The organism is Streptomyces sp. NPDC028331 (assembly GCF_055565775.1).
In genome coordinates, this window is the sequence record NZ_JBVHTR010000015.1 from 109,636 (window position 1) to 167,306 (window position 57,671).

Genomic DNA, 57,671 nt, shown 5'->3' on the forward strand with positions numbered 1-57,671 from the left:
GAACAGAAAAAACAAAAACAAACCCCCACCCCCCCCCCCCCCCCCCCCCCCCCCCCCCCCCCCCCCCCCCCCCCCCCCCCCCCCCCCCCCCCCCCCCGCCCGTGCGACGTCAGCGTGTGGCGGGGAGGGGGTCGCGGGTCGGTGCGGGCGTCCCCTTCGGGCCGGGCTCGGCCGGCACCGCAGAAGGAGCGGAGGCACGGGCGTAGGGAATCTCGCCGCGCAGGACGGCCTTGGCCCGGTCCTCGTCGAGCTCGCCCTCCCAACGGGCGACGGCCAGGGTGGCGACGCCGTTGCCGACCAGGCTGGTCAGGGCGCGGGCTTCGGACATGAACCGGTCGATGCCGAAGATCAGGGCGAGGGCGGCGACGGGGACGTGCGGAACGGCGCTGAGGGTGGCGGCCAGGGCGATGAAGCCGGAGCCGGTGACGCCTGCGGCGCCCTTGGAGGTGAGCAGCATGACGGCGAGCATGGTCAGCTGCTGGGTGAGGCTGAGGTCGATGCCGAGGGCCTGGGCGAGGAAGACCGAGCCCATGGTCAGGTAGATGGCGGTGCCGTCGAGGTTGAAGGAGTACCCCGCGGGCAGCGTGATGCCGACGACCGGTTTCGAGGCGCCCGCGTGCTGAAGCTTGGCCATCATGCGCGGCAGGACGGGCTCGGTGGAGGAGGTGCCCAGGACGATCAGCAGTTCTTCTTTGATATAGCGCAGGAAGGGCAGCAGCCGCAGTCCGTTCAGGCGCATCACGGTCCCGAGGACGACCAGGACGAAGAAGAGGGCGGTCAGCCAGAACGAGCCGACCAGCAGGGCCAGGTGGCGCAGGGTGCCCAGACCGTAGTTTCCGATGGTGAAGGCCATCGAGCCGAACGCGCCGATCGGAGCCAGCCGCATGATCCAGCGGATGAGCGTGAACAGGACCGTGGAGAACTTCTCGATGCCCCGGGCGATGCCCAGGCCGGCCTCCCCGCCGGCGTGCAGGCCGAAGCCGAACAGCACCGACACCAGCAGCACCGGCAGGATCTCGTTGCCGCTCAGGGCGCTGACCAGGGTCGCCGGGATGATGGCGAGGAGGAACTCGGCGAAGCCCTCGTGGGCCGTGGTCGCCTCCGGCGGCAGGCCCTTGGTGGACAGGGTCGAGAGGTCGACGTGCAGACCGCTGCCCGGCTTGACGACGTTGACGACGACCAGGCCGATCACCATCGCCACGGTGGTCAGCACCTCGAAGTAGACCAGAGCCTTCAGACTCACGCGGCCCACCGTGCGGGCGTTGCCCATGGAGGCGATGCCGTGGACGACCGTGCAGAAGATGATCGGCGCGATGAACATCTTCACCAGCGCGATGAAGCCGTCGCCGAGCGGCTTGAGGTCGGCGCCGAAGGACGGCCACAGCCCGCCCACGGCGGCGCCGAGGAGGACGGCGATCAGGCACTGGATGTAGAGGTGGGACAGCATCCGGCGGATGCGGCCCGGTGGTGCGGTGACGGTACCCGGGGCGGCGTCGTTGCGGCTCATGCGGGGCGTCCTTCCAGGACGGGAACGAGGAGTTCGGCTCGGGCGATACGCCGGGCGGCGCGGTGCAGCAGCACCGTGGGGGACGCGCCGCCCGGTGCGGGGACGGCTCGGGTGGTGACCACGCCGGCGGGGGTGCCCAGACGCAGCGTGCCGTCGGCGGTCTGCCGGGCGACGCGGTGGGCGAGGGTGCCGGGGGTGGCGGCGGCCGTGGCCAGGGCCACGGCGGAGGTCAGTCCGATCGCCGGGTGCGGGGCGTGCATGGAGACCATGCGCACGGCCAGGTCGTACTCGTCCTGGTTGACGAGGACGCCCTGTGTGGTGCGATAGGGGGCGGGCCGGGCGACGATGCCCACCTTCGGCACCGCGTGGCTGACCGGATCGCCTTCGCGGGCCAGGCCCATGGCCAGCGCCGCCTGGCGGCGCAGCAGTGTCAGCGCGGGCACCGCGGCGGCGAACGCGGTGAGGGATTCCGTGCCGTCGAGGCCGAACGCCTTGGCCTCGAACAGCGCGGCCGGGGCGCCGGCGTCCACCAGGGATGCCTCGACGGGACCGTCCGGGCCGGTCAGCTCGTCCAGTGCCCGGCCGGTCGGCAGAGCGCGGCCGGTCGTCGAGCCCGCCGGGTCCTGGAACCCGAGCAGGACCGGCACGCCCGGCGCCGAGGTACCCGGCACCACGGCCGTGCCCTCCTCCGGGGCCACGCCGGCGGGGGTGGGGATCGTGCCGGTGAGGCGGGCCCCGGTGTTGACGTTGAGCATGCGGACGGTGGTGGTGTCCGGCGCGATCGGCACGAGATGGTGGTGGACGGCGTACAGGGCCACGGCGGTGGCGCAGTTGCCGCAGTTGCTGGCCCACTCCACACGCTCGTCGCCGATCCCGACCTGTGCGAAGGCGTACTCGACATCCACGCCGGGTTGGGGCGACGCCTGTACGACGGCGGCCTTGGAGGTGGTGGAGGAGGCGCCGCCCACGCCGTCGATCTGGCGGGGGTCGGCGGCGTTGAAGGCGGCGAGCAGGAGGGCATCGACGTCCACGCCCGTGGCGGCCACGTCGCGGTGGTCGAAGATCCAGCACTTGCTGGTTCCTCCGCGGATCATCTCGCCCTGCAGACGCAGCACAACCGACTCCTCACAGACAGGGAAGGGGAAGCCCGCCGACGGTCTCGCCGTGCGTGGTGTCCTCCACGGTGGGTTACGGCAGCGTGAAGTACAATCTCGGAAATCTGCATGGCTATTAAGATGAAGTGAACGCTGGAGGTGGCGGCATTGCTCGACGTCCGGCGCATCCTGCTGTTCACGGAGGTCGCCCGGCGCGGCTCGGTGACCGCGACCGCCCGCGCCCTCAACTACACACCGTCAGCGGTGTCGCAGCAGATCAGCCGCCTGGAAACGGAGGCAGGACAGCCCCTGCTGGAACGCCACGCCCGGGGCGTCACCCTCACCGACGCCGGACGGGCGCTGGCCGAACGAGGACAGCGGATCGAACGCGAACTGCGGGCCGCGGAAAACGAACTCGCCGACTACGCCGGCCTGCGCGCGGGCACACTGCGCATCGGCACCTTCCCCACCGTCGGCGCCTCGCTCCTCCCGCAGGCCGTGATCGCCTTCCGGGACGCCCACCCCGACGTACGGCTGACCGTCCGCAGCGCCCGCATCGCCGGACTCTGGACCATGCTGGAGAACCGGGAGATCGAGATGTCGCTGATGTGGGACTACGACTGGAGCCGCATCGACCGGGAGGACATCGTCGTCACCCCGCTCCTCGACGACCCGCCGGCCCTTCTCGTCAGCGACCGCCATCCACTCGCCGGCCGTGACGCCGCCTCACTCGCCGACTTCGCACAGGACCCCTGGATCACCCGCGCCGACCATCACCCGGTGGCCGAAGCCCTCGTCCGCGGCTGCCGCGCCGTCGGCTTCGAGCCCCACATCGCCTACGAGGCCCACGACTACCAGGAAGCCCAGGCCATGGTCGCCGCCGGCATCGGCGTCGCCCTCGCCCCCACCCTGGCCCTGGAGGGCATCCGACCCGGCGTCGACGTCCTGCCCCTCCAGCCGCCGGCCCCCGTCCGCCGCATCCTGCTGGTCCGCATGGCCGACCACTCGCTCACCCCCGCCGCCCTGACCTTCGCCGGACTCCTCCGCGACACCGCCGCGGCCCGAACAGCCTGACAGTGACACCGAACCGTCCGGGCCGAACGCGCTCACAGGGCAGACCGTGAGCCAGTAGCCGCAGAGCACGGCGGGCGGCATCAAGCAGTCAGGCCTCGGACGGTGCGGCAGCGTTCGAAGGGACGCCCTGGTTGACGCCGACCAGGCCGGTGGCCAGTTGGTCGGCCACGAGGCGCAGCACCGTTTCGTGGACCGTGGTGCCCGTGGCCGTCATAAGTACGCTCAAGTGCCCCGCGGCGACCGTCGGTTCATGTGCCGGAGTCGCGCAGCAGTGCGTACGCGAGCCCAAGGACGACCGGATACCCTGCGCGAGACAGCAGCGTGGTCAGGGAGGGGAAGCGTGACCGACACCAGCAACACCCGACCCGCCGAGAGCGACGCGCAAGCTCCGCGGCAGAGCCGACTGCACCGCCTGATGCGCTACCTCCCGCTGGTCGCCCCCGTCCTGCTGTGGACCGTGCCCTGCTGGGTGCTCCTGTACACCGGCCAGCACTGGCCGCTGCCCGTCACGCTGGTCGGCACCGCGCTGTTCGCCCTCGGACTCGTCGGTATGCCGCTCGCGATGGTGCGCGGCCACGGCCGGCGCCAGCAGGATGCGGCGGCGATCATCGGTGACACCCTGCTGGGCACGAGCTGGGTCCTGTTCACCTGGTCCGTTCTGCTCGGCGTCCTCCTGCGGCTCGCCCTGACCGTGGCCGGAGTCGGCGAGGGCCAGGACCGGGCCCGCACGGTCACGTGGGCCGTCCTCGGCATCACCGCCGTACTGCTCGCCTGGGGGTACACCGAGGCCCGCCGCGTGCCCCGCGTGCGCCACCTCGACGTGCAACTCCCGCGGCTGGGCCCCGGGTTGGACGGCCTCCGCGTCGTCCTCATCACCGACACCCACTACGGCCCGCTCGACCGCGCCCGCTGGTCGGCACGGGTGTGCGAGACGGTGAACACCCTGGAAGCCGACCTGGTCTGCCACACCGGCGACATCGCGGACGGCACGGCGGAACGCCGCCGCGCCCAGGCCACCCCACTCGCAACCGTGCGGGCCACCCATGCCCGCGTATACGTCACCGGCAACCACGAGTACTACAGCCAGGCCCAGGGCTGGGTCGACCTGATGGACGAGCTGGGCTGGGAGCCGCTGCGCAACCGCCATCTGCTGCTCCACCGCGGAGGCGACACCCTCGTGGTCGCCGGCGTGGACGACGTCACCGCCGAGTCCTCCGGCCTGGCCGGCCACCGCGCCCACCTCGCCGGAGCGCTGAACGGCGCCGACCCCGACCTGCCCGTCCTGCTCCTGGCCCACCAGCCCAAGTTCATCGACCGGGCGGCCGCCGCCGGCATCGACCTCCAGCTCTCCGGCCACACCCACGGCGGCCAGATCTGGCCCTTCCACCACCTGGTCCGCCTCGACCAGCCCGCCCTCGCCGGCCTCACCCGCCACGGCACCCGCACCCTCCTCTTCACCAGCCGCGGCACCGGCTTCTGGGGCCCGCCGTTCCGCGTCTTCGCCCCCAGCGAGATCACCCTCCTCGTACTCCGCTCACCGCACCGACCCACTTCGCCGTAGCACTGGGCGGGCCACGCTCACGCGACCCGCCGCCATGACGTCCGAGCATCCCGACCACCCCTCTGAACAGGCGTTTCGCATCGCTCCTTCCGCGAGACGGAAGCCGTGTTGCGCCCCCGCGACGCCCTTCCGGACCATGTCGCCAACGCAGACAGACGGGAGCCGCAACGATGCCCCACATGACCGCCTTCGCCAGGAACCAGTGGTACGTCGCCGCCTACAGCCATGAGGTCGGGCGCGAGTTGCTCGGCCGTACGATCCTCGGTGAGCCGCTCGTGTTCTACCGCACCGAGGACGACGGCACCGCGGTGGCCCTGGCCGACCGCTGTGTCCACCGCCGCTTCCCGCTCTCGGAGAGCCGGCTCGACGGGGACCGCATCGTGTGCGGGTACCACGGGTTCACGTACGACACGACGGGCGCCTGCGTGTACGTGCCGGGGCAGAAGCGCATCCCGCGCACGGCCCGGGTCGCCTCCTACCCGGTCGTCGAGCAGGACTCCCTGGTGTGGGTGTGGATCGGCGACCCCGCGCTCGCCGACGCGGGGACCATTCCGCGGGCCCGGCACCTCGACTCCCCCGAGTGGGTCACGGTGCGCGGCATGGAGCCCATCGACGCCGACTACGGCCTCCTGGTGGACAACCTCCTCGACCTCTCCCACGAGACGTATCTGCACGGCGGCTACATCGGCACCCCGGAGGTCGCCGAGACGCCGATCACCACCGAGGTCGACGAGGGCGCCGGGATCGTACGGGTCAGCCGGCACATGGACGACGCCGAGTGCCCGCCCTTCTACGCCCGTTCCACCGGCATCGAGGGCCGCATCACCCGCTGGCAGGACATCGAATACCACGCCCCCTGCCTCTACCTGCTGCACAGCAGGATCGCCCCGGTCGGCGTGCTGCCCGAGCCCGACGGCAGCGACCCGAACGGCTTCCACACCGAGATCACCTACGCGATCACCCCGTCCACCGACGGCAAGGTGTACGACTTCTGGGCCGTCTCCCGGGACTTCGCGAAGGACGACGAGGACGTCACCACGTTCCTGCGCGACTTCAACCACACGGTCGTCATGCAGGACGTCGACGCGCTCAACCTGCTGCAGAGGACGCTCGGCACCGAACGGGCCGGCTACCAGGAGCTCAGCATCAACATCGACACCGGTGGTCTCGCCGCCCGCCGCATCCTCGCCCGTCTGGTCGAGGAGGGCGACAAGCCGGTGGAGAAGGTCCGGTGAGCACGCCCTCCGCCGCCGTGACCCGCGAGGTCTACCGCATCGACTGGCTCCCGGGCACCGACGTACTGCACGGCACCTGCCACTGCGGCGCCGAGCACACCGCCCAGGACCCGGTGCAGATGTGGGAGTGGATGCTCGCGCACCCCGAAGGACACCGGCCTCAAGGAACCACCTCATGACCGCGTACGAAGCCGAACTCGTCGTCGACCGCCGCGAGCGGGCGGCCGAGGGCGTGCTCGCCCTCACCCTGCGCCACCCGCTGGGCGGGGAGTTGCCGGCCTGGGAGCCGGGCGCCCACGTCGACGTCCTGCTCGGACCGGGTCTGGAGCGGCAGTACTCGCTGTGCGGTGACCCCGCGGACCGGCACGCCTGGCGGATCGCCGTGCTGCGCGAGGCCGACGGGCGGGGCGGGTCGGCGTACGTCCACGAGCAGGTGCGCGAGGGTGACAAGGTGCGGGTGCGCGGACCGCGCAACCACTTCCCCCTGCACCCCTCCCCCCGTTACCGCTTCATCGCGGGCGGCATCGGCATCACGCCCGTCCTGCCGATGCTCGCCGCGGCCGAGGCGGCCGGCGCCGAGTGGACCCTGCTGTACGGCGGCCGCACCCGGGACTCCATGGCCTTCACCGCGGAGTTGGAGCGATACGGGGACCGGGTCACCGTCGCCCCGCAGGACGAGACCGGGCTGCTGGACCTGGCCTCGGTGCTGGACGACGTCTCCGACGGCACGCTCGTCTACTGCTGTGGCCCTGGCCCGCTGCTGGACGCGGTGGAGCAGCGCTGCCCCGCCGGGACACTGCGCACCGAGCGGTTCCAGCCCAAGGAGCAACCGGCCGGGGACGATGGCGAGTTCGAGGTCGTCCTCGCGCAGAGCGGCCGTACGCTCACCGTCCCGCCCGGGGTCTCGATCCTGGACACCGTGCGCGACGCCGGCGTCGAGGTGCTCTACTCCTGCACCGAGGGAACCTGCGGCACCTGCGAGACCGACGTGCTGGAGGGCACCCCGGACCACCGGGACTCGGTGCTGACGCAGGAGGAGCGGGAGTCCGGCGAGACGATGATGATCTGCGTCTCCCGGTGCCGGGGCGGGCGGTTGGTGCTCGATCTGTGACCGCGGGCACGCCGACGAAGGGGGCGTGCCCGGCGGCCTTGGCCGAACTCGTGCGCGTGGTGTGAAGGACCGGCCGTCCGGGCCTGACGTGGCGTCACCGTACTCGGTACCCTGACATCGCATGGCGTGACGGGGGACGTCAACGGGGGTTCGATGGCGCAGGCGGTGAGACCGGAGACCGGTCAGGCGCGTCCCAGGACGCGGATCGGCAGGAGTCCGCAGGCACTGGCCACGCTGTTCTGCCAGACGGCCGCGGCGGCGCTCGCCCTCTGGGCCTGTTCCCGGGGCGCGCACTGGCGGTCGATGCCCCACGGCTTCCAGGTGTCCCGAGTGGCGGGTCTGGCGGTGGTGGTGTGGGCGGTGCTCCTCGTCGTGCTCCTGGTGAGACTCCTCAGGCCGGTCGCCCTCGTACTGGGCGAGGGCGGCCTGGAGCTGCGGGGCGGTGCCCGGCGCACACGGCTGGACTGGGGGGACGTCGCAGGACTGTGCCTGCTGCCGGGGCCGCGGCGGACGTCGATCACCGGGAAGGAGTTCTTCCGGGGGGAGTTGCTGGTCCGGACGCGTCAGGGGCGGCGTCCGCGCGGTCCGGGCACGGTTCTGTCACCGGTGTGGGACGAGGCACGCGGGGGGATCGTTCTCGATCTGCGGTATCTCGCGGTCACCTCGCAGGGCCTCGACGACCTGTGCCGCCGCTACGCGGGAGAACGCTGGCACGGCGCGGCCGCGTTGCCGTACGGACCGGGGGAAACGGTGACCATCCCCGGTCTGCTGGCCTCGCGCCCGGCTGCCGTGCTGCGGCGCGGCCGCATCGCCCTGTCGTCGGCCTGCGCCGTCCTCGCCTGGGTCCTGAACGGCGGCGGTGTCACGGCGGCGGGCGCGGTGACGGCCCTGTCGTGGGGCACCGACGTCTACGCGATCGTCACGTTCGTGATCACCTCCCCTCTGTCCTCGCTGTGCCGGCTGCGGATCGACGCCGAGGCCATCCGGCTGACCCTCGACGCCACCGTGCACGTTCTGCCCCGGGATGCGCTGAGCGGTGTCGAAGTCGGGCCGCCGGTATCACCGCCCGCGAGGTCCCGTGCGGTGCCGACGGCGCTGCTGGCGCGGCTCGCGCCGCACGCGGCTCGGCCGAAGCCCAAGCCGTTGTGGGGATGGCTCGTCGAGCGGGACGGGGTGCTCGCGGTGGCACCGCTGCTCTCCGCGGCCCGTCGGCACCGGCACGGCCTGGAGGTCTTTCCCGAGCAACTGACCGACGTGCTGCGCGGGTTCGGGTACCCGGGGACCGCCGCACGGGAGGAGACCATGGACGGGGGCGGGGACGGGGACGGGGAGCAACTGACGCTGACGGTGTCCCGGGAGGCGCCCGGAGCCCACCGGACGATCGCCTCCGCGCTGCGGTCCGCGGGCGACGGACGGCCGGTTCGGGTGCTGATCGAGCCGGGCCGGTACGACGAGGCCCTGGCCATCGGTGGGGAGGCCGAGCTGTGCGCCGCGCAGGGGGCCGGGACCGTGGTGATCGAGAGTTCCGCCGACATCACCGTCGAGTGCGCGGGCAGCGTCACCCTCGCCGATGTGGAGATCGTGAACCGGAAGACGGCGGCCGTCAGCGGCACCGGCCGGCTCGTGCTGCGCGGCTGCACGGTCAGCGGCCACGGCGAGTTCGGTGTGCGTGCCCTGGCGGGCGGGTCACTCGTCATGAGCGACTGCGAGGTCAGGGTCGGCCGGACGGCGGTGACGGGGGCCGAGGGCACGGTGGAGCGCAGCCGGTTCACGGACGCCAAGGCGGAGGCCGTGGTGGTCTCGGAGGGCGCGCGCGTTTCCGTCGTGGGCTGTGAGGTGAGCAGGAGCCGTTCGTGCGGCATCAGTGTGCGAGGTTCCACGGCCCGGATCGAGGACTGTGAACTGACCGGCACCGGCGACCACGCGGTGTGCGTCGGGGACCATGCCGAGGCCGACGTGGTGCGCTGCCGTGTGCTCGACGTCCATGTCACCGGGATCGCCTACTACGGTCAGGCCCGGGGCACCGTGGAGGGGACCACCGTCTCGGGGGCGAAGAACGGCGTGCAGATCACGCGCGGCGCCGATCCGGTGGTGCGGGGCTGCCGCTTCGAGAACTGCCGGAGCACGGGCGCGACCGTGACCGAGCAGGGGCTCGGGACGTTCGAGGACTGCGACTTCGAGCGCACCGGCGAGAGGGGTGTCAACGTCACCGACGGCGGGGCGCCCGTGGTGCGCGACTGCCGGATCAGGGACGGCAAATGGGGGTTGGTCGTCATGGGCGCCCGCGGCCGTTATGCGGACCTCGACATCCGCGGGCAGACGTCCCCGGCCGTGTGGGTCGGCGAGGGGGCGTCGGCCGCGTTGCACAAGGCGCGTCTGGAGGGCTGCGAGAGCGGGCTGCTGGTGAAGGGCGAGGGCACGACCCTCGCGGTGACCGACGCGGTCATCGCGGACATGACCGTGTCGGGCGTCGCCCTCGAGGGGCAGGCCCGTGTCACCCTCGAGCGGTCGACGGTCGACCGTGCCCAGGTGTTCGCCCTCAACTGCCGCGGTTGGAGCCATCTGACGGTACGGGACGCCCAGGTCTCCGGCCCCGGTGAGGCCGGGCTCCTGGTAGTCGACGACGCCACCGTCGTGGCGGAGCGGCTGACGGTCACCGGCGCCGCCGGCCACGGCGTACTGGCCCGGGACTCCGGCCGTCTGTCGGTGTCGGGCAGCGTTTTCAGGGACTGCGGGAGCGACGGGGTACGCATCGAGGGCACCTGTACCGGCCGTTTCGTGGACTGTGAGATCACCGGGAACAAGGGCGAGGCGATCGTCGGCAACGACCGCGTGCGTTTCGACGACGTACGCACCGGCCCCGCGGCCGACCCGGGGGACGCGGCGCGCACCGAGCCGCCCGAGACGGGGCCGCTCGCCGAATTGAACAGCCTGATCGGGTTGGCGGCGGCCAAGGAGCAGGTCAGGGTCCAGGTCGATCTGCTCAGGCTCGCCCGGTGGCGCCGCGAGGCCGGTCTTCCGAAACCGCCGATGGCCCATCACCTCGTCTTCTCCGGACCGCCCGGCACCGGGAAGACGACCGTCGCGAGGCTGTACGCGAAGATCCTCGCGGCGATGGGGGGCCTGAGCAAGGGGCATCTGGTCGAGGTGGCCAGGGGCGATCTGGTCGGCGAGTACCTCGGCCACACCACGCAGAAGACCCAGCGGGTCTTCAACCGTGCGCGGGGCGGAGTGCTGTTCATCGACGAGGCCTACAGCCTCGCCCGGAAGATCGGCGCCACCTCCGACTTCGGGCAGGAGGCGATCGATGTCCTGACGAAACTGATGGAGGACCACCGCGACGAGGTCGTCGTGATCGCCGCCGGATACACCGAGGAGATGCGCAGCTTCCTCAACGCCAATCCGGGACTGCGCTCCCGTTTCTCCCGCATCCTGGAATTCGCCCCGTACGAGCCGGACGAGCTGGCCCGGATCGTGGAACTCCAGGCCGGCAGGCACGAGTTCAGGCTGGACCCCGGAGCCTGGCACCTGCTCGTGGAGCATTTCGAGCAGCGGGCGAGGCGGGGTGATCCCGCCAACGGCCGGGACGCACGCACCCTCTTGGAGGCGATGGTGGAGCGGCAGGCGGCACGCCTGTCCTCGGCGACCGAGCGGCCCGCCGAAGAGCACCTCGTCCTGCTGCTGGCCGAGGACGTCCCGCCGTTGTGACAGTGCTGCGTCCTGGAGGGATCCGATGAACCCGACACCGGTGGACGACCCGGTGGGCGCGATGCTGGCCCGGGTCTTCCAGGCCGTCCAGTCCGAGGCCCCGGCCGACCTGCGGTGGTTCCTGTCCGCGGAGGCGGCCGGGGCGGCCGAAGAACTGCGGCGTGGCTTCGTCGCGCCGGACGGAAGCGGTCCGCTGGCGGTGCTGTACGCGCTCGGCCTCTTCGACTGGTGCCGGTTCCACGCGGGCGACGAGGCGTCCGGGGACGCCTTCGGCGGCGCCCTGCTGCATCTGGCACCCGTCTACGCACACGACCCGGCGAGCGTGCCCTCCGACCTGACCCCCGTCCTCGCCTTCCTGGCCGGCGAACCGGCCGGGGCCGACGTGGACCCGGGTACGGCCCACGACGTCGCCGACGGCATGGTGAGCGTCTACTACCGGCTGCGCTACCCGGGCGCGCTGCGCCTGGCCGAGCAACTGATGCGCCATGCCGCCCGCGGCTTCCCGGACGCCAGTGCCGAGCAGGGCACATGCCTGTCCACCCTGGGCCTGATCCTGCTGCACCGGTTCGAGGAGAGCGCGGATCCCGGGCACCTGGCGGAGGCCGTCGACCTCAGCCTCGCGGCGGTGGCCGCGGCACCGTGGCACCAGACCGAGCAGGCCCGCCGACAGGGCAATCTGGGCCTGGTCCTCACCCACCGGGCACAGCGCACGGGCGACCCCGCCACGGCCCGGCAGAGCGTGGACGCCCTGCGACGGGCCGTGGAACTGGGCGGACCGGACGATCCGCACCGCTCCCTCCACCTGGCCAATCTCGGAGCGGCGCTCAACCAGGCGGGGCGCCTGTCGGGCGAGACGGGACAACTCGCGGAAGCCGTGCCCCTGCTGCGCCGGGCCGTGGCGGCCGAGGACCCGCGCTCCCCGAGGCACGCCAGGTACCAGTCGGAACTCGGCACCGCGCTGACCCACCTCGCCGTGGAAACCGACCAGCGGGATCTCTTCGACCAGGGCATCGCGGCTTTCCGGGAAGCGGTCCGGACCGCGGTGAACGACCACGACCGCGCGCTGCACCTGGCCAACCTGGCCTACGCCCTCTGTGGCCACGCCCGGCGCACCGGCGACGCGCGGTCCGTCGAAGCGGCGCTCGACGCCGTGCGGCAGGCACTGGACCACGCCCCGCCCGAGCAGTCCCTGCGCGGTCAAGCCCAGTGGGTGCTCGCCGAGGTCCTCGAAGCACGGTTCGCCGCGACGGGCAGCGCTGCCGACCTGGACGGCGCCACCACCGCCGCACGGGAAGCGGTCCGGCTGACCCCGCCCGGCCGGCCGCAACGGGTGATCCGCCTCTGCAGCCTCGCCGACCTGCTCCGGAAAGGGGCCAGAACCACGTCAGCGCCCGAACGGCTCGCCGATGCGGTCCAGATCCTGCGGGAGGCTCTCGGCGAGACCCGGCCGGAGTCCACCGACCGGGCCCGCGTCCTGCTGGAACTGGGCACGGCCCTCGACGGGCCGGGTGACACGGAGCAGTTCTGGTCCGGGGAGGGCGGCAGGGCTGACGGGGACGGGAGCGGCAAGGACGAGCAGGACGACGAGGCGCTGCGGTGCTTCCGCGCGTGCCTGACCCTGCCCGCCCCCTACCACCGCTTCCCGTCCCGGGTGAGGCGCACGCTCGGGACGGCGCTCGCCCGGCGGGGAGCGAGCCGGGGCGACCGCCGGCTCTGGGAGGAAGGGGCGGGGCTCGTTCGTGAGGGCCTGGATCTGCTGGCACCGGACGACCCGTTCCGCACCGAGTATCTGGACGCCCTCGGATGCCTCCACCAATGGGCCGGGCGCACCGGCGATCCGGCCCACTACGCCGAAGCCGTACGGTATTTCCGCGAAGCGGTGGCCGAGGCGCGGCCGGACAGCAGGGACCGGGCACACAGCCTGTCGAACCTCGGAGCGGCCCTGTGCAACCTCGGCCATCTCACCGCGGACCTCGATCTGCTGGCCGAGTCGGTACGCGTCCACCGTCAGGCCGTCGCGGCGAGCGCACCGACGGACATCGATCTTCCGTTCCGGCTGGGGAACCTGGGCGACGCGCTGCAGCAACTCGCCGAGTCCACCTCGGACGTCGGCCTGCTCCGCGAGGGGATCGGCGTGCTGCGCGATTCCGTGGCCGCGGCCCCCGAGCCCCATCCGGGCCGGGCGGACTGCCTGAGCCGGCTGGGCAACGCCCTGCGCGCGCTCGCCCGTTTCACGGGGGAGACCGCCCCCATCGAAGAGGCCGTTCGGTGGCACCGGGAGGCACTGGCCGCCCAGGGCGGGGCCGCGCCGCCGAGACGGCTGACGGGTCTCGCCAATGCGCTGCAGGATCTGTGCAGAAGGACGGGCGACGAGGCGCCCGGGGCCGAAGCCGTCCGGCTGTTCCAGGCCGCGCTGGCCTCGGCGGCGAACGCCGCACCGGACGAGCGCGCCATAGTGCTCCACGACCTCGGACGCAGCCAGTTCGACCACGCCGTGAACACCGGCGACGACGTCCTCATGGAGACGGCGATCGGCATGCTGCGCGATTCCGTGGCCACCATGCCGCCACGGCATGTGAAGCGCGGAAACCTGCTCACCACCCTGGGCGCGGCGCTGATGCGCCGCTCGTCCCTCACCGGTGACACCACCTGGCAGGCAGAGGCGGTGGACGTGCTGCGCACGGCGGTCGCCCAGTGCGCCCCGACGGCCTTCGAACGGGCCGGTCTGCTCTCCAACCTTGCCGAGGCGCTGCGCGGCCGCTACGAGTCCACCGGAGACCGCGCCGCCGCAGACGAGGCGGTCGCGCTGCTGCGCGAGGCCATGTCACTCGGCGACGGCGAGCGCTTCGGCAGACAGGTCGCGCTCGCGAACCTCGGCACGCTGCTGCAGTCCGTCTCCTTCTCCGACCAGGACACCGCATCACAGGCAGAGGCGTGCGAGCTCTTCGAACGGGCCCTGGTGGACTACGGGGAGGACCACGGCTGGCGCGGATTCCTGCTGACGAACCTGGCGGGCGCGTCCTGGCAGCTGACCGAACGCATCCAGGACACTGGCAGTCCGCTGTTCCGTTCGGCGCTGCACCGAGCCGTCACCGCTGCGCGGGAGGCCGTCTCCCGCACCCCGGACGGCCATCCGGACCGGGCCAGGGCGCAGTGGATCCTCGCCGAGGCCCAACTGCGCCGCGCCTCCCTCGGGGAGCGAGTCGACCTGGCCGAGACGGCCCGGCTGGCGCGGCAGGCCGCGGAGAACCCGACGCCCACCGTTCCCCTGCGCGTCCAGGCCGCCCGGACCTGGGGGGACGCCGCGGCGGCGGCCGGGCAGGACGCCGAGGCGCTGGCCGGATACGCCTACGCCGTGGAACTGCTGCCCCGGGTCGCGCCGCGCAGTCTGCGCCGCGCCGACCAGGAGGAGCGGCTCGGCATCGGTCTCGGCCTCGCCTGCGACGCGGCGGCGTTCGCCCTGCGTGCGGGCGATCCGTACCGTGCGTTGACCCTGCTGGAGCAGGGACGCGGGGTTCTGATCAGCCGGGGCCAGGACGACCGGGGCGATCTGTCCAGGCTGCGGGAGAGGGACCCGGCACTGGCCGCCGAGTTCGACAGGCTCCGCGACGAGTTGAGCACCGACCCCGCCCGGCCTCCGGCCGTCCGGACGGACCCGGGGGCCGGGGACCCGGCCGAGGACTGGTACGCGGACGGCAGGCGCGCCGAGGCCCGGCACGCGATGGCCAGGCAGTGGGACCGGCTCGTGGAGCGGATCCGCGCCCTGCCCGGGATGGAGGGGTTCCTCCGCCCGCCACGGACCCGGGACCTCCTCGCGGCGGCGGCGGACGGGCCGGTCGTGGTGGTCAACGTGAGCCGTCACCGGTCCGACGCCATCCTGGTCACCGGCGAGTCGGTCCGGGCCGTACCGCTGCCGGGCCTGTCCTTCGCGGACGCCCTGTCGCAGGCGGCGGCCTTCACCGAAGCCGTCGACGAGGCGTACGGGATGCGGGACCCGGACCGCGCCCTGCGCGCCGTGCGGCGGCTGACCGAGACCCTGGAATGGCTCTGGGACACGGTCGCCGAACCGGTCCTGGACCGTCTCGGACTGCGGTACACGCCCGACGAGGGCGAACCCTGGCCACGGCTGTGGTGGTGTCCCACCGGGTGGCTGTCGTTCCTGCCCCTGCACGCCGCGGGTCGGCACCTCACCGGCACCGGAGCGAGCGTCCTGGACAGGGCCGTCTCGTCCTACACTCCGACGCTGCGCGCCCTGGCCCTGGGCCGCGCCGGGGCCCGCGCGGAGCCGGCCGGACGTCCCGCGCCGCTGGTGGTCGCGCTCCCCGAGACGCCGGGCGCCGGACCGCTGCCCGGTGCCGCCCGGGAAGCGGACCTGATCACCCGTCTCTTCCCGGGTGCCTCCCGGCTCTCGGGCCCGCAGGCCACCGTCGACGCGGTACGGCGGGCCCTGCCCGGGCACTCCTGGGCGCACTTCAGCTGTCACGGCGTCAGTGACCGGGAGCGGCCCTCGCAGAGCGGGCTCCAGTTGTACGACGGCCGGCTCAGGGCCCTGGACGCCGCGGCGGAACATCTGAAGGACCCGGTGCTGGCCGTGCTGTCGGCCTGCTCGACCTCCCAGGGGGGATTCGGTCTGCCCGACGAGGTCATCCACCTGGCCTCCTCGTTCCAGCTCGCCGGATACCGGCATGTGATCGGTACCCTGTGGCCCGTCTCGGACAGGCTGTCGACCTGGCTGACCGAGGACCTGTACACCTCGCTCGCCGCGCAGGGGCACGAGGGCCGCGCCGTGGATCCCGCCGCAGCCCTGCACCGGTCGGTCCGGGCCCTGCGCGACCGGTTCGCCCGCGCCCCGCACCTCTGGGCCGCCCACACCCACCACGGTGCGTGAGCCGCGGGCGGACCGCGCCGCGCCCGCGGTCACGCCTCCGGGTCGGAACCCGACGCGCCCTCGGGCCCGGAGCCGGACCCGGATTCGCTCATCGCGGTACCCGACGGCGCCTGCGGCATCTGCTCCGGCTCGGCAACCCTGTCGGTGGGGCGGTAGGTCCGCGCGTCGGAGAACTCCATCAGCTGGGCCAGGAGTTCCTCGTCCGTGGGCTGCTTCTGCTCATGCGTCACCTGTCTCTCCCTCCGCCGGGTCCGTCGCCTGGTGGGGCGGGGGCATCAGGATCTCCAGCACCTCGATGTCCGCCATCTTGATGTACACCCCGCCGGTGTCCGCCACCCGCTCGACGAACGTCCCGTCGGGGCGCAGCCGGTACTGGGATTCCAGATAGATGTCCGGCTGCTGCGGAAAGGTCGACACCGCCGATCGAGAGCCCATCCAGCCCCCGACCCAGAGCCCGCTCTTCAGCCGAGCCCGGACGAAACACGAGCCGCGGTCGCGGAACAGCGCGTCCCAGGCGGTCGGAGTCGGGTCGTAGCGGGCCCGCAGGCGACGGCCCGTGAACCATGCCTCCACCCATGCGAGCGTGGAGGGGATGAGCACCACGAAGACCAGCCCGGCCAGTCCCGCACGGCGCGGGTGCCGGGCCAGCCCCGCCAGGGGGCCATGGCCTGCGCCCAACACGAGATCAAGCAGCCACGGCCCGGCCGCCACCGCGTAGAGGGCGTCCAGCAACGCGCCCGCCGCGATGGCCCGTACCAACCGGTTCTGCGGCTCCTGTTCGGCAGCGGACGGCCCGCGCAGACGCTCCCTGACGGCCTGGTAGAAGATCCCGGGCACCACCAGGACCACGAGGATCATCAGTTGCTGAGCCGTGCCCGGAACCATCGCCCCTCCCCCCTGGACGGTATCGGATTTCTCTAGATCCGGCTCTCCGTCGCCGTGTCCGCCGACAGTCGCTGGGCGACGTAGATCGGGATCACCGACAGCAGGACCAGGACCGCCGCCACCACGTTGACCACCGGTGCCTGCTGTGGGCGGGTCATGTTGTTGAAGATCCAGATCGGCAGGGTCTCGATGCCGGGGCCCGCGGTGAAGGTCGTCACCACGATCTCGTCGAAGGACAGCGCGAACGCGAGCAGCCCGCCCGCGAACAGCGCCGAGCGCACCAGCGGGAAGGTCACGTCGACGAAGGCGCGGAACGTGTCGGCCCCCAGGTCCATCGCCGCCTCCTCGTAGGAGCCGGAGGTGCGGCGCAGCCGTGCCACCACGTTGTTGAAGACGACGACGATGCAGAAGGTGGCGTGCCCGACGATCACGGTGAACAGGCCGAGACCGACGCCGAGCGGCTGAAGGACCGTGCTGAACGCCGAGTTGAGGGCGATGCCGGTGACGATGCCGGGCAGCGCGATCGGCAGGACGACCACGAACGAGATGGCGCCCCGGCCGAAGAAGCGGTGCCGGGCCACCGCGAAGGCGATCAGTGTGCCCAGCACCAGGGCGACGGCCGTGGCGCCGAGGCCCGCCTTCACCGAGACCCACAGCGCGTTGCGGGCGCCCGCGTTCTCCCAGGCGACCGACCACCAGTGGAACGTCCACCCGGGCGGGGGCCAGCTCGCGCTGCGGTCCGGGTTGAAGGAGTTGACCAGGACGAGCGCGAGCGGGACGTAGACGACCGCGAAGCCGAGCCCGGCGGCGACGCGCAGCGCGATGCGCGCGGAACGGGACAGTTGCATGACAGCGGACCTGTTCTAGAGGCTGCTGAGCGCGCCGGTGCGGCGCATGGCCAGCAGGTACAGCACGATGACCACCACCGGAACCGTGCCCAGCGCGGCGGCCATGGGCAGGTTGAGCTCGATGTTGGAGTAGACGAGGTTGCCGATGAGCTGGGTCTTGCCGCCGACGATCTGCACGGTGATGTAGTCGCCCAGGCTGAGCGAGAAGGTGAAGACCGAGCCGGCGGCGACGGACGGCAGCACCATCGGCAGCACGACCGAGCGGAAGGTGCGGCCGGGTCGCGCCCCGAGGTCGGCGGAGGCGTCCAGCAGGTTGGCGGGCAGGTGCGCCAGTGCCGTGTGGATGGGCAGGATCATGTACGGCAGCCACAGGTACGTGAGGGTGATGATCGCCGCCGGGAGGCCGAACCCGGGTCCGCTCAGCCCGAACGGCTTGAGCATCCAGTCGGCGAGCCCGCCCTCGGACAGGATCAGTCGCCAGGCGTACACCTTGACCAGGTAGCTCGCCCACAGCGGGGTGAGGATGGCGACCACCAGCAGGGGGCGCCACCTGGGCTTGGCGACGCGTGCCGTGTAGAAGGCGAGCGGGAAGGCGATCACCGCGCACAGGAGGGTGACGGCGAGGGCCACGACGATGCTGCGCCAGATGACCTCGCGGAAGACGGGGGTCGTCAGCAGCGCGTGGAAGTTGTCGGTCGACCAGACCTTCACCACCTCGGAGGTGAAGGAGTTCGTGGTCCAGAACGCCGAGACGAACAGCACTGCGAGCGAGCCGAGGTAGAGCACGGCCAGCCACAGCAGGGGGGCGGTGAGCAGCAGGGACAGCCGCAGCCGCGGGCGGCGGTGCAGCATCCCGGCGAGCCGCCGGACGGGGGCCCGTCCGGCGGCCTGCGCGGTGGCGGTCATCGTCGTGCCTCAGCCCTTGATCTCGGTCCAGGCCTGGACCCACTTGGCGTACGGCACGCACTTGACGTCGCTGCGGCCGTCGAGGCACTGCTCGATGGGCGTGTTCCAGAAGGCGATGTTCTTCCAGTAGGCCGTGTCGGCGGCGTGGAAGGTGGTGCAGAAGTTCTTGTCGCTGGTCTGCTCGCAGGCCTTGGCGTTGGCCGGGGCCTCACCGAAGTACTCGGCGACCTGCGCGTTCACCTTCGGGGAGATGATCCAGTTCATCCACTGGTAGGCGCAGTTGGGGTGCTTGGCCTTGGAGTACAGCATCCAGGTGTCGGACCAGCCGGTCGAACCCTCCTTGGGCACGATGGCGTTGACCTTGGCGCCTTCGCTCTTGGCCAGGTTGGCGATGACCTGCCAGGTGGTGCCGACCACGGAGTCGCCGCTCTTGAAGGCCGAGACCTCCTTGAGGTAGTCGCCCCAGTACTCGCCGACGTTCGCGTTCTGCTTCTTCAGCAGGTCGACCGCCGCGTCGAACTGCTTCTGGTCGAGCGCGTACGGGTCCTTGATCTTCAGTTCGGGCTTGGTGGCCTTGAGGTACAGCGCCGCGTCGGCGATGTAGATCGGGGAGTCGTACGCCGTCACGTGCCCCTTGTACTTGGCGGCGTCGTCGAAGACGGCGGACCAGGAGGTCGGCGCGGGCTTGACCTTCTCCGTGTTGTACATGAGCAGGTTGGCGCCGCGGCCGTGCGGGATGCCGTACGCCTTGCCCTTGACGGAGTTCCAGGCCTGCAGCTTCAGGTCGCTGAAGACGTCCTTGTAGTTGGGGACGAGGTCGGTGTTGACCGGGGCCGCGTCTCCGGAGGCGATCAGGCGCAGGGAGGCGTCGCCGGACGCGGACACGGCGTCGTACTCGCCGGTCTTCATCAGCTTGACCATCTCGTCGGAGCTGGCCGCCACCTTGGAGTGCACCTGGCAGCCGGTCTGCTTCTCGAAGTCGCCGACCCAGTTCACCTTGGGGTCGTTGGATCCGTCCTCGACATAGCCGGCCCAGGCGATCAGGTTGACCTGCCCCTCGTTCTTGCCCAGCTTGGACTGCGCCTTCAGATCGGGCGGGTTGAGGCCGGTGGACGCGGAGCCGCCCGAGCCGGAGCCGGACGAGCCGCAGGCGGTGGCCGCGAGCAGCATCGCGGCGGCGACCGCGCTGGCCTTCAGGGTTCGGGTGAGACGCACGACGTTCTCCATACGTGACGATGACCTGGCGTGGGGGGATGGTCAGCGGGCGGCCGGGACCTGGACGGCGTGGCGGCGGTGCCACGTGAGGCGGACCCGGGTGCCGCGGTAGGCGGCGACGTCCTCGGAGGAGGTCTCCAGGTTCTGCTGGAGCGCGGTGAGGCGGCCGCCCGCGTCGAGGTCGACGAGGAAGCGGGTGGCGTCGCCGAGGTAGACCACTTCGGCGACGGTGCCGGTGGCGGTGGAGTGCTCGGGCTCGTCCGCGAGGGAGGACTCCTTCAGCACCCGGATCTTCTCGGGCCGGATGCTGTACGTGCCCGGGGCGCCGGTGACGCGCTCGGCGGCCTCGCCCTGGAGCAGGTTGGAGGTGCCGACGAAGGAGGCGACGAAGGCGGTCGCGGGGCGCTCGTATATCTCGGCGGGGGTGCCGACCTGTTCGATGCGGCCCTGGTTGAAGACGGCGATGCGGTCGCTCATCGTCAGGGCCTCCTCCTGGTCGTGGGTGACGAACACGAAGGTGATCCCGACCTCGCGCTGGAGGGCCTTGAGCTCGACCTGCATCTGCTCGCGCAGCTTGAGGTCGAGGGCGCCGAGCGGTTCGTCGAGCAGCAGGAGGCGGGGGCGGCCGACGAGGGCCCGGGCGAGTGCCACCCGCTGGCGCTGGCCGCCGGAGAGCTGACCCGGCCGCCGTCCGCCGAAGCCTTCCAGGCGCACGTCGGCGAGCGCCTTGCGGGCCCGCTGGAGCCGTTCGGCCTTGGGCACCTTGCGGACCTTGAGGCCGTAGGCGACGTTCTGCTCGACGGTCATGTGCGGGAAGAGCGCGTAGTCCTGGAAGACGGTGTGGACGTCCCGCTCGAAGGGGGCGAGGCCGGTGACGTCCTGGCCGGCCAGCTCCACGGTGCCGGAGGTGGGGCTCTCGAAGCCCGCGATCATGCGCAGGACGGTCGTCTTGCCGGAGCCGGACGGGCCGAGCATCGAGAAGAACTCCCCGTCGGCTATCTCCAGGTCGACCCCGGCCACGGCGGTGGTGCCGCCGAACTCCTTCCGCAGGCCCTGGAGCCGGACCGCGCTGCCCTTCATGGACGGGAACCTTTCTGGAGCAGACTTTCGTTCTTACCCTGGGTCGTAAAGATATGAAGTCATAGTTCAAAGCTCAAGTCCCTCTTAAGGTAAAGGTTGAGTCAACGCACAAGGTGGTGGCCGTGAAGCAGAACAGGGACGGCGCCGCCCGGAGAGCCGTGTTCGCCCCGGTGGACACCCGGGCGCGCGTGGAGACGGTCGTCCGCCGGCTCAGCGACGCCATCGAACTCGGGCTGCTCGCCGACGGGGAGCAGCTTCCCGGGGAGGCCGAGCTGGCGGGGCAGCTCGGCGTGTCCACCGTGACCCTGCGGGAGGCGCTGATGGCGCTGCGGCAGCAGGGGCTGGTCACCACCCGGCGGGGGCGTGGCGGCGGCAGCTTCGTCTCGCTGCCCGCGGACCCGGCCGAGGAGCGGATCAGGCAGCGGCTGGCCGGCTGGAGCACGGAGGGGCTGCGCGACCTCGGCGACCACTGGGCGGCCGTCTCCGGGGCCGCCGCCCGGCTGGCGGCCGAGCGCACCGAACCGGACGATCTCCAGCACCTGCGGCGCACCCTGGAGGAGTTCGCGACGGCCGTGGACGCGGCGGCACGCAGCCGCCTGTACGGCCGGTTCCATGTGGAGCTGGCCGCCGCCGCGCAGTCGGCCCGGCTCACCCGGGAGCAGATCGCGCTCCAGACGGAGGTCGGGGCCCTGCTGTGTCTCGTCCTCGGGGACGACGCCTGTCGCGACGAGGTGGCCGACCGGCACCGCTCGCTCGTCGGCGCGGTGCGGGACGGCGCGCGGGATGCGGCCAGGGAGCTGGCCGAGGGCTGCGTCCAGGAATCGACGGCCCGGCTGATCGCGCTGCGTCTGACCCTGTAGGCGCTGCCGTCCGACGGGCGCCCGCCCCGCAGGGCCCGCCGCCGAGGGGAGGAAGGACGTGCCCCGGCGCCGTCGGCGACCTGAACACCGACGGAGCCGGGGGTTCCGCAGGAGCCTTACGCCGGCGGCTCGGGCACCACGCTGAGGTGGCTCGCCGTGCGCCGGGCGCGGCGCGGGCGGCGGGGGGCGGGCGCCGGACGGCGGGCCTCGCGCAGCACCAGGGTCAGCCGGGAGTACCCCATCTGCTGGAGGGTCTTGGGCGTCTCGCCCACCACCCGGCAGTCGGTGCCCCAGCGCGGGTCGGGGTGCAGCAGCGGCCGTACGGCCCCGTCGTGCTCCACGGCGTGCGGTCCGGCCGCGCGGATCCAGTGCGGCAGGCCGTGCCGGTAGGCGGCCTCCATGATCGGGTCCTGGGCGATGTCCCGGCGGATGGACTGCAGCCCGTGGTCGTGTCCGTGCCGCTCCACGGCCGCGGCGAAGTGGGCGAGCATCGGCAGGCACCAGCTCGACTCGTGCTCGCCGAGGATCGTGCCCGCGTCCGGGTGGAACAGCACGAACCGCAGGAAGTTGTCGCACGGCATGGCCGTCGGATGCGGCGCCACCGAGCTGAACAGCGTCCTGAACGCGCTGTTGGCGAGCACCACGTCCCAGCGGTGGTCGAAGACGACGGACGGGAAGGGGACGGCATCGAGGAGCGTGGCATAGTCCTGCAGATACGCCCGTGCTTCCGGACTCTCGGGGAGGGGCCGCGGCTGCGACCGCTGCCCTCCTGCCTGAAACGCCATCGGGAGGTCACCCCTCTTGCCCTTGCGGCCTTCACGCGGCGCCTTGATCCTGCGGCTCCGCGTCCGGGCGTGTCAACTATCGTGGCATTTGGCGTCTGTTGACGGCTGAATCTCGCCACAGTTGTGGCGAGACCTGGATGTCGGTTCGAGGGAGCGGCTAGTCTCCGGTTGGTTCCGGGCAAGCGAGAACAACGACCTGAGCGAGACGTAGGAGACCTGTCGGTGACGGATGGCTTCGAGGTGCCGGAAGTCGCGGCGCCGGGTCTGCTGCCGGCCGTCGTGGCCCGTGTCGCCGCCCTCGCCGACCGGCTGGGCGTCCCGCACGAGCGGATCTTCGACGTCGCGCGGCTGTCGGTCGAGTCCGGCGTCCCGGAGCCGGTGGTGAAGGCCCTGCTGGGCGGAGAGCCCGCCGGGGAGCCGGATCTGCAGGCGCGTTTCCTGCAACGACTGGACCTGCTGCGCCGCACCCGGCTGAAACCCAACGGGCGCAAGTACACCCAGCAGGAGATCGCCGACGGCGCGGGCATGTCGCGCCAGCAGGCGGGTGCCCTCATCAATGGCGACCGGCGCCCCACCATGGAGCACTGCGACGCCATTCAGCGCTTCTTCGGAGTGCATGCCGGGTTCCTCACGGCCGAGGACCCGGAGGCGCTCGCGCACGCCCTCCAGCGCTCCGAGCAGGAGCTCCTCCAGCAGCTCGCCGACCGCGAGCGCGCGGCGGCCGAGGCAGCCGACGATCCGCTGGAGCGGCTGTTGCAGGACCACGGCGTCCGCGGCATCGCCTGGCGGGCGGCCCAGCTGCCCACCGACCAGCACCGCGACAAGGTCGCCGAGTGGCTGGACATGCTCCTGGAGAGCGTCAAGCGGCCCGAGTCCTGATCCGGGGGAGAACCGTGGGCATCGGAAGGGAAATGCGCCGCCTGTGCGGCGACTTGGTGGCGGAGCTGTCGCTCCCGGCGCCGGCGGAACCCGCCGACCTGTACGCCGCGCTGTGCGACGGCATGAGCAGACGCCGCGGCCGTCCCGTCCGGTTCCGCACGGCCGCGTTCCCGCCCGGTACGGCGAGCGGGCTCTGGCTCGACATGGCCGACCAGGACCTGGTGGTCATCGAGGAACGCACGGCCCCCGACCACCAGTTGGTGATCCTCGGCCACGAGCTGTGGCACATGAACGCCGGGCACCACGGCCACCATGTGGAGGGGGCCGCGGTCGCGGCGCGTCTGCTCAGCGACACCGCGGATCTGCAGGCGACCGTCCACAGAGTCGCCGCCCGTACGCACTTCGACCTCGCCGACGAGAAGGAGGCCGAGAGCTTCGGGCTGCTGCTGGCGAGCAAGTGCCGTACCTGGCTGGTCGGTTCCTCGCTGCGCGGGCCCGTCCAGCGGGACGGCCTGGCGGGGCGGATCGAGGCCTCGCTGGGTTATCGCGGGCCGCGGGGCTGAGGGGCGCGGGCGCCGATTCCATGGACGGTTCGAGCTACTACATACCGGCCGCCGCGATGGGCGTGGCGCTCACCTTCAAGGCGCCCGCCCTGGCCCGTTCATGGCGTGACCCGCTGCTCAGGTCGGTGTGCGCGCTGCTGGCGCTGGCCGGTCTGGTGTTCTTCTTCGCCGCGCCCCCGACCATCGCGAAGGTCAACGACCTCACGGGCATCACCAATGTCTCGGCGCCGCTGGTCTACTGCCTGCTGAGTGCGTTCAGCGCGTCCTGTCTGGTTCTCGTCGTCAACTGGCGCGGCGGCCGCCCCGAGCAGACCCGGCGCACCACCCGGCGGATCATCACCGGGTACGGGGTGGTGATCGTGGCGCTGATGACGCTGTTCGCGCTCGGTGACGCTCCGGTGGAACGGCTGGTCGACTTCGACACGTACTACGCCCGCACCCCGTACACGCGCGAGATGATCGTGCTGTACCTGCTGGCGCTCACCGTGGCGGGCGTCGCGATGAACTTCATGTGCGGGCGCTGGGCCCTGCAGGTGCGCGGCTGGCTGCGCGTCGGCCTGCTCGTCATCGTGACCGGCTACCTGTTCAACCTGGCCTACCTGGCGACCAAGTTCACCGCCGTCGTCGCCCGCTGGTACGGCCACGACCTGGACTACCTCAGCAGCGACGCGGCACCGGTGCTGGCCTCGGCGGGGGCGCAGATCAGCGCGGTCGGCTTCTGTCTCCCGCTGGCCTGCCAGCGCGTCGGGGACAGCTGGAACACCTGGGCGACCTATCGCCGGCTCGGGCCGCTGTGGCGCGAGCTGCGACCGGTGTCCGCGCACGCGGACCGCGCGGTGCGCATCTCCTGGTGGTCGCCGGTCGAACTCCAGGTCACCCAGCGGGAGTCCGACATCCACGACGGCATGCTGGGCCTGTACCCCTACTTCGACTCCGTGGTGCGCTCCCGCGCCTACGACGCCGCCCTGGCGGCGGGCTCCGACCCCGTCCAGGCGCAGGCCGAGGCCGACGCGGCGATGGTGGCGGCGGCCGTGCGGGCCAGGGCCGCCGATCCGGAGGGCAGGGTGATCAGCTCGGTGGGGGCCGGCAGCGCCTCCGCCGCGTCCCCCGAGGTGCCCCGCGACCTCGTGCGGATGTCGACCGCCCTGCGTCAGTCACCCGTCGTCGCGGCCGTCCGGGAACCGGCCGGGACCAGCCCAGGAAGCGACTTCCATGAGCGAACCCGCTAACACCCCCTCGGGCGCGAGACCGCGCCGCGCCGTCGTGATCGGCGGCGGCATGGCCGGCATGCTGGCCGCCGCGGCCCTGCGCGCGTACGCCGACGTCACCGTCGTCGAGCGGGATGTGCTGCCCGAGGGCCCCGAACCGCGCAAGGGGCTCCCGCAGGCCCGGCACGTCCATGTGATCTGGTCCGGGGGCGCCCGTGCCATGGAGAAGCTGCTGCCGGGGGTGACCGAGGCGTGGCTCGCGGCGGGCGCCCGGCGCGTTCCGCTGCCGACGGGGCTGGTGTCGTTGCAGCCGCGGGGCTGGTTCCGGCGCTGGCCGGAGATGCAGTTCATGATCGCGTGCAGCCGTGATCTGCTCGACTGGGTGGTGCGCGAGCGGGTCACCCGAAGCGAGCGGGTGACCGTACTGCAGCGGACCGAACTGCTGTCCCTGGACGGCGACGCGTCCCGCGTGACGGGCGTGCGGGTGCGGACGGCCGACGGCCGGGAGCGGGTGCTGGCGGCCGACCTGGTCGTGGACGCCGCGGGACGCGGCTCGCGGGCGGCGGCCTGGCTGGAGGCGCTGGGCGTGCCCGCGGCGCCGCTGGAGGAGGTGGACTCGGGGCTCGTCTACTCCAGCCGGATCTTCCGGGCGCCCCCGGGCACGGAGGAGTTCCCGCTGGTCAACGTTCAGTCGGACGCCACGGTTCCGGTGCCCGGGCGGACCACGACCATCGAGCCGGTCGAGGGCGGGCGGTGGCTGGTCACGCTGTCGGGCACGCGCGGCGGTGAACCGCCCTCCAGCGCCGACGAGTTCGAGACGTTCGCCCGCGAGAGCGTGCGGCATCCGGTGGTGGGCGAGCTGATCGCGCACGCGGAGCCGCTGACGGACCCGGTCGTCACCCGCAGCACGGTCAACCGCCGGAGGTTCTACGAGAAGGTCGACGGCTGGCCCGAGGGGTTCGTGGTGATCGGCGACTCGGTGGCCACGTACAACCCGGTCTACGGGCACGGGCTCTCGGTCGCCGCGCAGGGTGCCGTGGCGCTGGGCGAGCTGGTGGCACGGCACGGGCCGGCCGCGCCGGGACTCGCCCGGCGGGCGCAGCGGGCGGTGGCCCGTCCGGTGGCGACGGCATGGGAGTTCGCGACCAGCACGGACATCCACTATCCGGGCGCGATCGGCAAGGCACCGAGCCTGGCCAACCGCGTCCTCGGCGCGTACGTCAACCGGCTGATGCTCACCGCGACCGGCCGTCCGCTCGTCGCGAAGGCGTTCTTCGACGTGGTCACCCTCTCCAAGCCCATGAGCGAACTGGTCAGACCGGCGGTGTTGATCGCCGTCCTGCGCGGCCCGCGCCGCCCGCTGCTGACGGCCCCGCCGCTGACTGCGGCCGAGTGGGAGTCGGTCACCGGCTCCGCGCAGGGCCCGCAGGCCCCCGAAGCCCGGGAGAGCGCGGCGTAGCTCTCCGCCAAGCAGGCGAACCCGCTGGAAGGCGAACGGGATTGTCAGTGGCGGGCGGCAAGCTGGGAGGTGCGCCGACCGGTGCGCGCGGCGGCCGTCCGCGCACCGCCGGCGCGTGCCGTGCAGGAACCGCCGTGCGACGCCCCGTCGTACGGCCGAAACCGGGGAGAGCCGACCGATGCCGACCGCCGTCCTGACCGACCGCCAGCGCGCCGCCGTGCAGGCGTATCTGCGCCTTCTGCACACCGTACGAGCCGCCTTCGACGGCCCGCCGGACGCGCACCGACCACCCGTGGTCCCGACCGCCGCGCTGGCCGAGGCGGACCTGGCCCTGGCGGAGGCGGGGCTCTCGGGCACCGAGGAGGAGTTCTTCCGCCTGCTCGGCGACTGGTGCCCTCGTTGACCCGGTGGGCGACCGGGAACTCGACGCCTCGGCGGACGACTCACACGTGGTGCACGACGACGGCCGTCGCGAGCAGGCCCCCGCGCACGGTCCAGCGGCCGTCGAAGGCCTCGAGGCGACGGCCGTCGACCACCGGACCGGGCACCAGGAGCCGGGCCCGGAAGACTCCGGAGGCGTCCGCGGCGGCCGAAGGGCCCGATGAGGCCGACGAGTCGCGGGCCTCGACGGCGACGCCCGGGTCGATCTCCACGTCGGCCTCGAGGAAGTCGAGCCACGTGCCGGTCAGGGGGAACCACGCCTTGTAGACCGACTCCTTGGCGCTGAACAGCAGGCGGTCCCAGTGGACGGAGGGACGGCTGTGGGCCAGGCCCCGCAGCCGGGTCCGCTCGGTGGGCAGGGCCACCGCGTCCAGTACGCCCTCCGGCAGCCGGTCGTGGGGTTCGGCGTCGATGCCGAGCGAGGCGAGTTCGCCGGCGTGGACCAGTGCGGCGGCACAGTAGCCGTCGCAGTGCGTCATGCTGCCGATCAGCCCGTCCGGCCAGCGCGGGGCACCGCGCTCGCCGGGCAGGACCGGCTGCGCCGGCACGCCGAGCTTCTCCATGGCACGCCGTGCGCAGGCCCGTACGGCGGTGAACTCCCGGCGCCGTTTGTCCACCGCCCGCGCTATGACCGCTTCTTCCTCGGGGTAGAGGGCGACGCCGTCGCCGAGTGCGTCACTGCCGTAGGCCTCCACGGCCGCGACCGGCCCCGGAAGCAGCTCCTCGATCACCTGCTCGGTCCTCCATCGGCAGAATGCGGCGCAGCTCCCCGGGCGGCTGCGGGCGCGGACCCCATTCGCGGGGATAGCCCAGGGACACCTCTTCGAAGCGGACGCCCTCGTGGTGGGTGGTCCGCGGGATGTGCAGATGACCGTAGACCATGCACGCCACCGGGAAGCGGCGGTGCCAGTCGGCGGTCAGGCGGGTACCGCACCACATGGCGAACTCGGGGTAGCGCAGGATGTCCGTGGGATGCCGGTCCAGTGGGTAGTGGTTCGCCAGCACCAGGGGGAGGTCGCCGGGGATCTCCGCCAGCCTGCGCTCGGTTTCGGCAACCCGGGCCCGGCACCACGCCTCGCGGCTGGGATAGGGGTCGGGGTGCAGCAGGTACTCGTCCGTGCACACGATCCCGGTGCCGTGCGCGTAGGCGAGCCCCTGCTCCTTGGTGGTGCATCCCTGCGGCAGGAACGAGTAGTCGTAGAGGAGGAACAGCGGGGCGACGACCGCCGGACCGCCCGGCCCCTCCCAGACCGGGTAGGGATCCTCGGGTGTCGTGACGCCCAGCTCCCGGCACACGGCGACCAGGTGTTCGTACCGCTCGACGCCGCGCAGGGTGACCGTGTCCTTCTGATGGGTCCACAGCTCGTGGTTGCCGGGTGTCCAGATCACCCGGCGGAAGCGTCCGGCGAGCAGTCCCAGGGCCCAGCGGATGTCGGCGACGGTCTCGGCCACGTCACCCGCGACCAGCAGCCAGTCCTCGTCCGAGGTGGGCCGCATGCGCTCGACGAGCGCGCGGTTCTCGGCGTACCCGACGTGCAGGTCGCTGATGGCGAGCAGGCGTCCACGGCCGTCCGTCGACTCCACTGACGCCCCTTTCGAGAACCGAACGCGCTCCACGAGACCACATCCGGTCGCGGACGGACAAGAGCGACCCGCGACAGGCGCCCGATCGTGGCCGGAAACAGCCCCGCCGGGGACTCGGCAGCTCCGGAAAACATCCCTTGCCGCCCGAACGGGAACCGGAGGAAATCCGTAACACGCGCGTAGCGGTGGTGGCGCCCGGAAGGGCCTATGATCGCCCCAGCACATCCGTCGCGGACGCCGCAGAAGCGTACGGCGGTTCGGTGCACCTCCCTCTTCCCTGGCCGGGCACGGCCTGCTTCGCCCTGCCCGCACGACCGTGAAAGGCGGCCTGCATGGTCTCTCGCGTACGCGTCTGGCTCAACCGCACGTACGCGGAGAACGTGTTCTTCATGGATCAGCTGCGGAGAAATCCCAGCGACCGGGCCGTGGAGATCCATGCCACGCACGGCGACCCCGACTCCCCCGTCCTGGCCGCCGCGGACACCGCCGAACTGGAGCCGGAGGGCCTGTCCCCGGCCGCGTACGTCGAGTACGCCCTCGACCAGTGCGCACGGCGGGGCATCGATGTCTTCGTGCCCCGTCTGCACCAGGAGGCGATCGTCGCGCACCGCGCCGAGTTCGAAGCGGCCGGTACGGCGCTGCTGGCGCCCTCGGCCGAGGCGGTCGCGGTCTTCCAGGACAAGGCGACGGCGTACCGGGCCGTGGAGTCGATCGGGGTGCCGGTGCCGCCGTGGTGGCGGGTGACCGACGAGCACGAACTCCTCGCAGCCGTGGAGCAGTTGGAGGCCGCCGGGCACAAGCCGTGCTTCAAGCCGGCGGCGGGCGCGGGCGGGGTCGGGTTCCGCGTCATCACGCGCGCCCCCTTCTCGCTCGCCCAGCTCAGCGGCTTCCCGGGCCCGTACGTGCCGCTGGACCTGGTCGTGCGGGCGGTGCGGGAGGCCGAGGAGCCGGTGGACTGGCTGGTGATGCCGCGCCTGGAGGAACCTGAAGTGTCGGTCGACTGCCTGACCGGACGGGACAACCGCGTCCGCATGGCGGTGGGCCGCACGAAGAACGGCCGTCGGCGCGGGTTCACGCTGCACGAGCAGTGGCTGGAGCCGGCGCGGCGCCTCGCGGAGGGGTTCGGGCTGCACTTCCTGTCCAACATCCAGTTCCGCATGTTCGGCGACGGGCCGGTGCTGCTGGACGTCAACACCCGCGCCGCGGGCGGGCTGCACCAGCTCTCGCTGTGCGGGATCAACGCCCCTTGGGCGGCGGTGCAGTTGGCGCTCGGAGAGGACCCCGGGGAGGTCGTTCCGCCGTTTCTGGGCACGGACTACTCCGTGGTGGCCGGACCGCGTCCGCTGCGTGCGGTTCCGCTGCCGCCCCAGCGGACGGAGGAGCGGGCCCCGGTGTTGCCCGCGGTACCGGTCGGCTCCGTCGGCGTCGGGGCGGCGGAGGCCCTGCCCCTGTAGTGCCGCGACCGGCACCGTCCGCACGTCACGGAGGGGCGTCCGACGCGCCCTGCGGAGCGCGGGGCTGACGACACCCCCTCAGGTATGGACCAATCCGCCCTGAACCCTTGACACCAGGATTGGTCCATACCAACTTTGTTGCGCACCCTTCTGCACTCCCCTGTACTCCCCCTGCACTCCAGGACCCCCACTCCTTCAGGGAGATCGCGTGCGCACAGTTCTCAGACGTTCCAGGCGTGCCTTCTTCGCCCTCATAGGCTCCGCCGCCCTCGCCCTGGCCGGGGCGGTCGCCCTGCCCGGAACCGCCCAGGCGGCCAACATCCTGTCCAACCCGGGCTTCGAGTCCGGCTCCCTCTCCCCCTGGACCTGTACCGGCAATCTCGGCTCGGTCGTCTCCAGCCCCGTCCACGGCGGCTCCAAGGCACTTGCGGGCGCGGCGAGTTCGAGTGACGACGCCCAGTGCAGCCAGACGGTCTCGGTGCAGCCGAACACCACATACACCCTGAGCGGCTGGGTCCGCGGCTCCTACGTCTACCTCGGGGTCGACGGCGGCGCCTCGACCTGGACCACGTCTCCGTCGGCGTACAGCCAACTCTCCGTCGGCTTCACCACGGGCGCCGGGCAGACCAGTGCCACCGTCTACGTCCACGGCTGGTACGCGCAGGGCACCTACTACGCCGACGACATCAGCCTGGACGGACCGGGCGGCGGCGGTGGCGGAGGCGACACCCAGGCGCCGAGCGCGCCGACCGGACTGACCTCCACGGGCAAGACGTCCTCGAGCGTGTCGCTGAAGTGGAACGCCGCCGGCGACAACGTGGGCGTGACGGCGTACGACGTCTACAGCGGCTCCAACAAGGTGCTCAGCGTCTCCGGTACGACGGCGACCGTGAGCGGTCTCTCGTCCAGCACGTCGTACACGTTCACCGTCAAGGCACGGGACGCCGCCGGGAACGTCTCCGCAGCCTCCAACGCCGTGACCGTGACGACGGACGCCGGCAGCGGCGGCGGCACCGGCTTCAAGCAGGCCGCGCCGTATCTGTACGAGGGCTGGGGCGACCCGCCGAGCCCGAGCACGGTGATGAGCGCCACCGGGATCAAGTGGTTCACGATGGCGTTCGTGCTGGACTCCGGTGGCTGCACGCCCGCCTGGGACGGCAGCCGGCCGCTGACCGGGGGCGCCGACCAGAGCGCCATCAACGCCATCCGTTCCGCGGGCGGTGACATCGTCCCGTCGTTCGGCGGCTGGCAGGGCAGCAAGCTCGGCGCCAACTGCTCCTCCGCGAGCGCGCTCGCCGGGGCCCTGCAGAAGGTGATCGACGCCTACGGCCTGAAGGCGATCGACATGGACATCGAGAACTCGGACGAGTTCGAGAACGAGGCCGTCCAGGCGAAGATCCTGACCGCGCTGAAGACCGTGAAGGCGAACAACCCCGGTCTGAAGACGATCGTCACCTTCGGTACCTCGACGACCGGCCCCACCTACTACGGCAACCGGCTCATCGAGCAGGCGCAGTCGCTGAACGCCAACATCGACGTCTTCACCATCATGCCGTTCGACTTCGGCGGCGGCTCGGACATGTACGGGAACACCGTGAACGCGGCCGAGGGCCTGAAGGCCAAGCTGAAGTCGACGTTCGGCTGGGACGACGCGACCGCGTACTCCCACATCGGCATCTCCGGCATGAACGGCCTGTCCGACCAGCAGGAGAACACCACCCCGGCGATCTGGACCCAGATCCGCGACTGGGCGAACTCCCACCACATCGCCCGGCTCGCCTTCTGGGCGGTCAACCGTGACCGGCCGTGCGCGGGCGGCGGCGTGGTGAGCAACTGCTCCGGCATCAGCCAGAACAACTGGCAGTTCACGTCCATCACGGCCGGGTTCACCGGCTGAGCCCACCGACCGGCGGCCGGTCCCACGAGGGCCGGCCGCCTCGGCACGTCAGAAGCGGCCCGAGCCCCGGTACAGCTCCAGCTCGCCGTCCAACTCGACCGCGAGGACCGTGGCGTACGGATCCAGGTCGGCCTCGGACAGAGGGTCGATCCACAGCACGCCGACCGCCTCGTGCAGCCCGCCGACGACCCGGTGGCCGAGTTCGGTGCCGGTGCCGAGCACGGTGACCCTGCGGACCGCCGTGGCCAGGCCCCGGACGCCGATCTCGGCGCGCGGGATGTCGAACAGGGTCAGATAGAGGGTGCGGCGGTCGGCGGAGAGGGTGCTGGGGCCGTAGTGGTGCCCGGCCGGAAGGCCGCGCACCGTCCCGTACACCGCCTCCGCATGCCGGCGGATCCACTCCCCCAGGCCTTCCAGACGCTCCACCTGGGGCTGCGGGATGGTGCCGTCCTCCATGGGGCCGACGTCGAGCAGCAGGTTGCCGCCTCCGCCGATGGTCTCCGTGAAGTAGCGGACGAGCTGGGACAGTGACTTGTGGTTGTGGTCGTGGTGCTGGTAACCCCACGAGTCGTTGATGGTCAGGCACAGCTCCCAGGGGCCCTCGGGCGGGACGATGGGGGCGCCCTGTTCCGGGGTCGCGTAGTCGCCCTCGCTGAGCATGCGGGCGTTGAAGACGACGTCGGGCACGTGACTGCGGATGAGCGCGGCGAGTTCGGGGATGCGCCACTGTTCCTCGCTGCGGTCCCACTCGCCGTCGAACCACATCAGGTCGGGACGGTAGCGGGATACCAGCTCCGTGATCTGGCCGTCCCGGTAGGCGATGAACCGCTCCCAGGCCTCAAGGTCCTCGTCCTCGGCCGCCACCTCCGAGTAGCGGTTGTCCTCCAGCTCCGGCGGGCGGCCCGGCTTGCGCGTGGACGCGTAGTCGGGGTGGTTCCAGTCGGAGTGGGAGTAGTAGAGGCCGACCTTGAGGCCCTTCTCGCGCAGGGCCTCGGCGTAGGGGCCGATGTAGTCCTTGCCGAGGTTCAGGTCGCCGTATCGCGTGTCCCACAGGGCCACGCCGTCATGGTGACGGCTCGTCAGGACCGCGTACTTCGCGCCCGCCCGGGCGAACAGGTCCGCCCAGGCCCGGGGGTCGTACTTGGCGCCGGTGAAGCGCTCGAGCTGGGACATGTACTGCTCGTGCGGCACGATGTCGTCGTAGAACGACCAGGACTCCTGGACGCCGTCGACGGCGTAGATGCCCCAGTGGACGAAGATCCCCAACTTGGCGTCGGTGAACCAGGGTTGCATGGCCACGGGTCAGCCCCTCCGCAGGCGGAGCGTCAGGACCTGGAAGGGCCGCAGGGTGACGGGTACCCCGCCGTCGACGACGCCGGCGTCCTCGAGCGGCCGCTCCAGCAGGTCGGTCACCTGGGCGCCGGCGAGCGGGAAGCCCGTGCGCAGCACGCCCTCGGCGCGACCGCCCCGGGACTCGTAGAGCCGTACGACGACGTCACCGGACTCGTCGTCGGCGAGCTTCACCGCCTCCACGGTGACGCCCTCGCCGTCCACGGAGACGACCGGCTCCGGCGCGCCCGCCGCATCGGCCACCCGCAGCGGGAGGTTGAGGGAGTAGCCCTCGGCCACCGCGTCGTCGATCGTGGCGCCCGGGAGGAGGGAGTAGGTGAAGCGGTGGCGGCCCTGGTCGGCGCCCGGGTCCGGGATCCGCGGGGCGCGGACCAGGCTGAGGCGGACCGTGGTCGTCGTACCGCCGTCGTCCCTCACCGTGCGGGAGACGTCGTGGCCGTAGGTCGAGTCGTTGATGACCGCCACGCCGTAGCCGGGCTCGGCGATGTGCACCCAGCGGTGGCCGCAGACCTCGAAACGGGCCGCCTCCCAGCTCGTGTTGGTGTGCGTGGGCCGCTGGATGTGGCCGAACTGGATCTCCGCGGAGGAGTGCGGGGCGCGGATGTCGATCGGGAAGCCGGCCTTGAGGAACTTCTCGGCCTCGTGCCAGTCGATGTCCGTCTCGAAGTCGATCCGGGGGCTGCCCGCGCGGAGCGTGATCGTCTGGGTGATCTTCGAGCCCTTGCCGAAGCCGCGCTCCACACGGATCGAGCCGAGCAGCGGGTCCTGGTCGACGACCGTGACGGAGTCGGCGTCCATCAGGTCCGTGTAGCGGTTCTTGTAGTGCTTGTCGACGTCCCAGGCGTCCCAGTAGTTCGGGAGGTCGGTGTGCAGGCGGAGCAGGTTGCCCTTGTCGGCGAGGACTTCGCGGCCGCCGGCGCGCAGGTCGCGCACGGAGGCGAGCGTGCCGTCCTCGGCCACCTCGACCCGTACCAGGCCGTTGTCGAGCACGCGGCCGCTCACCGTGACGGGCTGCGGGGGTTCGGCGACCGCGACCGGCGCGCTGCCGCCCGCCGGCACCTCCACGTACGCCGGCGCTCCCGTGGCCGTGCGGATGACCTCGGCGCGGTCGAACGGACTGGTGTTGAAGACACGGGTGCCGCCCTCGCCCAGTGCGGCGACCGCCTCGGCCGTCAGCTCCTCCAGCTCCCGGGCGACACGGGCGTACTCGGCCTCGGCCTCCCGGTGCACCCAGGCGATCGAGGAGCCCGGCAGGATGTCGTGGAACTGGTGCAGCAGGACCGTCTTCCACAGCCGGTCGAGCTTCTCGTACGGGTAGGCGTAGCCCGGCGCGTGCAGTGCGGCCGTCGTCGCCCACAGCTCGGCCTCGCGCAGCAGGTGCTCGCTGCGCCGGTTGCCCTGCTTGGTGCGGGCCTGGGAGGTGTAGGTGGCCCGGTGCAGCTCCAGGTACAGCTCGCCGACCCACACCGGGGCGTCGGGGTACTCCGCGAGGGCCTTGGAGAAGAAGGTGTCGGGGTGCTCCACCTGGACCTTCGGGGAGCCCTCCAGGTCCCGCAGCCGCCGCGCCCGCTCCATGATCTCCCGGGTGGGGCCGCCACCGCCGTCGCCCCAGCCGAAGGGGGCCAGCGAACGCGTCGCGCCGCCCTTCTCCTGGTAGTTGCGCACCGCCCGGGCCATCTCCTCGCCGCTGAACCGGGCGTTGTAGGTGTCGACCGGCGGGAAGTGGGTGAAGATGCGGGTGCCGTCGATGCCCTCCCACCAGAAGGTGTGGTGGGGGAACCTGTTGGTCTGGTTCCAGGAGATCTTCTGGGTGAGGAACCACTCGTTGCCGGCCAGCTTGGCGAGCTGCGGGTAGGCCGCGGTGTAGCCGAAGGAGTCCGGCAGCCACACGCCCTTGGTCTCGACGCCGAAGTGCTCGATGAAGAACCGCTTGCCGTGGATGAGCTGGCGGGCCAGCGCCTCGCCGCCGGGCAGGTTGCCGTCGGCCTCGACCCACATGCCGCCGACCGGTGCCCACTGGCCCTTCTTCACCGACTCCTGGATACGGGCCCACACGTGCGGGTAGTTGTCGCGCACCCACTCGTACTGCTGGGCCTGGGAGCAGGCGAAGACGAACTCCTCGTACTCGTCGGCCAGCGAGGTGACGTTGGAGAAGGTGCGGGAGGTCTTGCGCTTGGTCTCGCGGATCGGCCACAGCCAGGCCGAGTCGATGTGCGCGTGGCCGACGCCGGAGATGATGTGCGCGCTGGCGTGCGCGGGCTTGGCGAGCACCGGCTTCAGCGCCTCGCGCACGGAGGCGGCCGAGCCGGAGACGTCGTCCAGATCGAGCAGGTCCATCGCCCGGTCGAGCGCGTGCATGATCTCGTGCCGGCGCGGGTCGTGCTCGCCGAGCTCCAGCATCAGCTCGCGCAGCACCTGGACGTCGAGATCGAGGTGCCAGACGTCCTCGTCGAGGACGGCGATGTCGGCGCGGCGGAAGGTGTAGAGGGGCTTGTCGCCTGCCGTGAGGACGTCACCGAGCGGGGTGGGGGCGGCGAAGTCGTTCGCGAGGATGTCCGGGTTGGAGGCGGCCTCGACGAGGTAGTCGATCTCCTCGCCGCCGACGGCCGGGTGGGCGATGGGGACGTACTGGTTGAGCGGGTTGACGGCCTTCAGGGGCCGCCCGTCGGTCAGGTGCACCAGGGCCTCCGCCTGGTTGCCGGGCCAGTCGCCCACGAAGCCGAGGTCGATGACGGCCTCGACGCGCTTCCCGGCCCACTCGGCGGGCACCCGCCCGCGCATCCGGAACCAGGTGGTGCCCCACGGCGGCCCCCACGGGGTGCCCATCGCGAAGGGCGTGTAGGGCGCGGCGGCGGCCTCGGCGAACGGGACCGGCTCCCCCGGGGCCTGCCAGGCCTCCACCTCGAAGGGAACCGTGGCGGCGTAGATCGCGGTCTTGATGCGCTGGTCGTGGAGGCGCTGGACGCGCTCCTCGATCCGGCGGCGTTCGTCGTGCATGAGGTGTCTCCAGGGTGAGCGGGAGGCGAGAGGGAGAAAGCGCTTACTGGAAGGTGTTCACCTAAGGTACGCCAGCCCAGGGTGGACCGCCGTGTAGCCCTCGACCAGCCTGCGCGCGACGTTCACGGAGTCGACCAGCGGATGCAGGGCGAACGCCTTGACGGCCGTCGCGCGGTCGCCGGTCTCGGCGGCGGCGAGCACCTCGCGCTCGACCGCCTTGACGGCGCAGACCAGGCCGGTGGCGTGGCCGGGCAGCGGGTCGACCGCGACCGGGTGCGCTCCGTTCGCGTCGACCAGGCACGGGACCTCGATCACGGCCTCGGCGTCGAGGACGGACAGGGTGGTGCGGTTGCGGACGTTGAGGATCAGGGTGGTGCGCTCGTCGCGTGCGATGGCCCGCATCAGGGCGAGGGCGACCTTCTCGTAGCCGCCGGACAGGTCGTCGGCCTCGCGCTCTCCGGCGCCCGCGCTCTCGCGGTTCTCGGCCATGTAGGTCGCCTCCCGCTCGGCGCGGGTGCGTTCCCAGACCTGAAGGGCCCCGGCGTCCGACTGCGTGACCTGCTCGTAGAAATGCGCCTGCTGGTCGCGGAGGAACGCGCCCCGGGTCTTCTCGGCGTGCTGGTAGGCGCGCACGGCCTCGCGGTTGAAGTAGTAGTAGTGCAGGTATTCGTTGGGGATCGCGCCGAGCGACTGCAGCCACTCCACCCCGAAGAGCTTGCCCTCCTCGAAGGAGCCGAGCAGGTCGGGGTCGGCGAGCAGACGCGGGAGTTCGTCCCGGCCGGCGACGCGCAGGCCGCGGACCCAGCCGAGGTGGTTCAGGCCGACGTAGTCGATCCATGCCTCCTTCGGGTTCGCGCCGAGCACCCGGGCGATCCGGCGGCCGAGGCCGACCGGCGAGTCGCAGATGCCGATGACGCGGTCGCCGAGATGGCGGGACATGGCCTCGGTGACCAGGCCCGCCGGATTGGTGAAGTTGATGACCCAGGCGTCGGGGGCGAGCCGGGCCACCCGCCGGGCGATGTCGACGGCCACCGGGACCGTGCGCAGACCGTAGGCGATGCCGCCGGCGCCGACCGTCTCCTGGCCGAGGACCCCCTCCGCGAGGGCCACGCGCTCGTCGTTCGCCCTGCCCTCGAGGCCGCCGACGCGGATCGCGGAGAAGACGAAGTCGGCGCCGCGCAGCGCCTCGTCCAGGTCGGTGGTGGCGATCACCTCCGGCGCGTCGGGCACCCCCGCGGCCTGATCGGCCAGGACGCGGGTCACGGCCGAGAGCCGGCCCGCGTCCAGGTCGTGCAGCACGACCCGGGTGACGCGGCCCTCGGCGCGGTCCGTCAGGAGCGCCCCGTACACGAGCGGCACACGGAACCCGCCGCCGCCCAGAATCGTCAGCTTCACGCTTGCACCTTTCCTGCCACGATCACCTCGACGCCCGCCTCGTCCAGCGAGGAGCGGGTCGCCGCGTTCACCGCCGCGTCCGTCACCACCACGTCCAGGTCCTCGGGACCGCAGACCTTCGCCATGCCCGTGCCCGGGAACTTCGCCGAGTCGGCGAGCAGCACGACCTTGTCGCTCGCCCTGATCATGGCTCGCTTGACCGGGACCTCGACGACCGTCGTGTCCATCACCTGACCGCCGGGCCGGACGCCGCTGGTGCCGAGGAAGAGCCAGTCCGCGTGGAGCTGGCGCAGGTTGTCCTCGGTGAGGAAGCCGACCAGCGAGCGGTACTCGCGGCGGACCATGCCGCCGAGCAGCACCAGCTCGATGCCCTCGTCGTCGGCGAGTTCCTCGTAGACGACGAGGTTGCTGGTGATCACGGTGAGCCGGCGGCCGTGGAGCCGGCGGGCCAGGCGGTAGGCGGTGGTGCCGATGTCGAGGAGCACCGACTGTCCGTCCGTGATCATCTCGGCGGCGTGCGCGGCTATCGCGTCCTTCTCGGCCACGCGCACCTCGGCCACCTCGGCGAAGGGCTGGTCGCCCTCCTCGACGACCGCGCCGCCGTGCACCCGCGTGAGCAGACCGTCCTCCTCCAGCTTGACGAGGTCGCGCCGGACGGTGGCCGGGCTCACACCGAGCTGCTCGGAGAGATCGGTCACTGACGCGGGCCCGCCGGAGCGCAGGACCCGCAGGATGAGTTGGTGTCGTCGTTCTGCCAGCACGCGGTGAACACTACTCGTCATCTTCAATCATTTCTATGCTCACTTCTGCTTGAGTATTGACCAATCTCGTCGGGGAGCGCACGATTCCGTGCACCGAGTTTGAGCAGTTCTGACGAGAGGACCCACGCGTGGACGCCGACCGGCCCGAGGTGCTGTTGACCGGGCTGCTCTTCTACGACCTCGTCCTCACAGGCCTGGGCAAAGCACCGACACCGGGCGAGGAGATCTGGACGGCGGGCATGGGCTGCGGCCCGGGCGGCATCGCGAACCTCGCGGTGGCCGCCGCCCGCTTCGGCCTGAGGACCTCCCTGGCCACGGTCTTCGGCGACGACTTCTACGGCGCGTACTGCCGGGACGTCATCGGTCACCGGGAACACATCGACCTCTCGCTCTCCCGCACCGCCAACGGCTGGCCCACCCCCGTCACCGTCTCGCTCGCGCACGGGAACGACCGGGCCCTGGTCACGCACGGCCAGGAGCCCCCGTACTCGCAGGACGAGCTGATGGGCGAGGTGCCCGAGGCACGCACCGCCCTCGTGCACCTCGAGGCCGAGCCCCGCGCCTGGCTCGGCAAGGCCGCCGCGAACGGCACCCAGATCTACGCCGACGTGGGCTGGGACCCCACCCAGCGGTGGTCCCGGGACCTCCTCGACCAGCTCTCCCTGTGCCACGCCTTCCTCCCCAACGAGACCGAGGCGATGGCGTACACCCGCACCGACAGCGCCGTCGCCGCGCTCGGCACGCTCTCCGAGCTCGTGCCGGTCGCCGTGGTCACCCGCGGCGGCGACGGCGCGGTGGCCGTCGACCAGACGACCGGCGAGTACGCGGAGGCCCCGGCGCTCGACGTCGACGTGCTGGACGCGACGGGCGCCGGCGACGTGTTCGGCGCGAGCTTCGTCGCGGCCTCGCTCGGAGGCTGGCCGCTTCAGGAACGGCTGCGGTTCGCGGTGCTCTGCGCGGGACTGTCCGTCCGGCACCACGGCGGGGCCCTCGCCGCGCCGGGCTGGTACGGCGTCGACCGCTGGTGGCGCTCCCTGACCGACCCCGACCTCAGGCGCGCGTACGGCTTCCTGGCCGACCGCATCCCCGCGAACGTGGGCCCACCCGTGACCTACGCCCCCGTCACCCCGCCCGCATGGCGGAACTGACTCCCGAACGCCCCTCACCACGTCGAACAGGAACAACAGGAGTGACCCGTGGACCTTTCTCGTAGAGGCTTCCTCCAGGCCGCCGCGCTCACCGCGGCCGCGTCCGGCCTGACCGCCGCATGCGGCAGCGGCTCAGGATCGAGCAGCACCAAGAACGGCAAGGACCTCACCTTGTGGTACTGGGGCGGCGCACTCAGCGACAAGGTGGTCGCGGAGGCCAAGACGCACTTCAGCAGCCAGGTCAAGCTGACCGTCTCGTCCATCGGCGGCGACTTCAAGCAGAAGCTCACCACCACCCTCGCCGCGGGCACCTCCGTGCCCGACATCACCGGCATCAAGGGCGAGGACATGGCGTCCTTCCTGCCCAACGCCGGCCGCTTCCTCGACCTCAACGACCTGGGCTTCAAGAAGATCTCGTCCCAGTACCTGGACTGGAAGACCAAGCTCGCCCAGACCACCGACGGCAAGCAGATCGGCTTCCCGATCGACATCGGTCCCACCGCGCTCTTCTACCGCGCGGACCTGTTCGCCAAGGCCGGGCTGCCCACCGACCCCGACAAGGTCGCCGCCCAGGCCAAGACGTGGGAGGACTACTTCGCGCTCGGCACCGAGCTGAAGAAGAAGGTCCCCGGCACCTACCTGGTCAACAACATCAGCTCGGTGTTCACCATGGCGGTCGGCCAGGGCACCCAGCGGTTCATCGACAAGAACAACCACTTCATCGGCGACCAGGACCACATCCGCACCGCGTGGACCACGGCGGTGCGCCCCTACACCCTCGGCCTCGACGCCAAGATCAACGACAACACCTGGAACGCCGCCATTGGCAAGAGCCTGACCACCGAACTCGGTGCGGCCTGGCACGCGCTGGACATCGAGCAGGCCGCCCCGGGCACCAAGGGCAAGTGGCGGGTGTGCGCCATGCCCGGCGGGCCGGCCAACCAGGGCGGCTCCTACCTGGCCCTGCCCAAGCAGTGCCGCAACCCCGAAGAAGCGTTCAAGATCATCAGCTGGATCCTCAGCCCGGCCAACGACGCCCGCGGCTTCACCGACGCCGCCATCTTCCCCGCCGCCCCGGCCGCGTACGCCATGCCGGCCATGACGGGCCCCGACGCCTTCTTCGGCGGGCAGAAGATCATCGAGGTGTTCGGCCCGGCCGCCAAGGCCATCCCGGACAGCTACGAGGCGCCCGCCGACGCCGCCGTCATGGCCCCGTACATGACGGAACTGACCAACATCGAGGCCAAGGGCAAGAAGCCCGACGACGCCTGGAAGGACGCCGTCAGCCAGGCCAAGCAGATCGCCCGGCGACAGGGGGTGAACTGAGGTGTCGTCACCTCCGGTCACCGGCCCCGCCACGGTGCCCGGGCACCGTGGCGGGCCGAGCCCGGCCCGGTTCCGCCCCCGGCGCGCCACGCTCGCGGGCACCGCTCGGCCCAGGCGGCGCGGGCTGCTGTCGTACTGGCGGCAGTACCTGGCGATCTCGCCCTTCTACCTGATCTTCATCGCCTTCTCCTTCTTCCCCGTCTTCTACTCGCTGTACCTGGCCTTCCAGCGCTGGGACGGCATGGGCACCATGCAGTTCGTGGGCCTGCAGCAGTTCCGGTTCCTCTGGTCGGACCCGGTCTTCTGGCTGTCGATCCGCAACACCCTGGTGATCTGGGTCCTGTCCACCGTTCCCACGCTCTTCGGCGCCCTGGTGCTGGCGACGCTGCTGCACTCGGTGCGCCGCTTCAAGGGCTTCTACCGCATCGCCCTCTACGTACCGAACGTCACCTCGATCGTCGCGGTGGCGATCTTCTTCGGCGCGGTGTTCAGCAACAACTTCGGTCTGGTCAACGCGATCCTGGGCATGGTGGGCGTCTCGCCCGTCCCGTGGCTGAGCAACCCGTGGCTGATCAAACTGGTCATCGCGCTGCTGATGACCTGGATGTGGACCGGCTACAACATGATCATCTATCTGGCCGGTCTCCAGGCGATCCCGACGTCGATCTACGAGGCCGCGAAGATGGACGGTGCCGGGCCCGTCCGCACCTTCTTCCAGATCACCATCCCGATCATGCGGCCCATCATCCTGTTCACCGTCATCATCTCCACCATCAACGGCCTGCAGAGCTTCAGCGAACCCCAGGTGCTGTTCGCCAGCAACGCCGCCAACGCGAACCTCGGCGGCCCGGGCCAGGCCGGTCTGACCACGTTGCTGTACTTCTACCAGTCGGCCTTCCTCAACAACGACTACGGCTACGGAGCGGCCATCGTGTGGGCGTTCTTCGTGCTGATCCTCGTGCTGGTCGCCGTCAACTGGCGCATCACGCGAGGAGGGAGGAAGTCATGACGACGGCGGACACGACTCGGCCGGCCACGCGCGCGCGGCGGCTGCGCCGCCCCAAGGGCCTGACCGCGCACATCATCCTCATGCTGGCCGTCCTGATCTCGGTCTTCCCCTTCGCGTGGACGATCGTCATGGCGACCAACACCACCCAGGAGATCTACAAGAGCCCGCCGAAGCTGACGTTCGGCTCCCACCTGCTGGAGAACATCCGGCATGTGCTGCACACCATCGACTTCTTCGGGTCGATGCTCAACACGGTGATGGTCGCGTGCGTCACCACCGCCCTGGTGCTGTTCATCGACTCCCTGGCGGCCTTCACCTTCGCCAAGTTCGACTTCCCCGGACGCAAGGTCCTCTTCGGCACGCTGCTGTTGTTCATGATGCTGCCGCTCCAACTGGCGATCCTGCCGCAGTTCATCCTCATGTCCAAGATCGGCTGGGTCGGCATGCTCAAGGCGCTGGCCCTGCCCTCCCTCGCCAACGCCTTCGGCATCTTCTGGCTTCACCAGTACATCCAGAACGGCGTGCCCGACGAACTGCTCGACGCCGCGCGCATCGACGGCGCCGGGTTCTTCCGCCAGTACTGGAACATAGCGCTGCCGATGATCAGGCCGGCACTGTCCTTCCTCGCCATCTACGCCTTCGTCAACTGCTGGAACGACTACATCTGGCCGCTCGTCGTGCTCACCAACCCCGACCACGTGACCCTCCAGGTCGAGCTCGCCCAGCTCAACGTCGGCCACACCACCGACTACAGCATGGTCATGGCCGGTGTGCTCATGGCGGCCCTCCCGCTGGTCGTGGTCTTCAGCATCTTCGCCCGCGGGTTCATAGCGGGCGCCACCGAGGGAGCGGTGCAGGGCAGCTGAACCGGTGCCGCGAGAGAGAGGTGAGCAGTGACGAATGACGCCCGCGGCGGGCGGCGAGAGCGCGGCAAGGTGCTGGTGGTGGGCATGGACGGGCTGCGCTTCGACCGGCTGCCCCGCCCCCCGTCTCCGGACGGAGGCTCCCCCGTCTCGCTTCGCTCGCCGTCCATGGCACCCGTGCTGCACGGCCTGATGGCCGCGGGCGCCCACGGCACCAGCCTGCTGCCCTACGGCGAGGCGGACGGTCAGGCCGACGACGGGCCGTCGACCGGCATGGCCTACACCGACTCCGGACCCGGCTGGTCGAGCGTGCTCACCGGGGTGTGGCCCGACCGCCACGGGGTGAGGGGCAACGACTTCACCGGTGCCGACTACGCCCGCTACCCCGACTTCCTGAGCCGCGCCGTCACCGCCCGGCCCGGTCTGCGCACCGCGGCCGCGGTGTCCTGGCCGGAACTGGTGCACCGCGGCACCCTCGGCCCCGCCGTCGGCCGGCGTGCGTACTTCGACGGCGAGTCCCACGGCTACGAGACCGCGGACGACCTCGTCGCCCGCACCGCCGCACGCTGGCTCACCGAGGACGACCCGGACGTCGTGTTCGTGTACTTCGGCGCCACCGACGAGGCCGGCCACGCCACGGGCCCCCTCTCCCCCGCCTACGACCACGCCCTCCTGACCCAGGACACCCACCTCGGGCGGCTGCTGGAGGCCATCGACGCCCGGCGCTCCGACCCCGCCCGTGCGGACGAGCGCTGGACCGTGCTGGTCACCACGGACCACGGCCACCTCGACACCGGTGGCCACGGCGGCGACACGCGTGCCGAGCGGGAGGTCTTCGTCGTCCTCGCCGAACCCGGCCTGCCCGGCGGCACCCGGCTGCCCACGCCCCGCCTCGTCGACATCGCCCCCACCGTCCTGGACCGGCTCGGCGTCCCCCTCGACCCCGCCTGGGGACTGCAGGGCCGCGTCCTGACCGGCTCCCCGCCACTCACGCCACCACCGACTTCGGAATAGGTCATGACCGACCCCCTTATCGCCCTGCGCCCCTGGCAGGCCCCCGAACTGACCTCCTGGGAACGCCTGCCCATGAACGCCGTCGACCGGCGCTCCGGAGCACTCCCCCTGGACGGCGACTGGCGCTTCCAGTTGCTGCCCACTCCGGACGCGCCGGTCGGCGGTGCCTGGTCCTCGGCGCGCGTTCCCGGCGCCTGGACCCTGCAGGGCACCGACGACCTGCCGCAGTACACCAACGTCCGCATGCCGTTCCCCGACTTCCCGCCCGGCTCGCCCGACGCCAACCCGACGGGCGTGTACGAGCGCGAGGTCGTGGTGCCCGGCGAGTGGGCCGGGCAGCGGATCGTGCTCCAGGTCGGCGCCGCCGAGAGCGTGCTGCTGGTGCACGTGGACGGAAGGCCCGTCGGCATCTCCAAGGACTCCCATCTGGCCGCCGAGTTCGACCTGAGCGGGGTCCTGCGGCCGGGGGCGCGCGCCACCGTGCGCCTGACCGTCGTCAAGTGGTCCGACGCCTCGCACATCGAGGACCAGGACCAGTGGTGGCACGGCGGCATCACCCGGTCCGTGCTGCTGTACGCGACGGATCCGCTGCACCTGGCGGACGTGACCGTGCGGGCGCGGCGGGACGGCGAGCTGCGCGTCGACTGCCGGGTGCGCGACGTGCGCGGGGCACTGCCCGAGGGGTGGTACGTCAGCGGCGAGCTGGAGGGCCACCTTCTCGCGCAGGACACGGAGTTCGACCGCGTCAACGCCGAGGACGACCGCGTCTCCGACTTCCTCGGCGAGGCCCGCATCCGCACCACCGTTCCCGACGTGCGCACCTGGAACGCCGAGACGCCGGAGCTGTACGACCTCACCGTCCGCCTGCACCGCGCCGACGGCTCCGTCGCCGACACCTCGCACCACCGCGTCGGCTTCCGTGATGTCGAGATCGCCGGCCGGGACCTGCTGGTCAACGGCGAGCGCGTGTTCATCCGGGGTGTGAACCGCCACGACTTCCACCCGCTGACCGGCCGCACGGTGTCGTACGAGGACATGCGCGCGGACCTGGTGACCCTCAAACGGTTCGGCTTCAACGCGATCCGCACCTCCCACTACCCGAACGACCCGGCCCTGTACGACCTCGCCGACGAACTCGGCTTCTACGTCGTCGACGAGGCCGACATCGAGTCCCACGACCACGCCCACGAGATCGCCGACGACCCGCGCTATCTGAACGCCTTCGTGGACCGGGTCTCGCGCATGGTGCTGCGCGACAAGAACCACCCGTCGATCATCATCTGGTCACTGGGCAACGAGTCCGACTACGGCGCGAACCACGACGCGGCCGCGGGCTGGGTGCGGCGGCACGACCCGACGCGGCCGATCCAGTACGAGGGGGCCGCCAAGCTCGACTGGGCGGCGACCGACGACGCCTCCGACATCGCCTGCCCCATGTACGCGCCGCTCGAGGACTGCGTGGCCCACGCCCTGTCGGGCCGGCAGACCCGGCCCCTGATCCAGTGCGAGTACTCGCACGCCATGGGCAACAGCAACGGCACGCTCGCGGACCATTGGGCGGCCATCGAGTCAACGCCGGGTCTTCAGGGCGGGTTCATCTGGGAGTTCTGGGACCACGGAATTCTGCAACGCGTGAGCGACGGCAGACCCGCCGGGCGCGCGGGCGCCGGGCTGTACGACAACGGTGTCGCCGCGCCCGGCCACCGCTGGGCGTACGGCGGCGACTTCGGCGAGACCCTCCACGACGGCGCGTTCATCGCGGACGGTGTCGTCTTCCCGGACCGCACCCCCAAGCCCTCTCTGTACGAGCACCGGGAGATCGCGGCGCCGGTGCGCATCGAGTGCTTCAAGCACGAGGGCATCGTCCTCGGCAACCACCAGCACTTCCGCGGCCTGGACTGGCTGACCGGCACGTGGGAGCTGTCCCTCGCCGACGGTCGCAGGCTCACCGCGCCCGCCGAGCTGCCGGACCTGCGGCCCGGCGAGACGGCGGCGGTGCCGCTGCCCTTCGAGCTGCCGCGCGACGGCGGCGAGGCCTGGCTGACGCTGCGGGTGACCGTGGCCGAGGACCAGCCGTGGGCGCCCCGCGGCACCGAGCTGTGCGTGCCGCAGATCCGGCTGCGCGGGCCCGACGCCGCCGAGGAAGCCGCCGTGGACGGGCTCGTGGAGGTCGACGGCGAGGGCCTGCTGGTCCATCCCCTGCTGACGGCCGCCCCGACGCTGTCCCTGTGGCGTGCGCCCACGGACAACGACGAGCTGGGCGGCATGGCGCTGCGCTGGCGGACCTGGGGCCTGGACTCGCTGGTCCGCAAGGTCGTCTCGGTGCGCCGGGACGACGGCCGGGTGACCGTGGACGCCGAGTACGCCGGCACCGTCGGGGTCGTGCGGCACCGGCAGGTGTTCACGGCGGTGGAGGGCGGCGTGCGGGTCGACGAAGAGGCCGTGCTGCCCGAGGAGTTCGACGACGTGGCGCGGGTCGGGTCGGTGTTCGAGACGACGCCGGGTCTGGACCTGCTGGAGTGGTTCGGGCAGGGGCCCTGGGAGTCGTACCCCGACCGCAGCGCGGGCGCGCCGGTCGGCCATCACTCCGTCCGCGTCGACGACCTGTTCACCCCTTATCTGCGTCCGCAGGAGAGCGGCGGCCGGCACGGCGTGCGCCGGTTCACGCTGTCGGCGCCGGACGCGACCGGCCTCGCGGTCGTGCTCGACGAGCCGCGCCAGGTCTCCGTCACCCGGCACCGCGCCGAGGATCTGACGGCCGCCTCGCACCACGACGAGCTGGTGCCGCGTTCCGGGTGCGTGGTGCACATCGACGCGGCGCACCGGGGGCTGGGCACGGCGTCGTGCGGCCCCGACACCTTCCCCGAGTACCGCATCCCGCCGGGCGTCCACCGCTGGAGCTGGACGCTGCGCGTTCTGTAGAACTCCCCGTTCTCCTGCCCTTTTACGGAGCACACGTGTGCACTTCCCATGACCACAACCAGGGCGAGGCCGTGCAGGCCGGTGCCGGAAGACGCGGTTTCCTCAGGGCCACCGCCCTGCTGGGCGCCGCCGCCACGGCCGGGGTCGCGCTGCCGGCCGTCGCCGAGGCGGCCGAGAGGAGCGTCTGGCGGCCGGATGCGGACAGCCGTCGCTTCACCCTCGCGGTGATGCCGGACACCCAGTACCTCTTCGACGGGCCCAGCATCAACCCGGCGCCCATCGAGGCGTCCCTGCGCTTTCTGCTGGAGCACGCCCGGGACGAGAACATCGTCTTCCTGTCCCACCTGGGCGACCTCACCCAGAACGGCGCCAAGGAGGAGTTCGCCGCGATCAGCCGGGCGTTCGGCATCCTCGACCGGCGCGGCGTCGGATACAGCGTCCTGGCCGGCAACCACGACGTGAGGTCCTCGACGGACGACCAGCGCGGCTCGACGCCGTACCTGGACGCCTTCGGGCCGCAGCGCTTCACGGGCAAGCCGACGTTCGGCGGCGCCTCTCCGGACGGCTACAACACCTACCACCTCTTCAAGGCGGCGGGCCGCGAGTGGCTGGTGCTGGCCCTGGACTGGCGGCTGTCGGCGAAGGGGTACGCCTGGGCGAAGGACGTCCTGGCCCGGCACCCGAAGACGCCGGTCATCCTCACCACCCATGAACTCGTCGTCGAGGACGACCAGTTGTCCACGTACGGGCAGCAGCTCTGGGACCAGTTGATCCAGGACCACGACCAGATCTTCCTGACCCTGAACGGCCACTACTGGCCGGCGGGCCGGGCCACCCGCAAGAACGCGGCCGGCAACGAGGTGCACCTGCACCTGACGAACTACCAGAACCGCTACTTCGGCGGCGCGGCGATGATCCGGCTGTACCACTTCGACCTGGACCGGAACGTCATCGACGTGGAGACGGTCTCCCCCTGGATCCTCGGCCGGGCCAAGCAGGGGCTCAACGAGCTGGAGCGGCAGGAGATCGAGCTCAGCGGGGACGCCGACCGGTTCTCGGTCGAGATCGACTTCACGGAGCGCTTCGCCGGCTTCGACCCGGTCCCGGCCCGCCCGGCGCGGCCCGCGCCGAAGATGCTGATCCCGGGCACGGTCGCCTACTGGCGGTTCGAGTCGCCCGTCTCCGGCACCGTCCGCGACCTGTCCGGCCGCGGCAACGACCTCACCGTGGTGCCGGTGGGCGGCGGCTCGCTCGGCTGGTCGCCGGACCACCATCCCGACCAGCCGGGCCACGGCAGCCTGGAGTTCCAGGGCTACAAGTCCCCGCTGAAGGGCGCGTACCTGCGCACGGTCGACGGGGCTCCGCTCAACTCGGCCACCTTCGAGAGCGGCTACACCATCGAGGCCTTCTACCGGCTGCCCGCCGACTGGGACCCCGACCACAACGCCTGGTCGGGCATCGTCAGCCGTACGGGCACGGGCGGCGCGGCGGGCAAGACGGCCGACGATCCCGACGAGCCGCTGGCCACCCTCTCGCTGTCCAACGACCGTGAGCCGCAGTGGGCGATGCGCCCGCTGAACCAGGAGGGGATCGCCACCAACTGGGGCCAGGAGACCCCGCTGGAGACCTGGTGGCACCTCGCGGTCGTCAACGACGGGAAGCACACGACGCTGTACGTCGAGGGCTGCCCGGTCGTCCGCAACCCCAAGGCCGCCGCGGTGGGGATCACCTCCGTGGGTCTGCCGTGGCTGCTCGGCGGCTACGAGTACGCCGGGAAGATCGACCAGATCCTGCACGGCCGCCTCGGCGACGTACGGATCGTCGAACGGGCGCTGCCCGTCACGTCCTTCATGAACCAGCCGGCAAGCCGCCGCTGAAACGACGGCTTGTCGGCTAGCGGGTGACGGGACCGACGATCACCGACGGGTCCCCGGGACCGTCACCCTTGGCGGGCAGGTTCACCGTGAGCCGCAGGATGTGCGGGTGGATCTCGCGCGGCGGGGTGATCACCACACGCGTGTAGGTCGTTCCGCTGCCGCCGCCGTAGTTCTGCGGCACGACCAGCACGAAGGTAGCGCTCCGGCCGGGAGTGAGGACGACGGTGTGCGGGGCTTCCACGCTGCGCCGGGCATGGACGTGTCCTTCCCTGCCGACCAGGTCCACGCCCGGGAAGCCGCGCAGGGAGCAGGTGGCGGGACCCGAGTTGGTCAGCCTCACGGGAATGTTGGAGTACGGGCCCTTGCCGTACGCGGCGCCCTTGGCGAAGGTCAGATGCGCGGTCCGGCAGGGGGCGGCGGCCCTGGCGGTGGTCCGCGGTCCCGCGGACGCCGTGGCCGAGCCGGACGCCGTGGACGAGCCGGGCGCCGTCGAGCCGGGCGTGCCGCTGGTGCCACCGGTCGCGGTGCCGGGGGTGGCCGTCGCCGAGGTGCCACCGCCCGCCGAACCGCTGCCGGAGCCCGGGGTGTGGCCCGACGACGACGCCGTGGCGGACGGAGCGGCGCTCACTCCGCTGCGCTTGCCGTCGTCGCCGTTGCAACCGGTGAGGGCGAGGCCGGCCGCGAGCACCACGGCGGCGGCCGACACCTTGCGGAACTGCTGCACGCGCATGAGCTTCCCCCTGGTCTGGATGCCGGACCCGCCGCGCGGGCCCTGCATGCCAGTAAGACGGGGGAAGGGGAGGCGAGGTTGCGGCGGGCGCGGGGAGGACTCCCGTGCGCATTGTCACCCGCCGCCGGGGGAACCCGGGCAGGGCTTCGGGCGTGCCCGGCCCCCGCCTCAGGCGTAGAACCGCGACAGGCTCTGCAGGACGGCCGCGGGCTTCCCGCCGCCGTCGATCTCCACCGTGCCGTCCACGGCGATCTGCACGCCGCCCGGCACGTCCTCCACCGAGGCGAGCCTGGCGACCAGCCGGATGCGGGAGCCGACCTTCACCGGTGCGGGGAAACGTACCTTGTTCAGACCGTAGTTGACCTTCGTCGACACGCCCTCGACCTCCAGCAGCTCGGTGAAGAGCGGGATGAAGAGGGAGAGGGTCAGGTAGCCGTGCGCGATGGGCGCGCCGAACGGGCCGTCCTTCGCCTTCTCCGGGTCGACGTGGATCCACTGATGGTCGCCGGTGGCGTCGGCGAAGGTGTTGATCCGCTCCTGGGTGACCTCGATCCACTCGCTGGTGCCCAGGTCGCTGCCGGCCAGCTTCTTGAGTTCGTCGAGGCCGTTGACGGTGATGCTCATCTCACGTTCCTTGTCTAGGAGTCGGTGCCGTACCGGGAGCGGACCCGGGACTTCAGGAGCTTTCCGGAGGCGGTGCGCGGGAGGGCGTCCGCGATCACCACCGATTTGGGGATCTTGTACTTGGCCAGCCGCCCGGACAGCGAGGCGATCACCTCGTCCGGGTCGAGAGCGGCGCCCTCGCGGGGCACGACGACCGCGCGCGGCACCTCGCCCCACTTGTCGTCGGGCACCCCGATCACGGCGCACTCGACGATGTCCGGGTGGGCGAGGAGCTGGTCCTCGATCTCGGCGGGGTAGACGTTCTCACCCCCCGAGATGATCATGTCCTTGATGCGGTCGACGATGTAGACGTATCCGTCCTCGTCCACGCGGGCCGCGTCGCCGCTGCGGAACCAGCCGTCCGCGAACACGGCCGCGGTCTCCTCCGGCAGGCCCCAGTAGCCGGGCATGACGTGCGGACCGCGCACCACGACCTCGCCGGTCTCGCCGACGTCGACCGGGGCGAGGTCGGGCCGGACGACCCGGACGTCGCTGAAGAAGTGCGGCACACCGGCCGAACCCGCCTTGCTGACCGCGTGCTCGGCGTCCAGGAAGAGCGTGCCGGGCGCCGCCTCGGTCATGCCGTACCCCTGGAGGAAGGTGAGCCCGCGCTCCTGGTACCTCGCGATCAGCGGGGTCGGTACCGGGGAGCCGCCGCAGGTGAGGATGCGCAGACTGGACAGGTCGGCCCCGGACCAACGCGAGTGCCGTGCCACCTGGTCGAACATGGTCGGCACCCCGAACATGAAGGTGATCCGGTGACGCTCGATCAGGTCGAAGGTGGCGTCCGGGTCGAAGGACTCGACCAGGACACAGGTGCCGCCCTTGAGCAGGACCGGCAGGGTGAGCATGTTCAGCCCGGCCGTGTGGAACAACGGGGCGGAGACCAGGGCGCGTTCGTCGGCGATCAGGTCGTGGTCGACGAGGACGTTGAACGCGTTCCAGACCAGGTTGCCGTGCGTGAGCATGGCGCCCTTGGGGCGGCCCGTGGTCCCCGAGGTGTACATGATGATGCAGGTGTCGTCGAGGAGGACGGGCTGGTCGATCGGCTCGTCGCTCGCGGCGGACAGCAACTCCTCGTACTCGGCGCCCACTTCGACGTAGGTGCGCACATCGGTGCTGCCCGGCAGGCCGGCCACCAGCGCGGCCAGCGAGGGCCCGTAGACGAGAGCCTTGGCACCCGAGTCGGCGAGCTGGTAGGCGATCTCGGGTCCGGCGAGGCGGATGTTGAGCGGGACGAAGACCGCGCCGAGGGTGCCCGCGGCGAACAGCGTCTCCAGGTAGGCGGGGTGGTTCGGGCCGAGGTAGGCGATCCGGTCGCCGCGGCGCACGCCCCGGGCGCGCAGGGCGTGCGCGAGGCGGGTGGTGCGTTCGTGCAGCTCCGCGTAGGTGAGGGTGCGGTCGCCGTGGATCAGGGCGGTGCGGTGCGGGGTCTTGCGGGCCCGGCGTGCGGGCCATGACCCCAGTCCCTCGTTGCGCATCTCACGGCCCCTTACGCTTTCGTCAGCCCGAGCAGACGGGCGGCGTTCTCCTTGAGGATCTTCGGCCGGACCTCGTCCTTGATCGACAGCTTGGCGAAGTCGGCGAGCCAGCGGTCGGGGGTGAGGACGGGGAAGTCGGAGCCGAAGAGCACCTTGTCCTTGAGCAAGGTGTTGGCGTACTGCACGAGCTGCGGCGGGAAGTACTTCGGGGACCAGCCGGACAGATCGATGTGCACGCCCGGTTTGTGCGTGGCGACCGCCAGGGCCTCGTCCTGCCAGGGGAAGGACGGGTGCGCGAGGATGATCTTCAGATGGGGGAAGTCGGCTGCGACGTCGTCCACGTGCAGCGGGTTGGAGTACTTCAGGCGGATTCCGCCCCCACCGGGGACTCCGGCGCCGATGCCGGTCTGGCCGGTGTGGAACAGGGCGATGGTGCCGGTCTCCTCGATGACCTCGTACAGGTCGTACGCCACCGAGCGGTCGTTGGGGAAGAAGCCCTGGATGCTGGGGTGGAACTTGAAGCCCTTCACCCCGTACTCCTCGACCAGACGGCGGGCCTGCCGGACGCCGGCCTTGCCGCGGAAGGGGTCGATGGAGGCGAACGGGATCAGCACGTCCGGGTTGGCGGCCGCGGCCTCGGCGACCTCCTCGTTGGGGACCGGCTCGGTGCCGGTGGCGGACTCGGCGTCGACCGTGAAGATCACGGCGGCCATCTTCCGCTCGCGGTAGTAGGCGGCCGTCTCCTCCAGGGTCGGCTTCCGCTTGCCCTCCACCTTGAAGTAGGCGGAGGAGGCGTCGTGCAGGTCGTCGTCCAGCGAGGAGTGTCCCTTGGAGGAGACCTCGGCGTGGGTGTGGACGTCGATCGCGACGAGTTCGTTCAGGTCCATCACGCCTCCGGGAACTTCGGCGCGGGGATGCCGACGGTCTGCGGTTCGGCGCCGACCGAGGTGGCCCACACGTCGGCGAGGGCGTCCGGGGTCCAGCCGCCGTCGGCGTACGCCGCCCTGATCTCCTGCGGATGCGACCAGAGTGCCACCTTGTCGCCGCCGATGCCGATGCACTGGCCGGTCACGCCGCGCGCGGCCTCGGAGGCGAGGAAGGGCACGAGGGCGGCGCAGTCCTCGGGGGTGCCGAAGCCCTCGCCCTTGCGGAGGAAGGCGGGCAGCGGCTCGCCGTTCCTCATCGCCTCGATGTAGGGGGCGAAGGCCGGGATGGTCTCGGTCATGGCGGTGGCGGCGACCGGCACGACGGCGTTGACGGTGATGTTCGCGCGGGCCAGCTCCATCGACCAGGTGCGGGCCATGGCGGCGATGCCGGCCTTGGCGGCGGCGTAGTTCGTCTGGCCGAAGTTGCCGCGCTGGCCGGCCGGGGAGCCCACCAGGATCAGGGTGCCGCCCTCACCCTGCTCACGCATCCGGACGGCGGCGGCGCGGGCGCACGTGAAGGTGCCGCGCAGATGGGTGGTGATCACCGCGTCGAAGTCGTCGTCGGTCATCTTCCACAGCACCTTGTCGCGCAGGATGCCGGCGTTCGTGACCAGGATGTCCAGTCGGCCGAACTCCTCCACGGCGCGGCCCACGAGCCGGTCGGCGGCCTCGCCGGTGCCGACCGCGACGACCTCGGCCACCGCCTTGCCGCCCGCCTCGGTGATGGACTTCACGGCCTGCTCGGCGACGGCCTCGTCGACGTCGTTCACGACCACGGCGGCGCCGTGGGCGGCCAGGGCATGGGCGTAGGCCAGGCCGAGGCCACGGCCGCTTCCGGTGACGACGGCCACCTTGCCGGTGAGATCGATGCTGGGCACGAACGGGTCCCTTCCCTACGGGTCGGCCGCCGGGCGCGCTGCGGCGGGGGCGCCTGCGGCTTCGGCGGCGTGCGGCTTCGAGATCGAAGCTAAGGACAATCATTGTTGTCGTCAATAGTTGTTGCCGACCGGTCCGTGCGGCATGCTGTGGTCAGCAGTCCGTACCGCCTCCGCCCGGAGGCCCGGCCCAGGGAGCCCGTCATCGCCGGCCAGCAGCACGCCCCGACCTCCGCCGACCCCATCGACGCCCGGGAGCCGTGGATGCGCGGGCTGCACGCGGACACCGGCTATCTGCTGTACCGGCTCGGGCTGCGCTCCGGTCAGCTGTTCAACGCCTTCCTCCAGGAGTCGGGCCTGCGGCTGCGCCACTACGCGCTGCTGCGCTTCCTCGCCACCTCCGAGGGCGCCCTCCAGCGGGAGCTGAGCACCTCCCTCGGCTACGACCCGAGCGCGATCGTCGGTCTGGTCGACGACCTGGAGAAGCTGGGGTTCGCCGAGCGACGCCCCTCGCCGGACGACCGGCGCAGCCGTATCGTCGTGCTGACCGAGTCCGGCCGCGCCTTCCTGCGCGACACCGACGAGGCCGGGCTGCGGGTCACGGGCGAACTGCTCCGGCCGCTCGACGCCGAGGAGCGGGACGTCCTGCACGCGCTGCTGCTGAGAGTCGCCGAGAACGGGCTCGGGTGACACCGTGCCGACGACCGCCGACGCGCCGCCCCCGCAGTCGGTGCGCTCCGCGCCCGAGCGGCTGCTCGCCGTGCTCGCGGCCTTCGACCACGCGCATCCGGCGCTCTGTCTGACCGACATCAGCCGCCGGGCCGGACTCACCCTCACCACCACGCACCGGCTGGTGGCGGCGCTGACCGAGTGGGGCGCCCTCGAGCGGGACCCCGACGGCGTCTACCACGTGGGCCTGAGGCTGTGGGAGGTCGCCGCACTCGCCCCGCGCGGACTGGCGCTGCGGCAGGTCGCGCTGCCGTACCTGGAGGACCTGTACGAGGCGACGCACGAGAACGTGCAGCTCGCGGTGCGCGACGGCGCGGACGTCGTGTACATCGAGTGGCTCTCCGGGCGCTCGGCCGTCGGCGTCCACATCCGGGTCGGCGCCCGCTGGCCGCTGCACGCCACCGGGGTCGGTCTCGCGCTGCTGGCCCACAGCGAGCCGGCGTTCCAGGAGACCTACTGCGAGGGGCCGCTGGCCGCGTTCACCCCGTACACCCTCACGGATCCGGTGCGGCTGCGCCGCGAACTGGCCGATGTGCGGCGCGCCGGCGTGGCGGTGAGCAGCCGTCAGGTGACGGACGACGCCCTGTCGGTGGCGGCCCCGGTGCGCGGCCGCGACGGCAGGGTGACCGCGGCGGTGTCGGTCGTGGTCCCGCACGCGACGGCCCAGGTACCGGCCCTCGTCCCGGCGGTGCGGCTGGCGGCACGGGGGATCTCCCGGGCGCTGGGGTGGCAGCCGGACGGGCGCTGAGGTGGGGGCTTCGTTCCGACCGCCGGGTCATCAGGGGGCCCATTCCACCGGGCAGGACGTCGACCGGGAAGCGCCGCCGGGCCCTTCCCCCGGCCGCGGAGCGGGCGCCCTCGCGTCCGGGGCGCCCACCGGGCCCTGGATCGGGCCCCCGGCGAGCGGCGGCTCGGGTAGCCCTTGACCCACACAGGTCTCGCGGCGCGCGGGCCGAGGTGAGCTGCCGTTCGCTATCGCCGGCTCAGACTCTCGTTGAAGTCAACGAGCTCAGTGATGATCGCGCCGATGAACTCGGCCGCGGCTCCGGCACGGCCCGGCTGAGGCCGGGGCCACTCGTCCGCGGCGGTCGGTGACAGGAAGACGGCGGTATCGGGTGCTGTCGGCGGCAGCGCCCGAGCGCCGTGGAGGATGAGCATGTCGGCGACCAGGCAGGTCACCTCCCCCTCCGTCGTACGTCCGATCCAGACCGGGTACGAGCCGTCGCCCATGCCGCTGGGATAGGCGATGAGATTGGTCCCGGTACCGGGATCTGCCGTCTCCCCCGTCTCCGGTCGGTCCTCGAACGCCGCGGCCAAGGCGTCACGCCCGGCCGCGTCGAGGAACGACCCCATGCCGGTGTCCACTCCGAACCCGTAGAACTCCCCCTCGCCGAGCAGCCGTATGTCCTGGCCGGGCCGGACCGCGAGCTCCCAGCTCGCGGTGGGCTTGTCGAGGACCCGCAGCATGGCGGCGGTGTTCTCGCCCCAGCCCTCACCGTCCCATTCCATGGTGGCGATCAACACCGGATACTCCCCCGGCGGCACCGGTACGGTGAACGGCTCGTCGCGCTCACCCAGAGTGCCGGGGTCCGCGGCTATCACCGAGCCGGTGGGAAGGCGCAGGACACCGGCCGTCTCCGGTGCGGTGACGGTCGCGGTGCCGAAGTGGGGGTGGGCGAAGCGACTGCCGGGGGTGAACAGGGCCTCCAGATGGTGGGGGCGCATGCCCGCCGGCACGGACCACGGTCCAGCCGGGGGTTCGGGCTGCTCGTCGTAGGCGGCGAGTGTGAGGGACAGGGCGTCGTCCGTCCGGAATCCGAGCACCCGGGGGTCCGCGTACGCCGCCCAGTCGCCGAATTCCGCGCGCCGCAGGGTCCGGTGCTCTTCGGGGAGGTCGCGCACGGTGTGCAGGCTGCCGCGGTGGTCCAGTTCGACGCGCGCCCTCTCACTGTCGGGTCTCGCGGTGAGCTTGAAGTGCCAGCCGCGTTCCGGGAACTCCGGCTCGTCGGCGGACGTGTGGCGCCACTCCTCGTAGCAGCGCAGATGCAGGAGGCCCGCGGCCAGCTCCCGGTAGTCGTAACCCCGGACGCGTCGCCGCTGTTCGTCGAAGAGGAACAGCCCCAGGTAGTGGTGCGTCCAGTCCACCTGGAACAGCGCTCGCTCCCGGCCCCTGCCGGAGAGCAGCACCGCGTACGGTTCTGCTGCCGCGTCACGCTTGCGCGCCTGCTGCTCACTCATCGGTCCCACAGGCGACCGCGTCTGCGGATCCCATCCCGCGCAGTACATGACCTCGACACTGTTGCGCATACGCGTGATCCCACCCTCCGGCTCCAACGGCTCCGCACCCTAACCGGCGCCTCTGACAGCGCCACACTCAGCGAGTCCTCACGGGAGTCGTCCTCCTTCACCACCTGAACTCCCCACCCCCGAAGGGGCTTTCTCTGCTTCACCTCTTGACGACCGGGGTGCCGGAGAGCACATTGAGCGCGCAACCACCGTCTGAGAGCGCTCTCACAAGAGCCGCGGGCGCTCTCCGGCGGGCACCCGCGCATCAACTCCCCGTACCGAGAGGCACCCCCCATGAGCGATTCCTCCGGCATACCCCGCAGACGGCGCAGCGTGAGGCGGGCGTTCGTCGCCGTCCTCGGCACGATGGGGCTCGCCGTGGCCGCCGCCACCGTGGCCACGCCGTCCGCGAACGCCTCGGCTCCCGCTCCCCCGTCGGGCTGGAGCCAGGTCTTCCTCGACGACTTCAACGGCGCGGCCGGCTCCGGCGTCAACACGTCCAACTGGCAGTACGACACCGGCATCGGCTACCCGGGCGGCCCCGCCAACTGGGGCACCGGCGAGGTCGAGACGATGACCTCCAGCACCAACAACGTCGCGCTGGACGGCAACGGCGACCTGCTCATCACCCCGCGCCGCGACGCGTCCGGCAACTGGACCTCGGGCCGCATCGAGACCACCCGCACCGACTTCCAGCCCCCGGCGGGCGGCAAGCTGCGCGTCGAGGCCCGTATCCAGATGCCGAACGTGACCGGTACCGCCGCCCAGGGCTACTGGCCCGCGTTCTGGATGCTGGGCGCGCCCTACCGGGGGAACTACCAGAACTGGCCCGGTGTCGGCGAGCTGGACATCATGGAGAACGTCCAGGGCCTGAACAAGACGTGGGCCACGATGCACTGCGGCACCAACCCGGGCGGCCCGTGCAACGAGACCAGCGGCATCGGCAACTCCACCGCGTGCCCGAACACGACGTGCCAGTCCGGCTTCCACACCTACACCATGGAGTGGGACCGCTCGGTGAGCCCGGAGGCGATCCGCTTCTCCGTCGACGGCGTCAACTACCAGACGGTCACGGCC

At 71.6% G+C, this 57,671-nt stretch carries 47 protein-coding genes (1 of these 47 running past the window's edge); 25 read left to right on the forward strand and 22 right to left on the reverse strand.

All coding sequences use genetic code 11. The annotated features are described in order from the left end of the window. Nucleotides 1–109: 109 nt before the first annotated feature. Together dctA and ACZ4SW_RS22575 are read right to left on the reverse strand one after the other, a co-directional pair. Nucleotides 110–1,507, reverse strand: coding sequence for a C4-dicarboxylate transporter DctA (gene dctA, locus ACZ4SW_RS22570; protein WP_468247344.1), 1,398 nt, complete (start codon nucleotides 1,505–1,507; stop codon nucleotides 110–112). Then, nucleotides 1,504–2,622 (reverse strand): PrpF domain-containing protein, encoded by a 1,119-nt coding sequence (locus ACZ4SW_RS22575; protein WP_468247350.1) that lies wholly within the window; start codon nucleotides 2,620–2,622, stop codon nucleotides 1,504–1,506. Before ACZ4SW_RS22575 ends, dctA begins: the two co-directional genes overlap by 4 nt. 147 nt (nucleotides 2,623–2,769) lie before the next feature. Here ACZ4SW_RS22575 and ACZ4SW_RS22580 point away from each other — a divergent pair, with 147 nt between their 5' ends. Further along, nucleotides 2,770–3,675 (forward strand): LysR family transcriptional regulator, encoded by a 906-nt coding sequence (locus tag ACZ4SW_RS22580; protein WP_468247769.1) that lies wholly within the window; start codon nucleotides 2,770–2,772, stop codon nucleotides 3,673–3,675. Nucleotides 3,676–3,763: 88 nt separating this feature from the next. Here ACZ4SW_RS22580 and ACZ4SW_RS22585 read toward each other — a convergent pair whose 3' ends face one another. Next, entirely contained in the window at nucleotides 3,764–3,889 is a 126-nt protein-coding gene (locus ACZ4SW_RS22585) for a hypothetical protein (protein ID WP_468247358.1), read from the reverse strand. A gap of 126 nt (nucleotides 3,890–4,015) precedes the next feature. On the opposite strand from ACZ4SW_RS22585, the gene ACZ4SW_RS22590 reads away from it, so the two are divergent. From ACZ4SW_RS22590 to ACZ4SW_RS22615, 6 genes are all read left to right on the forward strand, one after another. Continuing rightward, nucleotides 4,016–5,236, forward strand: a complete 1,221-nt coding sequence (locus ACZ4SW_RS22590) for a metallophosphoesterase (RefSeq protein ID WP_468247365.1) — start codon at nucleotides 4,016–4,018, stop codon at nucleotides 5,234–5,236. 170 nt (nucleotides 5,237–5,406) lie between these two features. Next, entirely contained in the window at nucleotides 5,407–6,471 is a 1,065-nt protein-coding gene (locus ACZ4SW_RS22595; RefSeq protein WP_468247372.1) for an aromatic ring-hydroxylating dioxygenase subunit alpha, read from the forward strand. Continuing rightward, nucleotides 6,468–6,650, forward strand: a complete 183-nt coding sequence (locus ACZ4SW_RS22600; protein ID WP_468247379.1) for a hypothetical protein — start codon at nucleotides 6,468–6,470, stop codon at nucleotides 6,648–6,650. Before ACZ4SW_RS22595 ends, ACZ4SW_RS22600 begins: the two co-directional genes overlap by 4 nt. Beyond that, a complete protein-coding gene (locus ACZ4SW_RS22605; RefSeq protein WP_468247387.1) occupies nucleotides 6,647–7,582 on the forward strand; it encodes a PDR/VanB family oxidoreductase in 936 nt (311 codons plus the stop codon). The genes ACZ4SW_RS22600 and ACZ4SW_RS22605 overlap by 4 nt, the downstream gene beginning before the upstream one ends. A gap of 126 nt (nucleotides 7,583–7,708) precedes the next feature. Then, a complete protein-coding gene (locus tag ACZ4SW_RS22610; protein ID WP_468247393.1) occupies nucleotides 7,709–11,290 on the forward strand; it encodes a right-handed parallel beta-helix repeat-containing protein in 3,582 nt (1,193 codons plus the stop codon). 25 nt (nucleotides 11,291–11,315) lie between these two features. After that, nucleotides 11,316–16,178, forward strand: a complete 4,863-nt coding sequence (locus ACZ4SW_RS22615; RefSeq protein ID WP_468247400.1) for a CHAT domain-containing protein — start codon at nucleotides 11,316–11,318, stop codon at nucleotides 16,176–16,178. A gap of 29 nt (nucleotides 16,179–16,207) precedes the next feature. Here the strand turns inward: ACZ4SW_RS22615 and ACZ4SW_RS22620 are convergent, their stop codons facing one another. Genes ACZ4SW_RS22620 through ACZ4SW_RS22645 form a run of 6 tightly spaced genes read right to left on the reverse strand, consistent with a single transcriptional unit; the run spans nucleotide 16,208 to nucleotide 21,112 of the window. After that, nucleotides 16,208–16,408 carry a hypothetical protein gene (locus ACZ4SW_RS22620; RefSeq protein WP_468247404.1) on the reverse strand — a complete coding sequence of 67 codons (201 nt, stop codon included), beginning with the start codon at nucleotides 16,406–16,408 and terminating at the stop codon, nucleotides 16,208–16,210. Then, nucleotides 16,398–17,063, reverse strand: a complete 666-nt coding sequence (locus ACZ4SW_RS22625; protein ID WP_468247409.1) for a DUF6338 family protein — start codon at nucleotides 17,061–17,063, stop codon at nucleotides 16,398–16,400. Before ACZ4SW_RS22625 ends, ACZ4SW_RS22620 begins: the two co-directional genes overlap by 11 nt. Nucleotides 17,064–17,095: 32 nt before the next feature. After that, nucleotides 17,096–17,911 (reverse strand): ABC transporter permease, encoded by an 816-nt coding sequence (locus ACZ4SW_RS22630; RefSeq protein WP_468247415.1) that lies wholly within the window; start codon nucleotides 17,909–17,911, stop codon nucleotides 17,096–17,098. Between the two features lie 15 nt (nucleotides 17,912–17,926). Beyond that, complete coding sequence (locus ACZ4SW_RS22635) at nucleotides 17,927–18,817, reverse strand: ABC transporter permease (RefSeq protein ID WP_468247420.1); 891 nt, start codon at nucleotides 18,815–18,817, stop codon at nucleotides 17,927–17,929. Between the two features lie 9 nt (nucleotides 18,818–18,826). Continuing rightward, nucleotides 18,827–20,032, reverse strand: coding sequence for an ABC transporter substrate-binding protein (locus ACZ4SW_RS22640; protein WP_468247423.1), 1,206 nt, complete (start codon nucleotides 20,030–20,032; stop codon nucleotides 18,827–18,829). A gap of 42 nt (nucleotides 20,033–20,074) precedes the next feature. Continuing rightward, nucleotides 20,075–21,112 carry an ABC transporter ATP-binding protein gene (locus ACZ4SW_RS22645; RefSeq protein ID WP_468247428.1) on the reverse strand — a complete coding sequence of 346 codons (1,038 nt, stop codon included), beginning with the start codon at nucleotides 21,110–21,112 and terminating at the stop codon, nucleotides 20,075–20,077. A gap of 122 nt (nucleotides 21,113–21,234) precedes the next feature. Between ACZ4SW_RS22645 and ACZ4SW_RS22650 the strand changes: the two genes are divergently transcribed. Next, on the forward strand, nucleotides 21,235–21,972 hold the full coding sequence (locus tag ACZ4SW_RS22650) for a FadR/GntR family transcriptional regulator (protein ID WP_468247435.1): 738 nt from the start codon (nucleotides 21,235–21,237) through the stop codon (nucleotides 21,970–21,972). A gap of 116 nt (nucleotides 21,973–22,088) precedes the next feature. Here the strand turns inward: ACZ4SW_RS22650 and ACZ4SW_RS22655 are convergent, their stop codons facing one another. Beyond that, complete coding sequence (locus ACZ4SW_RS22655) at nucleotides 22,089–22,757, reverse strand: MmyB family transcriptional regulator (protein WP_468247439.1); 669 nt, start codon at nucleotides 22,755–22,757, stop codon at nucleotides 22,089–22,091. A gap of 222 nt (nucleotides 22,758–22,979) precedes the next feature. Here ACZ4SW_RS22655 and ACZ4SW_RS22660 point away from each other — a divergent pair, with 222 nt between their 5' ends. From ACZ4SW_RS22660 to ACZ4SW_RS22680, 5 genes are all read left to right on the forward strand, one after another. After that, the gene (locus tag ACZ4SW_RS22660; protein ID WP_468247443.1) at nucleotides 22,980–23,636 is read left to right on the forward strand and encodes a helix-turn-helix domain-containing protein; all 657 of its coding nucleotides are present in this window, start codon (nucleotides 22,980–22,982) and stop codon (nucleotides 23,634–23,636) included. 32 nt (nucleotides 23,637–23,668) lie between these two features. Then, nucleotides 23,669–24,199: a toxin-antitoxin system, toxin component gene (locus tag ACZ4SW_RS22665; RefSeq protein WP_468247773.1), complete on the forward strand. Its 531-nt coding sequence runs from the start codon at nucleotides 23,669–23,671 to the stop codon at nucleotides 24,197–24,199. Between the two features lie 20 nt (nucleotides 24,200–24,219). After that, a complete protein-coding gene (locus ACZ4SW_RS22670; protein ID WP_468247449.1) occupies nucleotides 24,220–25,428 on the forward strand; it encodes an MAB_1171c family putative transporter in 1,209 nt (402 codons plus the stop codon). Continuing rightward, nucleotides 25,412–26,866 (forward strand): FAD-dependent monooxygenase, encoded by a 1,455-nt coding sequence (locus ACZ4SW_RS22675; RefSeq protein WP_468247454.1) that lies wholly within the window; start codon nucleotides 25,412–25,414, stop codon nucleotides 26,864–26,866. Before ACZ4SW_RS22670 ends, ACZ4SW_RS22675 begins: the two co-directional genes overlap by 17 nt. Before the next feature lie 178 nt (nucleotides 26,867–27,044). Next, nucleotides 27,045–27,269 (forward strand): hypothetical protein, encoded by a 225-nt coding sequence (locus ACZ4SW_RS22680; protein ID WP_468247460.1) that lies wholly within the window; start codon nucleotides 27,045–27,047, stop codon nucleotides 27,267–27,269. Nucleotides 27,270–27,309: 40 nt separating this feature from the next. Here the strand turns inward: ACZ4SW_RS22680 and ACZ4SW_RS22685 are convergent, their stop codons facing one another. Both ACZ4SW_RS22685 and ACZ4SW_RS22690 read right to left on the reverse strand, forming a co-directional pair. Continuing rightward, nucleotides 27,310–28,038: a 4'-phosphopantetheinyl transferase family protein gene (locus tag ACZ4SW_RS22685; RefSeq protein WP_468247463.1), complete on the reverse strand. Its 729-nt coding sequence runs from the start codon at nucleotides 28,036–28,038 to the stop codon at nucleotides 27,310–27,312. After that, the gene (locus tag ACZ4SW_RS22690) at nucleotides 27,983–28,891 is read right to left on the reverse strand and encodes a metallophosphoesterase family protein (RefSeq protein WP_468247468.1); all 909 of its coding nucleotides are present in this window, start codon (nucleotides 28,889–28,891) and stop codon (nucleotides 27,983–27,985) included. Before ACZ4SW_RS22690 ends, ACZ4SW_RS22685 begins: the two co-directional genes overlap by 56 nt. Before the next feature lie 332 nt (nucleotides 28,892–29,223). On the opposite strand from ACZ4SW_RS22690, the gene ACZ4SW_RS22695 reads away from it, so the two are divergent. Beyond that, entirely contained in the window at nucleotides 29,224–30,345 is a 1,122-nt protein-coding gene (locus tag ACZ4SW_RS22695; protein WP_468247473.1) for an ATP-grasp domain-containing protein, read from the forward strand. Nucleotides 30,346–30,553: 208 nt separating this feature from the next. Then, entirely contained in the window at nucleotides 30,554–32,242 is a 1,689-nt protein-coding gene (locus tag ACZ4SW_RS22700; protein ID WP_468247478.1) for a carbohydrate binding domain-containing protein, read from the forward strand. Between the two features lie 48 nt (nucleotides 32,243–32,290). Here the strand turns inward: ACZ4SW_RS22700 and ACZ4SW_RS22705 are convergent, their stop codons facing one another. The 4 genes from ACZ4SW_RS22705 to ACZ4SW_RS22720 are packed head-to-tail and all read right to left on the reverse strand — an operon-like array spanning nucleotide 32,291 to nucleotide 38,766. After that, nucleotides 32,291–33,541: an alpha-L-fucosidase gene (locus ACZ4SW_RS22705; RefSeq protein ID WP_468247482.1), complete on the reverse strand. Its 1,251-nt coding sequence runs from the start codon at nucleotides 33,539–33,541 to the stop codon at nucleotides 32,291–32,293. Between the two features lie 3 nt (nucleotides 33,542–33,544). Then, a complete protein-coding gene (locus ACZ4SW_RS22710; protein WP_468247486.1) occupies nucleotides 33,545–36,589 on the reverse strand; it encodes an alpha-mannosidase in 3,045 nt (1,014 codons plus the stop codon). A 57-nt stretch (nucleotides 36,590–36,646) separates the two neighbouring features. Next, nucleotides 36,647–37,984 (reverse strand): 6-phospho-beta-glucosidase, encoded by a 1,338-nt coding sequence (locus tag ACZ4SW_RS22715; protein ID WP_468247489.1) that lies wholly within the window; start codon nucleotides 37,982–37,984, stop codon nucleotides 36,647–36,649. Beyond that, nucleotides 37,981–38,766: a DeoR/GlpR family DNA-binding transcription regulator gene (locus ACZ4SW_RS22720; protein ID WP_468247493.1), complete on the reverse strand. Its 786-nt coding sequence runs from the start codon at nucleotides 38,764–38,766 to the stop codon at nucleotides 37,981–37,983. The genes ACZ4SW_RS22715 and ACZ4SW_RS22720 overlap by 4 nt, the downstream gene beginning before the upstream one ends. Nucleotides 38,767–38,873: 107 nt before the next feature. Here ACZ4SW_RS22720 and ACZ4SW_RS22725 point away from each other — a divergent pair, with 107 nt between their 5' ends. From ACZ4SW_RS22725 to ACZ4SW_RS22755, 7 genes are all read left to right on the forward strand, one after another. Next, nucleotides 38,874–39,893: a carbohydrate kinase family protein gene (locus ACZ4SW_RS22725; protein ID WP_468247498.1), complete on the forward strand. Its 1,020-nt coding sequence runs from the start codon at nucleotides 38,874–38,876 to the stop codon at nucleotides 39,891–39,893. 48 nt (nucleotides 39,894–39,941) lie between these two features. Continuing rightward, nucleotides 39,942–41,219, forward strand: coding sequence for an ABC transporter substrate-binding protein (locus tag ACZ4SW_RS22730; RefSeq protein ID WP_468247504.1), 1,278 nt, complete (start codon nucleotides 39,942–39,944; stop codon nucleotides 41,217–41,219). A gap of 124 nt (nucleotides 41,220–41,343) precedes the next feature. Further along, on the forward strand, nucleotides 41,344–42,228 hold the full coding sequence (locus ACZ4SW_RS22735) for a carbohydrate ABC transporter permease (protein ID WP_468247777.1): 885 nt from the start codon (nucleotides 41,344–41,346) through the stop codon (nucleotides 42,226–42,228). Continuing rightward, nucleotides 42,225–43,094 carry a carbohydrate ABC transporter permease gene (locus ACZ4SW_RS22740; protein ID WP_468247507.1) on the forward strand — a complete coding sequence of 290 codons (870 nt, stop codon included), beginning with the start codon at nucleotides 42,225–42,227 and terminating at the stop codon, nucleotides 43,092–43,094. Before ACZ4SW_RS22735 ends, ACZ4SW_RS22740 begins: the two co-directional genes overlap by 4 nt. A gap of 84 nt (nucleotides 43,095–43,178) precedes the next feature. Continuing rightward, nucleotides 43,179–44,105, forward strand: coding sequence for an alkaline phosphatase family protein (locus tag ACZ4SW_RS22745; RefSeq protein WP_468247783.1), 927 nt, complete (start codon nucleotides 43,179–43,181; stop codon nucleotides 44,103–44,105). A gap of 3 nt (nucleotides 44,106–44,108) precedes the next feature. Next, nucleotides 44,109–47,027: a glycoside hydrolase family 2 TIM barrel-domain containing protein gene (locus tag ACZ4SW_RS22750; protein ID WP_468247512.1), complete on the forward strand. Its 2,919-nt coding sequence runs from the start codon at nucleotides 44,109–44,111 to the stop codon at nucleotides 47,025–47,027. Nucleotides 47,028–47,062: 35 nt separating this feature from the next. Continuing rightward, the gene (locus ACZ4SW_RS22755; protein ID WP_468247516.1) at nucleotides 47,063–48,904 is read left to right on the forward strand and encodes a LamG-like jellyroll fold domain-containing protein; all 1,842 of its coding nucleotides are present in this window, start codon (nucleotides 47,063–47,065) and stop codon (nucleotides 48,902–48,904) included. A 16-nt stretch (nucleotides 48,905–48,920) separates the two neighbouring features. Here the strand turns inward: ACZ4SW_RS22755 and ACZ4SW_RS22760 are convergent, their stop codons facing one another. The 5 genes from ACZ4SW_RS22760 to ACZ4SW_RS22780 all read right to left on the reverse strand — a co-directional run bounded on the left by ACZ4SW_RS22760 (nucleotide 48,921) and on the right by ACZ4SW_RS22780 (nucleotide 53,582). Further along, nucleotides 48,921–49,634 (reverse strand): DUF4232 domain-containing protein, encoded by a 714-nt coding sequence (locus ACZ4SW_RS22760; RefSeq protein WP_468247523.1) that lies wholly within the window; start codon nucleotides 49,632–49,634, stop codon nucleotides 48,921–48,923. 168 nt (nucleotides 49,635–49,802) lie between these two features. Next, nucleotides 49,803–50,258: a MaoC family dehydratase gene (locus ACZ4SW_RS22765; RefSeq protein ID WP_468247529.1), complete on the reverse strand. Its 456-nt coding sequence runs from the start codon at nucleotides 50,256–50,258 to the stop codon at nucleotides 49,803–49,805. A gap of 14 nt (nucleotides 50,259–50,272) precedes the next feature. Next, nucleotides 50,273–51,778 carry an o-succinylbenzoate--CoA ligase gene (menE, locus tag ACZ4SW_RS22770; RefSeq protein ID WP_468247535.1) on the reverse strand — a complete coding sequence of 502 codons (1,506 nt, stop codon included), beginning with the start codon at nucleotides 51,776–51,778 and terminating at the stop codon, nucleotides 50,273–50,275. A gap of 11 nt (nucleotides 51,779–51,789) precedes the next feature. Continuing rightward, complete coding sequence (locus ACZ4SW_RS22775) at nucleotides 51,790–52,665, reverse strand: amidohydrolase family protein (protein ID WP_468247538.1); 876 nt, start codon at nucleotides 52,663–52,665, stop codon at nucleotides 51,790–51,792. After that, nucleotides 52,665–53,582, reverse strand: coding sequence for an SDR family NAD(P)-dependent oxidoreductase (locus ACZ4SW_RS22780; RefSeq protein ID WP_468247541.1), 918 nt, complete (start codon nucleotides 53,580–53,582; stop codon nucleotides 52,665–52,667). The genes ACZ4SW_RS22775 and ACZ4SW_RS22780 overlap by 1 nt, the downstream gene beginning before the upstream one ends. Nucleotides 53,583–53,843: 261 nt before the next feature. Here ACZ4SW_RS22780 and ACZ4SW_RS22785 point away from each other — a divergent pair, with 261 nt between their 5' ends. Beyond that, the gene (locus tag ACZ4SW_RS22785; protein ID WP_468247787.1) at nucleotides 53,844–54,269 is read left to right on the forward strand and encodes a MarR family winged helix-turn-helix transcriptional regulator; all 426 of its coding nucleotides are present in this window, start codon (nucleotides 53,844–53,846) and stop codon (nucleotides 54,267–54,269) included. Nucleotides 54,270–54,273: 4 nt separating this feature from the next. Further along, the gene (locus tag ACZ4SW_RS22790) at nucleotides 54,274–55,056 is read left to right on the forward strand and encodes an IclR family transcriptional regulator (RefSeq protein ID WP_468247545.1); all 783 of its coding nucleotides are present in this window, start codon (nucleotides 54,274–54,276) and stop codon (nucleotides 55,054–55,056) included. A 224-nt stretch (nucleotides 55,057–55,280) separates the two neighbouring features. Here the strand turns inward: ACZ4SW_RS22790 and ACZ4SW_RS22795 are convergent, their stop codons facing one another. After that, nucleotides 55,281–56,546, reverse strand: a complete 1,266-nt coding sequence (locus ACZ4SW_RS22795; RefSeq protein ID WP_468247550.1) for a DUF4241 domain-containing protein — start codon at nucleotides 56,544–56,546, stop codon at nucleotides 55,281–55,283. A gap of 342 nt (nucleotides 56,547–56,888) precedes the next feature. Between ACZ4SW_RS22795 and ACZ4SW_RS22800 the strand changes: the two genes are divergently transcribed. Beyond that, nucleotides 56,889–57,671: the 5' portion of a glycoside hydrolase family 16 protein gene (locus tag ACZ4SW_RS22800; protein ID WP_468247553.1), read on the forward strand. 621 nt of this gene lie beyond the right edge of the window; the window shows 783 of its 1,404 coding nt (coding positions 1–783); its start codon is at nucleotides 56,889–56,891; its stop codon lies beyond the right edge, outside the window.

What these genes read in the sequence shown, in the direction of transcription:
- dctA (WP_468247344.1), bottom strand. Translation starts at nt 1,507, where the DNA reads ATGAGCCGCAACGACGCCGCCCCGGGTACCGTCACCGCACCACCGGGC.
- ACZ4SW_RS22585 (WP_468247358.1), bottom strand. Translation starts at nt 3,889, where the DNA reads ATGACGGCCACGGGCACCACGGTCCACGAAACGGTGCTGCGCCTCGTG.
- ACZ4SW_RS22595 (WP_468247372.1), top strand. Translation starts at nt 5,407, where the DNA reads ATGCCCCACATGACCGCCTTCGCCAGGAACCAGTGGTACGTCGCCGCC.
- ACZ4SW_RS22605 (WP_468247387.1), top strand. Translation starts at nt 6,647, where the DNA reads ATGACCGCGTACGAAGCCGAACTCGTCGTCGACCGCCGCGAGCGGGCG.
- ACZ4SW_RS22615 (WP_468247400.1), top strand. Translation starts at nt 11,316, where the DNA reads ATGAACCCGACACCGGTGGACGACCCGGTGGGCGCGATGCTGGCCCGG.
- ACZ4SW_RS22625 (WP_468247409.1), bottom strand. Translation starts at nt 17,063, where the DNA reads ATGGTTCCGGGCACGGCTCAGCAACTGATGATCCTCGTGGTCCTGGTG.
- ACZ4SW_RS22630 (WP_468247415.1), bottom strand. Translation starts at nt 17,911, where the DNA reads ATGCAACTGTCCCGTTCCGCGCGCATCGCGCTGCGCGTCGCCGCCGGG.
- ACZ4SW_RS22635 (WP_468247420.1), bottom strand. Translation starts at nt 18,817, where the DNA reads ATGACCGCCACCGCGCAGGCCGCCGGACGGGCCCCCGTCCGGCGGCTC.
- ACZ4SW_RS22645 (WP_468247428.1), bottom strand. Translation starts at nt 21,112, where the DNA reads ATGAAGGGCAGCGCGGTCCGGCTCCAGGGCCTGCGGAAGGAGTTCGGC.
- ACZ4SW_RS22655 (WP_468247439.1), bottom strand. Translation starts at nt 22,757, where the DNA reads ATGGCGTTTCAGGCAGGAGGGCAGCGGTCGCAGCCGCGGCCCCTCCCC.
- ACZ4SW_RS22665 (WP_468247773.1), top strand. Translation starts at nt 23,669, where the DNA reads ATGCGCCGCCTGTGCGGCGACTTGGTGGCGGAGCTGTCGCTCCCGGCG.
- ACZ4SW_RS22670 (WP_468247449.1), top strand. Translation starts at nt 24,220, where the DNA reads ATGGACGGTTCGAGCTACTACATACCGGCCGCCGCGATGGGCGTGGCG.
- ACZ4SW_RS22675 (WP_468247454.1), top strand. Translation starts at nt 25,412, where the DNA reads ATGAGCGAACCCGCTAACACCCCCTCGGGCGCGAGACCGCGCCGCGCC.
- ACZ4SW_RS22680 (WP_468247460.1), top strand. Translation starts at nt 27,045, where the DNA reads ATGCCGACCGCCGTCCTGACCGACCGCCAGCGCGCCGCCGTGCAGGCG.
- ACZ4SW_RS22695 (WP_468247473.1), top strand. Translation starts at nt 29,224, where the DNA reads ATGGTCTCTCGCGTACGCGTCTGGCTCAACCGCACGTACGCGGAGAAC.
- ACZ4SW_RS22710 (WP_468247486.1), bottom strand. Translation starts at nt 36,589, where the DNA reads ATGCACGACGAACGCCGCCGGATCGAGGAGCGCGTCCAGCGCCTCCAC.
- ACZ4SW_RS22720 (WP_468247493.1), bottom strand. Translation starts at nt 38,766, where the DNA reads ATGACGAGTAGTGTTCACCGCGTGCTGGCAGAACGACGACACCAACTC.
- ACZ4SW_RS22740 (WP_468247507.1), top strand. Translation starts at nt 42,225, where the DNA reads ATGACGACGGCGGACACGACTCGGCCGGCCACGCGCGCGCGGCGGCTG.
- ACZ4SW_RS22745 (WP_468247783.1), top strand. Translation starts at nt 43,179, where the DNA reads ATGGACGGGCTGCGCTTCGACCGGCTGCCCCGCCCCCCGTCTCCGGAC.
- ACZ4SW_RS22750 (WP_468247512.1), top strand. Translation starts at nt 44,109, where the DNA reads ATGACCGACCCCCTTATCGCCCTGCGCCCCTGGCAGGCCCCCGAACTG.
- ACZ4SW_RS22760 (WP_468247523.1), bottom strand. Translation starts at nt 49,634, where the DNA reads ATGCGCGTGCAGCAGTTCCGCAAGGTGTCGGCCGCCGCCGTGGTGCTC.
- ACZ4SW_RS22765 (WP_468247529.1), bottom strand. Translation starts at nt 50,258, where the DNA reads ATGAGCATCACCGTCAACGGCCTCGACGAACTCAAGAAGCTGGCCGGC.
- menE (WP_468247535.1), bottom strand. Translation starts at nt 51,778, where the DNA reads ATGCGCAACGAGGGACTGGGGTCATGGCCCGCACGCCGGGCCCGCAAG.
- ACZ4SW_RS22775 (WP_468247538.1), bottom strand. Translation starts at nt 52,665, where the DNA reads ATGGACCTGAACGAACTCGTCGCGATCGACGTCCACACCCACGCCGAG.
- ACZ4SW_RS22785 (WP_468247787.1), top strand. Translation starts at nt 53,844, where the DNA reads ATGCGCGGGCTGCACGCGGACACCGGCTATCTGCTGTACCGGCTCGGG.
- ACZ4SW_RS22795 (WP_468247550.1), bottom strand. Translation starts at nt 56,546, where the DNA reads ATGAGTGAGCAGCAGGCGCGCAAGCGTGACGCGGCAGCAGAACCGTAC.